This is a genomic window from Phenylobacterium sp. T106 (genome assembly GCF_057219735.1).
Genome location: NZ_JBXVWA010000004.1, coordinates 163072 through 217548, shown reverse-complemented (window position 1 = coordinate 217548; position 54477 = coordinate 163072). Strand labels below are relative to the sequence as shown.

General features: G+C 72.0%; 56 protein-coding genes and 1 pseudogene (2 of these 57 cut by a window edge). 42 read left to right on the top strand and 15 right to left on the bottom strand.

Translation table 11 applies throughout. From position 1 onward, the window contains the following. On the top strand, positions 1-702 hold the 3' portion of the coding sequence (locus tag AC2D8W_RS11345) for a transglutaminase family protein (RefSeq protein ID WP_293479622.1). Its footprint begins 114 nt before the window's first position; 702 of the gene's 816 nt are visible here — the last part of the coding sequence; the start codon falls outside the window, past its left edge; it ends in the stop codon at positions 700-702. A gap of 112 nt (positions 703-814) precedes the next feature. Further along, positions 815-1357 (top strand): hypothetical protein, encoded by a 543-nt coding sequence (locus AC2D8W_RS11340; RefSeq protein WP_484671629.1) that lies wholly within the window; start codon positions 815-817, stop codon positions 1355-1357. Here AC2D8W_RS11340 and AC2D8W_RS11335 read toward each other — a convergent pair. Further along, positions 1354-1692, bottom strand: coding sequence for a hypothetical protein (locus AC2D8W_RS11335; RefSeq protein WP_293484650.1), 339 nt, complete (start codon positions 1690-1692; stop codon positions 1354-1356). The two genes, AC2D8W_RS11340 and AC2D8W_RS11335, sit on opposite strands and share 4 nt — an antisense overlap. A gap of 61 nt (positions 1693-1753) precedes the next feature. On the opposite strand from AC2D8W_RS11335, the gene AC2D8W_RS11330 reads away from it, so the two are divergent. Beyond that, the gene (locus tag AC2D8W_RS11330) at positions 1754-4570 is read left to right on the top strand and encodes a [protein-PII] uridylyltransferase (protein WP_484671628.1); all 2817 of its coding nucleotides are present in this window, start codon (positions 1754-1756) and stop codon (positions 4568-4570) included. 138 nt (positions 4571-4708) lie between these two features. Here the strand turns inward: AC2D8W_RS11330 and AC2D8W_RS11325 are convergent, their stop codons facing one another. After that, the gene (locus AC2D8W_RS11325; protein ID WP_484671627.1) at positions 4709-5365 is read right to left on the bottom strand and encodes a sulfotransferase family protein; all 657 of its coding nucleotides are present in this window, start codon (positions 5363-5365) and stop codon (positions 4709-4711) included. Between the two features lie 39 nt (positions 5366-5404). Next, the gene (locus AC2D8W_RS11320; RefSeq protein ID WP_484671626.1) at positions 5405-6820 is read right to left on the bottom strand and encodes a class I adenylate-forming enzyme family protein; all 1416 of its coding nucleotides are present in this window, start codon (positions 6818-6820) and stop codon (positions 5405-5407) included. 101 nt (positions 6821-6921) lie between these two features. Here AC2D8W_RS11320 and murJ point away from each other — a divergent pair, with 101 nt between their 5' ends. The 3 genes from murJ (at position 6922) to AC2D8W_RS11305 (ending at position 10238) form a co-directional block, all read left to right on the top strand. Further along, positions 6922-8547 carry a murein biosynthesis integral membrane protein MurJ gene (gene murJ, locus AC2D8W_RS11315; protein WP_484671625.1) on the top strand — a complete coding sequence of 542 codons (1626 nt, stop codon included), beginning with the start codon at positions 6922-6924 and terminating at the stop codon, positions 8545-8547. Positions 8548-8671: 124 nt separating this feature from the next. Then, entirely contained in the window at positions 8672-9706 is a 1035-nt protein-coding gene (gene trpS, locus AC2D8W_RS11310; RefSeq protein WP_293484640.1) for a tryptophan--tRNA ligase, read from the top strand. A gap of 55 nt (positions 9707-9761) precedes the next feature. Beyond that, positions 9762-10238 (top strand): universal stress protein, encoded by a 477-nt coding sequence (locus AC2D8W_RS11305; protein ID WP_293484638.1) that lies wholly within the window; start codon positions 9762-9764, stop codon positions 10236-10238. Here the strand turns inward: AC2D8W_RS11305 and plsY are convergent. Next, a complete protein-coding gene (gene plsY, locus AC2D8W_RS11300; protein WP_484671624.1) occupies positions 10235-10858 on the bottom strand; it encodes a glycerol-3-phosphate 1-O-acyltransferase PlsY in 624 nt (207 codons plus the stop codon). The genes AC2D8W_RS11305 and plsY overlap by 4 nt on opposite strands. Before the next feature lie 5 nt (positions 10859-10863). Beyond that, the gene (locus tag AC2D8W_RS11295) at positions 10864-12690 is read right to left on the bottom strand and encodes a DUF885 domain-containing protein (RefSeq protein WP_484671623.1); all 1827 of its coding nucleotides are present in this window, start codon (positions 12688-12690) and stop codon (positions 10864-10866) included. Between the two features lie 126 nt (positions 12691-12816). Here AC2D8W_RS11295 and AC2D8W_RS11290 point away from each other — a divergent pair, with 126 nt between their 5' ends. The 11 genes from AC2D8W_RS11290 to trmB all read left to right on the top strand — a co-directional run bounded on the left by AC2D8W_RS11290 (position 12817) and on the right by trmB (position 22401). Continuing rightward, complete coding sequence (locus tag AC2D8W_RS11290; protein WP_293484632.1) at positions 12817-13392, top strand: NifU family protein; 576 nt, start codon at positions 12817-12819, stop codon at positions 13390-13392. Between the two features lie 34 nt (positions 13393-13426). Then, a complete protein-coding gene (gene tsaB, locus AC2D8W_RS11285; protein WP_484671845.1) occupies positions 13427-14059 on the top strand; it encodes a tRNA (adenosine(37)-N6)-threonylcarbamoyltransferase complex dimerization subunit type 1 TsaB in 633 nt (210 codons plus the stop codon). Beyond that, on the top strand, positions 14056-14511 hold the full coding sequence (locus AC2D8W_RS11280) for a GNAT family N-acetyltransferase (RefSeq protein ID WP_367118766.1): 456 nt from the start codon (positions 14056-14058) through the stop codon (positions 14509-14511). Before tsaB ends, AC2D8W_RS11280 begins: the two co-directional genes overlap by 4 nt. A gap of 70 nt (positions 14512-14581) precedes the next feature. Further along, positions 14582-14953, top strand: coding sequence for a Fur family transcriptional regulator (locus AC2D8W_RS11275; RefSeq protein WP_484671844.1), 372 nt, complete (start codon positions 14582-14584; stop codon positions 14951-14953). A 49-nt stretch (positions 14954-15002) separates the two neighbouring features. Then, a complete protein-coding gene (gene miaB / locus AC2D8W_RS11270; protein WP_484671622.1) occupies positions 15003-16346 on the top strand; it encodes a tRNA (N6-isopentenyl adenosine(37)-C2)-methylthiotransferase MiaB in 1344 nt (447 codons plus the stop codon). After that, a complete protein-coding gene (locus AC2D8W_RS11265) occupies positions 16343-17302 on the top strand; it encodes a PhoH family protein (RefSeq protein ID WP_484671621.1) in 960 nt (319 codons plus the stop codon). The genes miaB and AC2D8W_RS11265 overlap by 4 nt, the downstream gene beginning before the upstream one ends. Further along, positions 17299-17769, top strand: a complete 471-nt coding sequence (ybeY, locus tag AC2D8W_RS11260) for an rRNA maturation RNase YbeY (protein ID WP_484671620.1) — start codon at positions 17299-17301, stop codon at positions 17767-17769. The genes AC2D8W_RS11265 and ybeY overlap by 4 nt, the downstream gene beginning before the upstream one ends. Further along, entirely contained in the window at positions 17756-18652 is an 897-nt protein-coding gene (locus AC2D8W_RS11255) for a hemolysin family protein (protein ID WP_484671619.1), read from the top strand. The genes ybeY and AC2D8W_RS11255 overlap by 14 nt, the downstream gene beginning before the upstream one ends. A 4-nt stretch (positions 18653-18656) precedes the next feature. Beyond that, positions 18657-20258 carry an apolipoprotein N-acyltransferase gene (lnt, locus tag AC2D8W_RS11250; protein WP_484671618.1) on the top strand — a complete coding sequence of 534 codons (1602 nt, stop codon included), beginning with the start codon at positions 18657-18659 and terminating at the stop codon, positions 20256-20258. Between the two features lie 72 nt (positions 20259-20330). Continuing rightward, on the top strand, positions 20331-21551 hold the full coding sequence (metK, locus tag AC2D8W_RS11245; RefSeq protein ID WP_293484622.1) for a methionine adenosyltransferase: 1221 nt from the start codon (positions 20331-20333) through the stop codon (positions 21549-21551). Between the two features lie 142 nt (positions 21552-21693). Continuing rightward, a complete protein-coding gene (trmB, locus tag AC2D8W_RS11240) occupies positions 21694-22401 on the top strand; it encodes a tRNA (guanosine(46)-N7)-methyltransferase TrmB (RefSeq protein WP_484671617.1) in 708 nt (235 codons plus the stop codon). A 191-nt stretch (positions 22402-22592) separates the two neighbouring features. Here the strand turns inward: trmB and ppa are convergent, their stop codons facing one another. Beyond that, positions 22593-23120 carry an inorganic diphosphatase gene (gene ppa, locus AC2D8W_RS11235; RefSeq protein ID WP_484671616.1) on the bottom strand — a complete coding sequence of 176 codons (528 nt, stop codon included), beginning with the start codon at positions 23118-23120 and terminating at the stop codon, positions 22593-22595. Positions 23121-23227: 107 nt separating this feature from the next. Between ppa and AC2D8W_RS11230 the strand changes: the two genes are divergently transcribed. The 12 genes from AC2D8W_RS11230 (at position 23228) to AC2D8W_RS11175 (ending at position 33876) form a co-directional block, all read left to right on the top strand. Beyond that, complete coding sequence (locus AC2D8W_RS11230) at positions 23228-23938, top strand: hypothetical protein (protein WP_484671615.1); 711 nt, start codon at positions 23228-23230, stop codon at positions 23936-23938. Between the two features lie 53 nt (positions 23939-23991). Continuing rightward, positions 23992-24315 carry an ArsR/SmtB family transcription factor gene (locus AC2D8W_RS11225; protein WP_484671614.1) on the top strand — a complete coding sequence of 108 codons (324 nt, stop codon included), beginning with the start codon at positions 23992-23994 and terminating at the stop codon, positions 24313-24315. Between the two features lie 5 nt (positions 24316-24320). After that, positions 24321-24731, top strand: coding sequence for an SRPBCC family protein (locus AC2D8W_RS11220; protein WP_484671843.1), 411 nt, complete (start codon positions 24321-24323; stop codon positions 24729-24731). Positions 24732-24743: 12 nt separating this feature from the next. Beyond that, positions 24744-24962: a hypothetical protein gene (locus AC2D8W_RS11215; RefSeq protein WP_484671613.1), complete on the top strand. Its 219-nt coding sequence runs from the start codon at positions 24744-24746 to the stop codon at positions 24960-24962. Between the two features lie 11 nt (positions 24963-24973). Continuing rightward, a complete protein-coding gene (locus AC2D8W_RS11210; protein ID WP_484671612.1) occupies positions 24974-25393 on the top strand; it encodes a DUF1801 domain-containing protein in 420 nt (139 codons plus the stop codon). Between the two features lie 116 nt (positions 25394-25509). Further along, positions 25510-26061 (top strand): ribosome maturation factor RimP, encoded by a 552-nt coding sequence (gene rimP / locus AC2D8W_RS11205; protein ID WP_484671611.1) that lies wholly within the window; start codon positions 25510-25512, stop codon positions 26059-26061. A gap of 10 nt (positions 26062-26071) precedes the next feature. Next, positions 26072-27766, top strand: coding sequence for a transcription termination factor NusA (gene nusA, locus AC2D8W_RS11200; protein WP_484671610.1), 1695 nt, complete (start codon positions 26072-26074; stop codon positions 27764-27766). A 463-nt stretch (positions 27767-28229) separates the two neighbouring features. Further along, positions 28230-28730 (top strand): endonuclease domain-containing protein, encoded by a 501-nt coding sequence (locus AC2D8W_RS11195; protein ID WP_484671609.1) that lies wholly within the window; start codon positions 28230-28232, stop codon positions 28728-28730. Then, a complete protein-coding gene (locus AC2D8W_RS11190; protein ID WP_484671608.1) occupies positions 28727-29389 on the top strand; it encodes an RNA-binding protein in 663 nt (220 codons plus the stop codon). Before AC2D8W_RS11195 ends, AC2D8W_RS11190 begins: the two co-directional genes overlap by 4 nt. A gap of 88 nt (positions 29390-29477) precedes the next feature. Beyond that, positions 29478-32453, top strand: coding sequence for a translation initiation factor IF-2 (gene infB, locus AC2D8W_RS11185; RefSeq protein WP_484671607.1), 2976 nt, complete (start codon positions 29478-29480; stop codon positions 32451-32453). Positions 32454-32563: 110 nt separating this feature from the next. Then, positions 32564-33271, top strand: a complete 708-nt coding sequence (locus AC2D8W_RS11180) for a DUF1223 domain-containing protein (RefSeq protein ID WP_484671606.1) — start codon at positions 32564-32566, stop codon at positions 33269-33271. Positions 33272-33540: 269 nt separating this feature from the next. Next, entirely contained in the window at positions 33541-33876 is a 336-nt protein-coding gene (locus tag AC2D8W_RS11175; RefSeq protein WP_293482960.1) for a DUF2794 domain-containing protein, read from the top strand. Positions 33877-33902: 26 nt separating this feature from the next. Here the strand turns inward: AC2D8W_RS11175 and AC2D8W_RS11170 are convergent, their stop codons facing one another. After that, on the bottom strand, positions 33903-35324 hold the full coding sequence (locus AC2D8W_RS11170; RefSeq protein ID WP_484671605.1) for a class I adenylate-forming enzyme family protein: 1422 nt from the start codon (positions 35322-35324) through the stop codon (positions 33903-33905). Positions 35325-35446: 122 nt separating this feature from the next. Next, complete coding sequence (locus AC2D8W_RS11165; protein WP_293482964.1) at positions 35447-36199, bottom strand: Bax inhibitor-1/YccA family protein; 753 nt, start codon at positions 36197-36199, stop codon at positions 35447-35449. A 97-nt stretch (positions 36200-36296) separates the two neighbouring features. Between AC2D8W_RS11165 and thpR the strand changes: the two genes are divergently transcribed. Continuing rightward, on the top strand, positions 36297-36830 hold the full coding sequence (thpR, locus tag AC2D8W_RS11160; RefSeq protein WP_484671604.1) for an RNA 2',3'-cyclic phosphodiesterase: 534 nt from the start codon (positions 36297-36299) through the stop codon (positions 36828-36830). A gap of 117 nt (positions 36831-36947) precedes the next feature. On the opposite strand, the gene AC2D8W_RS11155 is transcribed toward thpR, so the two are convergent. Next, the gene (locus AC2D8W_RS11155; protein ID WP_293482966.1) at positions 36948-37340 is read right to left on the bottom strand and encodes a DUF2237 family protein; all 393 of its coding nucleotides are present in this window, start codon (positions 37338-37340) and stop codon (positions 36948-36950) included. A gap of 59 nt (positions 37341-37399) precedes the next feature. Here AC2D8W_RS11155 and AC2D8W_RS11150 point away from each other — a divergent pair, with 59 nt between their 5' ends. Together AC2D8W_RS11150 and AC2D8W_RS11145 are read left to right on the top strand one after the other, a co-directional pair. After that, positions 37400-38272, top strand: a complete 873-nt coding sequence (locus AC2D8W_RS11150; RefSeq protein WP_484671603.1) for an HpcH/HpaI aldolase/citrate lyase family protein — start codon at positions 37400-37402, stop codon at positions 38270-38272. Beyond that, the gene (locus AC2D8W_RS11145; protein ID WP_484671602.1) at positions 38269-38829 is read left to right on the top strand and encodes a hypothetical protein; all 561 of its coding nucleotides are present in this window, start codon (positions 38269-38271) and stop codon (positions 38827-38829) included. Before AC2D8W_RS11150 ends, AC2D8W_RS11145 begins: the two co-directional genes overlap by 4 nt. Here AC2D8W_RS11145 and AC2D8W_RS11140 read toward each other — a convergent pair whose 3' ends face one another. After that, a complete protein-coding gene (locus AC2D8W_RS11140) occupies positions 38830-39270 on the bottom strand; it encodes an HIT domain-containing protein (protein ID WP_484671601.1) in 441 nt (146 codons plus the stop codon). 59 nt (positions 39271-39329) lie between these two features. Between AC2D8W_RS11140 and AC2D8W_RS11135 the strand changes: the two genes are divergently transcribed. Then, a complete protein-coding gene (locus tag AC2D8W_RS11135) occupies positions 39330-40316 on the top strand; it encodes a malate dehydrogenase (protein WP_484671600.1) in 987 nt (328 codons plus the stop codon). Between the two features lie 77 nt (positions 40317-40393). Here AC2D8W_RS11135 and AC2D8W_RS11130 read toward each other — a convergent pair whose 3' ends face one another. Both AC2D8W_RS11130 and AC2D8W_RS11125 read right to left on the bottom strand, forming a co-directional pair. Continuing rightward, positions 40394-42097, bottom strand: a complete 1704-nt coding sequence (locus AC2D8W_RS11130; RefSeq protein ID WP_484671599.1) for an AmpG family muropeptide MFS transporter — start codon at positions 42095-42097, stop codon at positions 40394-40396. Positions 42098-42249: 152 nt separating this feature from the next. Continuing rightward, a complete protein-coding gene (locus tag AC2D8W_RS11125; protein ID WP_484671598.1) occupies positions 42250-43794 on the bottom strand; it encodes a response regulator in 1545 nt (514 codons plus the stop codon). Between the two features lie 161 nt (positions 43795-43955). On the opposite strand from AC2D8W_RS11125, the pseudogene AC2D8W_RS11120 reads away from it, so the two are divergent. The 6 genes and pseudogenes from AC2D8W_RS11120 to AC2D8W_RS11095 form a co-directional block, all read left to right on the top strand. After that, a pseudogene (locus AC2D8W_RS11120) lies at positions 43956-44123 on the top strand (response regulator transcription factor); the annotation flags it as partial. Positions 44124-44343: 220 nt separating this feature from the next. Next, positions 44344-44586, top strand: a complete 243-nt coding sequence (locus AC2D8W_RS11115) for a hypothetical protein (RefSeq protein ID WP_484671854.1) — start codon at positions 44344-44346, stop codon at positions 44584-44586. A gap of 190 nt (positions 44587-44776) precedes the next feature. Further along, positions 44777-45142, top strand: a complete 366-nt coding sequence (locus tag AC2D8W_RS11110; RefSeq protein WP_293479612.1) for a hypothetical protein — start codon at positions 44777-44779, stop codon at positions 45140-45142. Between the two features lie 71 nt (positions 45143-45213). Then, a complete protein-coding gene (locus tag AC2D8W_RS11105; protein ID WP_484671597.1) occupies positions 45214-45633 on the top strand; it encodes a hypothetical protein in 420 nt (139 codons plus the stop codon). Positions 45634-45715: 82 nt separating this feature from the next. Continuing rightward, positions 45716-46516 carry a hypothetical protein gene (locus AC2D8W_RS11100; protein WP_484671596.1) on the top strand — a complete coding sequence of 267 codons (801 nt, stop codon included), beginning with the start codon at positions 45716-45718 and terminating at the stop codon, positions 46514-46516. A 25-nt stretch (positions 46517-46541) separates the two neighbouring features. Then, positions 46542-48158 (top strand): ShlB/FhaC/HecB family hemolysin secretion/activation protein, encoded by a 1617-nt coding sequence (locus AC2D8W_RS11095; protein ID WP_484671595.1) that lies wholly within the window; start codon positions 46542-46544, stop codon positions 48156-48158. Positions 48159-48358: 200 nt separating this feature from the next. Here the strand turns inward: AC2D8W_RS11095 and AC2D8W_RS11090 are convergent, their stop codons facing one another. Further along, the gene (locus AC2D8W_RS11090) at positions 48359-49894 is read right to left on the bottom strand and encodes a YifB family Mg chelatase-like AAA ATPase (RefSeq protein WP_484671594.1); all 1536 of its coding nucleotides are present in this window, start codon (positions 49892-49894) and stop codon (positions 48359-48361) included. Between the two features lie 132 nt (positions 49895-50026). Beyond that, on the bottom strand, positions 50027-50974 hold the full coding sequence (gene gshB, locus AC2D8W_RS11085) for a glutathione synthase (protein WP_293479617.1): 948 nt from the start codon (positions 50972-50974) through the stop codon (positions 50027-50029). 391 nt (positions 50975-51365) lie between these two features. On the opposite strand from gshB, the gene dnaQ reads away from it, so the two are divergent. Continuing rightward, positions 51366-52100 (top strand): DNA polymerase III subunit epsilon, encoded by a 735-nt coding sequence (gene dnaQ / locus AC2D8W_RS11080; protein ID WP_484671593.1) that lies wholly within the window; start codon positions 51366-51368, stop codon positions 52098-52100. A 199-nt stretch (positions 52101-52299) separates the two neighbouring features. Here dnaQ and secB read toward each other — a convergent pair whose 3' ends face one another. After that, positions 52300-52779 carry a protein-export chaperone SecB gene (secB, locus tag AC2D8W_RS11075; protein WP_293485777.1) on the bottom strand — a complete coding sequence of 160 codons (480 nt, stop codon included), beginning with the start codon at positions 52777-52779 and terminating at the stop codon, positions 52300-52302. A 176-nt stretch (positions 52780-52955) separates the two neighbouring features. Here secB and timA point away from each other — a divergent pair, with 176 nt between their 5' ends. After that, a complete protein-coding gene (gene timA / locus AC2D8W_RS11070; RefSeq protein WP_293485779.1) occupies positions 52956-53573 on the top strand; it encodes a TIM44-related membrane protein TimA in 618 nt (205 codons plus the stop codon). Between the two features lie 20 nt (positions 53574-53593). After that, positions 53594-54477: the 5' portion of an MltA domain-containing protein gene (locus tag AC2D8W_RS11065; RefSeq protein ID WP_484671592.1), read on the top strand. The gene runs 241 nt beyond the window's last position; only the first 884 of its 1125 coding nucleotides appear in the window; the start codon lies at positions 53594-53596; the stop codon falls past the right edge of the window.

The following is a 54477-nucleotide window of genomic DNA, read 5'->3' as shown; positions in this document are numbered from 1 at the left end:
GACCCGGCCCAGGCGCGGGAGATGGCCGCCCGCGGCGTGGAGCGGCTGGGCGAGCGCCTGAAGCGCGAGAGCCCCGAGGAGGCGATCGCCGAGACCATGGCCGGCGACCTGGGCCTGTCCGGAGACCTCTTCACCCTCGAGGACCCCGACAACGCCGACGTGCTGGCGGTGGCCGGCAAGCGGCGCGGCCTGGCGGTGACCATCGGGCTCTTCTACCTGCACGCGGCGCGGCGGTGCGGGCTCTCGGTGCAGGGCGTCGACTTTCCGGGCCACTTCCTGCTGCGGATCGAGACCGACGAGGGGCCGCTGGCGCTGGACCCGTTCTCGGAAGGTCGCGTGGTGCTGCCGTCGGAACTGACGCGCCGGGCGCTCCATGCGGGGCTGACGCCGAACGTCGCCGACCGCCTGGACCGGCTGATGACGCCCGTGAGCGACCGTGCGGTCCTGCTGCGGCTGCAGAACATCTGCTTCGCCACGGCCACGAACGGCGGCGACTTCGCCCGCGCCGAGCGGGCCGCCCTGCGCCGCGCCCTGCTGGACCCGCTGGACCACCGTCCCTGGCTCGACGTGGCCGCGGCGCGCGAGGGCCAGGGGGCGCTGGCGGGGGCCCTGGAGGCCCTGCAGCGCGCCACGACGCTCGACGGCGGCGCAGCCCTCGCGGCCCGCGCGCAGCGCGAGCGGGTGAGGCTGCGGCTGAACTGAGCGCCCGCCCGCGCTGCGACGGGCGAAGGCTCTCTCGCCCGGGAGGTCGTCGTGCGAGTCCCAGCATCCATGCGTCCGCTTCTGACGTAGGTGGATGTTCCGCTCGGCGCCGATGTCCGATCCGCTCGCCATCACCGACGCCGAGGCCCAGGGGCTGGCCGATCTGGCCGCGGCCCAGCTGCGGCTGGCGCTGCGCTTCGCCGAGCGGGCCGAGGCCGAGGACGACGCCGACACGGCCTGCCGGCTGGCCCGCGCCTCGGAGCGCGCCGCCCGCAGCTACCGCCAGGCCCTGCTGGTGAAATCGCGCCTGCGGCGCGACCGGGACGCCGAGTCCCGCGAGGCCGCCGCGACGCCCGCGCCGCCCACGCCCCAGCAGCAGGCGCGCATCAACCGCCGCCACCGCGACCTCTACGAGACGGTCGCCACAGAACTCTGCGACGTCCACGGGGATGACGACCTGGACTTCGCCCTGCAGACGCTCTCCGACGAGATCGACGCCGCGCGCGCCGAGGGCGGGGTGGCGTTCGGCGAGGCGGACATGGCGGACCAGCTCGCCGCGCTGCGCGACGCCCTGGCGGTCGTGGGCCTCCTCCCCGATCCGGCGGAGACCGCCGCGGCCGGGCCGGGTCCGCCCGGCGTGCCCGACTCCAGCTAGCCCTTCCGCCGCTTCTTCCGCACCACCGTCACCGTGAACGCCTGACGCCCGCCGGCCTTCAGCCGCTTGCGGGCCGCCTCCGCGACGCCCGTGGCGCCGGCGCTGGCCGCCGCGGCGGTCGCCGGCTGCGGCGCCTTGGCCGGCGCGAGGCCGTGGCGCTTCCTCGCCCGTTCGTCCTGGGCCGCCAGCTCCTCGCGGCTCTGGGCGGTCCGCACCGCCAGGTCCTTGATCAGCGCGCGCCCCGACCGCGTCCGCCCCGTCAGCGAGGGCGCGACATAGCGGTTGGCGTTCCAGCCCAGGAGGACGCCTCCGCCGCGGTAGCTGCCCTTGCCCATCACCCATCCAACGCGGGAGATGCCTGCACGCCCGCCGAAAACCGTCCTATATGCGGGCCCCATGCCCACGCGCCTGAAGCCGACCCGCCTCGAATACGTCGTCGACGGCGTCAAGCTGCGTTCGCAGCTCTCCACCGCGGCGCTGGAGCACCTGGGCGACGAGGCGGCCCAGCGCAAGGCCGCGCTCGACATCCTCAAGGCCGCCCTGTTCCGCGGCCGGATGATCGCCAAGGAGCGGCTGGAGAACGGCGCCGGCGGCATCGAGACCGCCCGCCTGCTCTCGGGCGTCACCGACGAGGTGGTGAGCGCCCTCTACGACTTCACCACCGTCCACGTCTTCCGCGCCCGCAACCCCACCGAGGGCGAGCGGCTGGCGCTGATGGCCGTGGGCGGCTACGGCCGCGGCACGCTGGCGCCGTACAGCGACCTCGATCTCCTCTTCGTGCGCCCCTACAAGCAGACGGCCCACGCCGAGAGCGTGATCGAGTACATGCTCTATGCCCTGTGGGACCTGGGCTTCAAGGTGGGCCACGCCTCGCGGACCATCGACGAGTGCGTCAAGCTCTCGCGCGAGGACATGACCATCCGCACCTCGATCCTGGAGGCGCGGCGGCTGACCGGCGACGAGAAGCTGGCCGCCGAGCTGGTGCGGCGCTTCCGCGACGAGGTGGTGAGGGGTACGGGCGCCGAGTTCGTGGCCGCCAAGCTCAAGGAGCGCGACGACCGCCAGGCCCGCGCCGGCGCCAGCCGCTACCTGGTCGAGCCGAACGTGAAGGAGGGCAAGGGCGGCCTGCGCGACCTGAACACCCTGTTCTGGATCGCCCAGTACCTGCATCCGGGCGAAAGTCTCGAGCGCGTCATGCAGATGGACCTGTTCGACCGCCGCGAGGTCCGGGCGTTCATCGTGGCCTTCGACTTCCTGTGGGCGGTGCGCAGCCACCTGCACTTCGCCACCGGCCGGCCCGAGGAGCGCCTCAGCTTCGACCTGCAGCCGGAGCTGGCGCGGCGGATGGGCTACGGCGACCGCGGCGACGCGCCCGCCGTCGAGCGCTTCATGCGGCGCTACTTCCTGATCGCCAAGGACGTGGGCGCGCTCACCCGCGTGTTCGCCGCCAAGCTCGAGGCCGACCAGGTCAAGATGGCGCCCAAGGGCATCAGCCGGTTCATCCCGGGCCGGAAGGTGAAGCGCAAGCCGCTGGACGAGCCTGGCTTCCACGAGGTCGGCGGCCGCCTCGACGTGGACCCCGAGATCTTCGCGCGCGACCCGGTGAACCTGCTCCGCCTGTTCCGCATCGCCGACGAGCGGAACCTCGACCTGCATCCCGACGCCTTCACCGCCGCCTCGCGGTCGATGAACCTGATCACCTCGGCCGTGCGCCGCGATCCCGGCGCCGCCAAGGTCTTCCTCGACATCCTGGCCCGCGGCCGCGATCCGCGCACCACGCTGACGCTGATGAACGAGGCCGGCGTCCTGGGGCGCTACCTGCCGGAGTTCGGGCGCATCGTCGCCCAGATGCAGTTCAACATGTACCACTCGTACACGGTGGACGAGCACACCCTGCGGGCCGTCGGCATCATCGCCGACATCGCCGCCGGCCGGCTGCAGGCCGACCATCCGCTGGCGGTGCAGATCATGCCCCTGATCGCCGACCGCGAGGCCCTGTTCCTGGCCATGCTGCTGCACGACACCGGCAAGGGCGGCGCGGGCGGGCAGGAGGTGGCCGGCGCCCGGGCCGCGCGGCAGGCCTGCGAGCGGCTGGGCCTGGAGCGCTCGAAGATCGAGCTGGTGGCCTGGCTCGTCGAGCATCACCTGGTCATGAGCGACTACGCCCAGAAGCGCGACGTCTCCGACCCGCGGACGGTGGCCGACTTCGCGCGCATCGTGCAGACGCCCGAGCGCCTGCGGCTGCTGCTGGTGCTGACGGTGGCCGACATCCGCGCCGTGGGGCCGGGCGTCTGGAACGGCTGGAAGGGCCAGCTGATGCGCGAGCTCTACGCCGCCACCGAGGCGGTGTTCCGCGGCGGCCGCGGCTCGGACGCCGCGGCGGCGCTGCGCCGCTACCAGGAGAACGCCGCCTACGACGCCCGCGTCCGCCTCGCCAAGGCCGACCCCGCCGCCGAGGCCTGGGGCGACGCCATGGAGGACGCCTACTTCACCGCCTTCGACGACGCCGAGGTCCTGAAGCACGCCGGCCTCGCCCGCACCGCCCGCGAGGGCCGCGGCGCCGCCGCCATCTGCGCGGTGCGCGACGACCTCAACGCCTCCGAGCTGATGGTGGCCGCCACCGACCGTCCGCGCCTGTTCATGGACCTCGCCGACGCGATCACGGCGGCGGGCGCCAACGTCGTCGGCGCGCGGGTGTTCACCTCGCGGACCGGCCAGGCGCTCGACGTCTTCTTCGTACAGGACATCAACGGCCAGCCGTTCGGCGCCACCGACCCCCGCGTCCTGATCCGGCTCGCCGACGACCTGGCCGCCGCCGCCCGCGGCGAACCCGTCGGGCGCGAGGCGCGCCGCAAGGATCTGGGCCGAACCGCCGCCTTCGCCATCGTGCCCACCGTGATGCTGGACAACGAGGCCTCCGAGACCGCCACCGTCGTCGAGGCGTCGGGGCGCGACCGGCCGGGCCTGCTGGCGGCGCTCGCCCGGACCCTGGCCGACGCCGGCCTCACCATCACCTCGGCGCACATCGACGGCTACGGCGAGCGCGCCGTCGACGCCTTCTACGTGGTGGACGAGGCGGGCGCGAAGCTCACCGACGCGCGCAAGGGCAATGCGCTCAAGGCCGCGCTGCTCGCCGCCCTCGCCGACGAGGCCGAGCCCACGGGCGCCCGCCGCGCCGCCCTCCCCCGCGCCCGCGCCAGCGTGGCCAGGTGAGGGGTGCGAACCGCCGGCCCGCCTCCCCTGGCCTCCCTCGAGATGCTCCCCCGCCGGGGGAGCTCCGCCGCAGGCGGTGAGGGAGTTCAAGTCCCGGGCGCCGCAAACGCGATCGCCCGGCCGCCCCGCGGAGGCGGACTACTTCGCGGGCTCGGCCCGGGCCTTGGCCGGGTCGATCGGCATCGCCCCGGCGGCGGCCCGGCTGCGGAACTGCTCGGTGGAGTTCTCGCGCGGATAGGGGGTGTCCGGGACGGGAACGCCCAGGAAGGCGCAGAGCGGCTCCCAGCCCTCGGCCACGTTGAACACCAGCAGGCGCTCCTTGGGGACCGTGGCGACCACCCGCTCGGTGTGGCGGCGGAAGAAGTCGGTCATGAACGCGCGGTCGTTCATGTCCCCGTTCTCGTAGAACGCCTGCAGGTGACCGAAGAACGTGGCCATCGCCCCTTCGCGGAAGCGGCTCAGGTTCTCGGGCGCGAAGATCGTCGCCTGGGTGGAGTCGAACCACTTGTCGGGGTCGCGCACGGTATGGAGCACCTTGGCGTCCGGGTAGTAGTCCATCAGCTCGCGCCAGTAGCCGCAGCCCGGATGGTCGACCATGGCCTGGTAGCCGTCGAAGATGGCGTCCCAGTCCGGCTTCCCGTCGCCGGCGTCGTTCCACAGCGGAATCTGCCGCCCGGCGTCCATGAACACCTCGGCCATGTGGTGGCAGCGCGTGAAGCCCAGCTGTTCCAGCGCCAGCTTGGTCGAGAGCGTTCCCGTCCGGCCCAGTCCCGAGCCGATCACCTTGAGTGCCATTCCGGCGCCTCCCCGTTTTTCTCCGCGGAGCGTAGCAGCCTACCGCGCCGTCAGCACAGCGATGGTCTCGTCCCGCAGTCGCCGCCGCTCGACCTTGCCCATGGCGTTGCGCGGGATCCGGTCGATCCAGGCCACCCGGATCTCGGGCAGCTTGCGGCCGCTCCCGTTCACATGGTTCGCGAACCCTTCGCGGTCGAGGTCGGGCGCGGCCGAGATCGCCAGCCAGCAGACGTCGGTTCCGCTCGCGTCCGGCGCCGCATAGGCCGCCGCGTCGCGCACGCCCGGATAGGCGAGCGCCAGCTCCTCGACCAGGTCCGGCAGGAATTTCATCCCGCCCAGGTCCATGCGGTCGTCCACCCGGCCGTCCACGACGAGGAGCCCCTCCGCCGTCAGCCGCCCCAGGTCGCCGGGGTAGAAGCCGCCGTCGCGGAACGCCCGGGCCGTGGCCTCGTCGTCGCCCAGGTAGCCGTCCGACTGGCGGTCGCTGAAGATGCGGATCTCGCCCTGCTCGCCGGGAGGGAGGGGCCGCCCCGCCTCGTCCACGACCTCCACCCGCACACCGGGAACGGGGTAGCCGGCGGCGCCCGCGTGGGCGTCGAGCCAGGCGCCGTCGGCCATCGTCGTGCTGCCGGTCTCGGCCGCGCCGTAGCTGATCAGGATCTCGGGGGCGAGCCGCAGGCGGATCTCGCGGGCGACCGCGGCCGAAAGGACGCCGCCGGTGGAGACGACCCGCAGGCCGGCCTGGACCGGCAGTCCCGCCGGCAGCTCGGCCAGCAGGTCGCGCAGGAAGCTGGGCGTGGCGCCCACGATCGACGGCCGCAGCGCCTCCAGGCTCTCGGCGAGCTGGGCCGTGGAATAGTCCGCCACCAGGGTCTCCCCCTGGCTCCACGCCGCGAGCGTCATCGCCTGTCCCAGGCCGGTGTCCATCCCGGTGAGGCACACCCAGCGCCCGGGCCGGCCGGCGCAGTAGGTGAGGGCGCAGGTCCGGGTGTTGCCCTCCAGCATCCGCCAGGTGCGGGGCACGCGCCGCGCGGTGCGCGTGGTGCCCGACGACAGCATGACCCGGATCAGCTCGTCCGGCCCGACCCGGACCGGCTCCACGGGACGCGGATCGGCGCGGAAGGTCTGCGCCAGCCAGTCGGCGGTGAGCGCCAGCTCTCCCGGCCCCGCGTCCTCGCGCCGGACGATCGCGAGGTCGGGCGAGGGATCGTCGAAGGGCGAGGAGACGACGCCCAGCCGGGCGAGCGCGAGGAACGCCACGTGCGTCAGGTAGTCGTTGGCGATCCGGATCGAGACCACGCCCCGATCACGGCTCACGCCCAGCTCGCGCAGGCCCGCCGCCAGCCGGTCGACGTCGGCGTTCATCTCCGCGTAGGTGGCCCACCGCTGCGGCGTGATCAGCGCGAAGGCCGTCGGCCGCAGCTTCGCCTGGAACGCTACGTACGCATCGAACATCGCCAGAGCCCCTCCGCCCGCCCTGCATCAATATTCCACACCCGCGCCCGCGCCCATCCGGCTAGGTTGACGGCCCGCCCGACGCAGCCGAGCTACACGCCGTGAGCCAGACTCCTCGCGCCGCGCCGAAGCCCGGCGGCCTCATCCGCTCGTCGGCGATCTTCGCCGCGCTGACCATGGTCAGCCGGGTGATGGGGCTGGTGCGCGACCTCGTGATCACCGCAAGGCTGGGGGCGAGCCAGACCATCGCGGCCGACGCCTACTACACCGCCCTGGCCTTCCCGAACCTGTTCCGGCGCATCTTCGCCGAAGGCGCGTTCGCCGCGGCCTTCGTGCCGATGTACTCGCGCAAGCTCGAGGCGGAGGGCGAGGCGCAGGCCGACACCTTCGCGGCCGACGCCGCCGCCACCGTGGCGGCCGCCACCGTGGCCGTGATGCTGGCCGCGCAGCTCGCGATGCCGTGGCTGATGTACGTCATCAACCCCGGCTATGCGGACGAGCCGGAGAAGTTCCGCCTCGCCTGGATGCTGACCCAGGTGACCATGCCCTACCTGCCGTGCATGGCGCTGGCGGCGCTCTACTCGGGCATCCTGAACGCCCACGGGCGCTTCATCGTCTCGGCCGCCTATCCGACCGTCCTGAACCTGGTGATGCTGGCGATGGTCCTGCCGCAGAAGGACCCGGTGCAGGCGGCCTGGTGGGCCTCGTTCGGGGTGGTGATCGCAGGCGTGGGCCAGGCGGCCATCTGCTGGTGGGGCGCGCGGCGCACGGGCGCGCGGCTGCGGCCGGTCCGCCCGCGCCTGACCCCCGACATGCGCCGGCTGATCAAGCTCGCCGTGCCCGCCGCCATCGCCAACAGCGCGACCCAGATCAACATCTTCATCTCGGGCATCCTGGCCTCGCAGATCGCCGGCATGCGCGTCTGGATGACCGTGGCCGACCGGCTCTACCAGCTGCCGATGAGCCTCGTGGGCGTGGCCATCGGGGTCGCGCTCCTGCCGCGCCTGTCGCGCTCGCTGCAGGCCGAGGACCATGCCGACGCGCAGGCGGCCATGGACCAGGGGGTCGTGTTCGCCCTGGCGCTCAGCCTGCCGGCGGCCGCGGCGCTGATGGCGCTGCCGTTCTGGCTCATCGACGGCTTCTTCACCCGCGGCGAGTTCACCAGCCAGGACGCCGCGGCGACCGCCGGGCTCCTCTTCCACTACGGCTGGGGCGTGCCCGCCTTCGTGCTGCTCCGCATCCTGCAGCCGGCCTTCTTCGCCCGCCAGGACACCCGCACCCCGATGCGCTTCTCGCTCATCTCCGTGGGCGTGAACATCGCCCTCGGCGTCGCGCTGTTCGCGTGGATCGGCTTCACCGGCGTCGCCATCGCCACCTCGGTCGCCGCCTGGGTCACCGTGCTGCAGATGTGGTTCGCCCTCACGCGCCGCGGCGTCTGGCGGCCCTCGGCGCGGGCCAGCGGCAAGATCGTGCGCGTCACCCTGGCGAGCGTGGCCCTCGGCGCGATCCTCGTCGCGGCGAACGCCGTCCGGCCGCAGATCGAGGCCGCGCTCGCGACGTTCCTGGCCCATGGCGTGAAGGAGCTCTCGATGCTCCTGGTCTCGTCCGCGGGGCTCGCGCTCTACCCGGTCCTCCTGTTCGCGTCCGGCGGCATCACGCCGGCCGAGGCCCGCGCCGCCTTCCGCCGCCGCAAGGGCGACCCCGCGCCCGCGCCCGACTTGCCCTGACGCTCGCGTGCGGGTATCGGCACGGGCATGGCGAACGGCCCCGACATCCGGCGATGGCGCTGATCCTCTGATCGCTCCGATCAGGGCTTGCCCCTGCCTGCCTGTTCCCTAGAGAAGCCATCCCATGACCGACCAAGCTCCTGCCCCCTACGCGGGTCCCGAACGCGTGCTCTCGGGCGTCCAGCCCACCGGCGACCTGCACCTGGGCAACTACCTCGGCGCGCTGGTGAAGTTCGGCCGCCTGCAGCACGAGATCGAGACCTTCATCTTCGTGGCCGACATGCACGCCATCACCGAATGGCAGGATCCCGCGAAGCTGAAGAGCCAGGTGCGCGAGATCGCCGCCGCCTATCTCGCCACCGGCCTGGATCCCAAGGTCGCCACCATCTTCGCCCAGTCGGCGGTGCCCGAGCACGCCGAGCTGGCCTGGGTGTTCAACTGCGTCGCCCGCCTCGGCTGGCTCGACCGGATGACCCAGTTCAAGGACAAGGCCGGCAAGCACAAGGAGCGGTCCAGCGTCGGGCTCTACACCTACCCGGTGCTGCAGGCGGCCGACATCCTCGTCTACAAGGCCACCAAGGTCCCGGTGGGCGAGGACCAGCGCCAGCACCTGGAGCTGACCCGCGACATCGCCCAGAAGTTCAACCACGACTTCGACGCGCCCAACTTCTTCCCGCTGCCCGACGCCCTGACCCAGGGGCCGGGGGCGCGGGTGATGAGCCTGCGCGACGGTTCGGCCAAGATGAGCAAGTCCGACCCCTCGGACCAGTCGCGCATCAACCTGACCGACGACGCCGACGCCATCGCCCAGAAGGTCCGCAAGGCGCGCACCGACCCCGATCCGCTGCCCGAGACGGTGGAAGGCCTCGAGGGCCGGGCCGAGGCGAAGAACCTCGTGGCGATCTACGCGGCCCTGGCGGGTCGCACCGAGGCGCAGGTGCTGGGCGAGTTCGCCGGCCAGGGCTTCGGCGCGTTCAAGCCGAAGCTGGCCGACCTGGCGGTGTCCGTGCTGGGCCCGATCGGCGGCGAAATGCGCCGGCTGCTCGCCGATCCGGCCGAGATCGACCGGATCCTGGGGGCGGGCGCCGAGAAGGCGCGCGCGCTGGCGGCGCCCACCGTCGCCGAGGTCAGGAAGCTGGTGGGCTTCTGGGCGGGCTAATCCCCACCTGACGAGTGGACTTGCGTCCGCATGCCGTCCGGCGCACCGTCACGGCATGACGGTGCGGCGCAAGTTCCTCGTGGTGGCGGATGATTCGGCCGAGTTCCCGGCGGCGCTCCGCTTCGCCTGCCGCCGCGCCCGCTCGACCGGCGGCTACGTGGCGCTGCTCAAGGTCATCCAGCCGGCCGTGTTCGAGCACTGGTCGGGCGTGCGCGAGGAGATCGCCCGCCAGCAGCGCCAGGAGGCCGAGACCGAGCTGCAGCACGTGGCGGAGTACGTCCAGGCCGAAACCGGCCTGCCGCCGGAGTTCCTGATCAAGGAGGCGGATTCGACGCGCGGCGCCCTGAAGGCGGTGCTGTCCGACGACCCGGACATCAAGATCCTGGTCCTGGCCGCCGCCGTGGGCGGCCGGGGGCCCGGTCCGCTGGTCAGCTCCATCGCCAAGGAGGGCGTGAAGTGGGGCGCGCGGAAGGTGCCCATCACGATCGTGCCGGGCGACCTCACCGACGACGAGATCGCCGATCTCGCCTAGCGCCGGCCAAGGCTGACGCGGGGCTCGGTCCCCGAGAGCAGACGCCCGATGTTGGCGCGGTGGAGCCAGATCACGAACGCCGCGCCGGCGACCACCAGCAGCCTGTAGGCCGCGGGATGCGGCAGGACCAGCACCAGGGCCGCCGCGGCGACGGCCGCGAGCATCGAGCTCAGCGACACGACCCGCGAGATCGCCACGCCGGCCACGAACACGCCTGCGGCGCCGAGCGCGACCGGCCACGACAGGGCCAGCAGCACGCCCAGCCCCGCCGCCGCGGACTTGCCGCCGGTGAAGCCCAGGAAGATCGAGCGGCTGTGGCCCAGCAGGGCCGCGAGGCCCGCCAGGCAGACGATCCACGGCCCGGCGCCCGCCGGAAGCGGCGCCGTCGAGGCGCCCGCCAGCAGGACCGCCGCCGCGCCCTTCGCGAGGTCCGCGGCGAACACCGCCAGCGCCGGCCACGGGCCCAGCGTCCGCAGCACGTTGGTGGCGCCGGTGGACCGCGAGCCGAGCGTCCGGATGTCGACGCCCTTCAGTAGGCGGCCGGCCAGGTAGCCGGACGGAATGGCCCCCAGCAGGTAGGCCCCGGCCACCGCGAGCCCGGCCGCAGCCCACAGCATCATCGCGGCTACCGCGCGCCGGCGATGTAGGCGTCCACCCGCGTCTCCAGCACGTCCAGCGGCAGCGCCCCGGCAGACAGCACGGTCTCGTGGAAGGCCTTCAGGTCGAACTTCGCGCCGAGCGCCGTCCTCGCCTTCTCGCGGAGCTCGAGGATCTTGAGCTGCCCCACCTTGTAGCTCGTGGCCTGGCCGGGGCTGGTGAAGTAGCGGTCCACCTCGCTCTCGATGTCGCGGTCCGAGTTCAGCGAGTTGGCCTTCATGTAGGCGATCGCCTGCTCGCGGCTCCAGCGCTTCGAGTGGATCCCGGTGTCGAGCACCAGGCGCACGGCGCGCCAGATCTCGAGCGAGAGGCGGCCGAAGTCGTCGTAGGGGTCCTGGTAGAACCCCGCTTCCTTGCCGAGCTTCTCGGCGTAGAGGCCCCAGCCTTCGATGTAGGCGCCGTAGTAGGCCAGGCGACGGAACATGGGCAGCCCGGCTTGCTCCTGGGCGCGGGCGATCTGGAAGTGATGCCCCGGCGCGCCCTCGTGATAGGCGATCGCCGGGAGCTGGACCTTCTGGACCTGGGTCATGTCGGACAGGTTCACGTAGAAGATGCCCGGGCGCGATCCGTCCGGAGCGCCCTGGTTGTAGAAGGCGACCGAGGCCGTCTTCTCACGGAACGGCTCGACGGCGCGGACCTCCAGCGCCTGCTTCGGCGTGCTCGAGAACTGCCGGTCGGCGACCGCCATGTAGTCGGCGATGATCTTCTTGGCGTCGGCCAGGTACTGCTGCTTGCCCGCCTCCGTGTTGGGATAGCGCGTCTTCGGGTCGGTCTTCACGAACGTGAAGAACGCCTCCAGCGAGCCCTGGAAGCCCACCTTCCGCTTGATCTCCTCCATCTCGGCGCGGATGCGGGCGACCTCGGCGAGGCCCGTCCGGTGGATCTGGTCCGGCGTCAGGCTCGTGGTCGTGAAGAAGGCCACGGTGTCGGCGTAGAACGCCTCGCCCTGCGGCAGCGCCCAGACGCCGTTCACCGTCGTGGCCTTCTTCTGCATGCCTTCCAGCGCGGCGAGGTAGCGTTCGTAGCCGCGCCGGAACTCGCCCGTCAGCGCGGCTTCCCCGGCCTTCAGCAGGCGCTGCCGGGTCGCCGCATCGGTGTCGAGCTTGGCCACCTTCGCCTTCAGGTCCGCCCAAAGCGCGTGGTCGGCGCCGGCGTCGAACGGCGCACCCTTGAGCTGGTTGCGGGCGTCGGGGATCACGCGGCCGAACACGAAGGCCGGCGGCAGGAAGCCCTTCGCCGTCCGCTCGTCGATGTCGGCGGCCACCTCGCCCGCGACGCGGTCCACCGCCCTCAGCCGCGCCACATAGGCCTCGGCGTCGGCCACGCTGTCGATCCGGTGGGCGTTCACCATCATGACCGGCAGGCCGTCCAGGGCGCTGCCCGTGGAGGAGACGGCGTAGGCCTGCCAGTACCACTTGGCGAGGAGCCGCTGGGTGGCGACGTTGCGCTCGAAGAGGTCGTAGCTCAGCTGCGAGGCGGGCGAGAGCTTGCTGCGGTCGAACGTGCGCTTCATGCGCGCCAGCTGGCTCTCGGCCAGGGCGAGGGCCTTGTCCTGCCCGGCCTTGGTGTAGTCGCCCAGCTCGCCGTAGCGCTCCTTCATGCCGAGCTGGGTCAGCGTCTCGGGGCTCTGCCTTGCGGCTTCCAGGAACGTGTCCTGGAAGAAGGCGGCGAGGCGCGCGTCCTCGGACGGCGCCGTGGCGGCGGGCGCAGGCGCGGCGGCAGGTTGCGCGCCGGCGGCGGGCTCGAGCGCGAGGACCGCGGCGAGGGCGGCGGCGGAGCAGGCGGTGCGGAACATGTAGGCCCCAGGGGTTGCGTGCTGCAGGCTTAAGGGCGGGCAAGGCAGCGGGTGAAGTGAATTCTCGTCAACAGTGGGGGCGCGCCGCCGCTTGCGCGCGGGGACGCCACGCGCCACATCTGCCGCATGTTCATCCAGACCGAAGCCACGCCGAACCCCGAGGTCCTGAAATTCCTGCCCGGCAAGGCGGTGCTGGACGACGGGACTCGCGACTTCCGGTCGCCGGAAGAGGCCGCCTCGTCGCCGCTCGCGGCCGAGCTCTTCGAGATCACCGGGGTGACCCGGGTGTTCTACGGCCCCGACTTCATCACCGTCGGCAAGCACGCCTCGGTGGACTGGCCGCTGGTGAAGGCGCCGATCCTCGCGGCGATCATGGACCACTTCACATCGGGGCGGCCGCTGTTCGCCGAGGGCGCGGCGACCGAAGGCGGCGGCCACGACGAAGGGATCTACGAAGGCGACACCGCCCAGATCGTGGCCGAGATCAAGGATCTGCTGGACACGCGCATCCGGCCGGCCGTCGCGCAGGACGGCGGCGACATCCTGTTCAACCGCTTCGACGTCGAGACCGGCGTGGTCTGGCTCAACATGCGCGGCGCCTGCTCGGGCTGCCCGTCCTCGTCGGCCACGCTGAAGGCCGGCGTCGAGAACATGCTGAAGCACTACGTCCCGGAAGTGACGCGGGTCGAACAGGCGCTTTGAGCCTGGGCGCGAACCGGCTACCTGCCGCCGGATGATCGTCCTCGGCCTGGACACCTGCCTCAACGCCTGTTCGGTCGCCGTGCTCGACGGCGACCGCGTGCTCGCGCACGGCTGCGAGGTCATGGCGCGGGGACACCAGGAGCGGCTCGCCCCCATGGCGCAGGCGGTCATGGCCGAGGCGGGTCTCCCGTTCGGCCGGCTCGAGCGCATCGGCGTGACCGTGGGGCCCGGCTCGTTCACCGGGCTCCGGGTCGGCGTCGCCTTCGCGAAGGGGCTGGGCTCGGCGCTCGGCCGGCCTGTCGCCGGCGTCGGGACCCTCGAGGCGCTCGCGGCCGAGGCCGATGGCCTCGTGGCGGCGGCGCTCGATGCGCGCCGCGGTCAGGTCTACCTGCAGATCTTCGAGGCCGGCGCCGCGCTCATGGCGCCGGACGTCCTGCCGGTGGGCGCCGCGCACGCCCGCCTGACCGAGGTCGGCGGCGGACGGCCCATGACCTTCGTCGGCTCGGGCGCCGCGCTCCTGGCCGGACCCGCCGACGCCGTGCAGGCGCCCGAGGGGTGCGACGCCCGGATCGTGGCCCGCCTCGCCGCGCGGCGGACGCCCGCCCCGGTCGCGCCGCTCTACCTGCGTGCCCCGGACGCCAAGCTGCCGGGCGGCGTCGCGCCGTGAGACTGTCGCTGGCGACCCCCGCCGACGCGCCCGCCATGGCCTCGGCCCATGCCCAGGCCTTCGACAGGCCCTGGGACGAGATGGACTTCGAGGACCTGCTGGACGGCGAAGGCGTCTTCGCGTTCCTCGTGGCGGACGAGGACCCCGCCGGCGTGCTGGTCTGCCGCGCCGTCGCCGGGGAGGCGGAGATCCTGACCGTGGGCGTTGCGCCCTGGGCGCGCCGCCGGGGCGTCGCCCGGGCGCTGATGACCGCCGCGATCGGCGCGGCGCGCGCCGCCGGCGCCGCCGACCTGTTCCTGGAGGTCGACGTCGACAACGCCCCGGCCGTCACCCTCTACGAGGCGCTCGGTTTCCGGCGGAGCGGCCTGCGCAAGGGCTACTACGACCGCGGTCCGAACGGGCGGGCCGACGCCCTGGTGATGCGTCTCGACCTTACGGCATCCGCCCTCTAGACCTATCTCTGAAGGCGAAAGGAAACGGCACGTGTCGGACCGCATCGAGAAGCTCTGCCTCGAGAAGAACATGCGCATGACCGATCAGCGCCGGGTCATCGCGCGCGTGCTGTCCCTCGCCTCCGACCATCCGGACGTGGAGGAGCTGCATCGCCGCGCCCACGCCGTGGACCCCCACATCTCGATCGCCACGGTCTATCGCACCGTCCGGCTGTTCGAGGAGGCCGGCATCATCGACCGGCTGGACTTCCGCGACGGCCGCTCCCGGTACGAGGAGCATACCGACGAGCACCACGACCACCTGATCGACATGAAGACCGGCAAGGTCGTCGAGTTCGTCGACGCCGAGATCGAGGCCCTGCAGGAGGCGATCGCGCGCAAGCTGGGCTACAAGCTCGTCGACCACCGCCTCGAGCTCTACGGCGTGCCGATCGAGGACTGACGGCCGGTTTCCTTGCGTCCGCGCGAGCGGGACCCCATAACCCCACGCCATGTCCGAGACCGCGCCCGCAAAGCGCCTCTACATCAAGACGTACGGCTGTCAGATGAACGTCTACGACAGCGAGCGCATGGCCGACGTCCTTGCGCCGCTGGGCTATGGCGTCACGGACGACCCGGCGGACGCGGACCTCGTGGTGCTGAACACGTGCCACATCCGCGAGAAGGCGACCGAGAAGGTCTACTCCGAACTGGGGCAGCTGAAGCGCCTGAAGCAGGCGAGGCCCGACGGCATGACCATCGCGGTCGCCGGGTGCGTCGCCCAGGCCGAGGGCGAGGAGATCATGCGCCGGCAGCCGGCCGTGGACCTGGTCGTGGGTCCGCAGGCCTATCACCAGCTGCCCGAGCTCATCGCCCGCGCCCACCGCGCCCGCGGCGAGCGGCTGGCCGCCGACTTCGCGCCCGACGAGAAGTTCGACGCCCTGACCGCCGAGCGGCGGCCCTCGGGCGTGTCGGCGTTCCTCACCGTGCAGGAGGGCTGCGACAAGTTCTGCACGTTCTGCGTCGTGCCCTACACCCGGGGCGGCGAATGGAGTCGGCCGGCCGACGCCATCGAGGCCGAGGCCCGCGCGCTGGCCGAGAAGGGCGTGCGCGAGGTCACGCTCCTGGGCCAGAACGTCAACGCCTACGCCAAGGACCAGGGCGGTGAAGGCGGGCTGGCGGCCCTGATACGGCGGCTGGCGAAGATCGATGGGCTGGACCGCATCCGCTACACCACCAGCCATCCCCGCGACATGGACGACGCCCTGATCGCCGCGCATGCCGAGGTCCCCGAGCTCATGCCGTACCTCCACCTGCCCGTGCAGGCGGGGTCGGACAAGGTGCTGAAGGCCATGAACCGGGCGCACACGGCCGAAAGCTACGTACGCCTGATCGAGCGGATCCGCGCCGCGCGGCCCGACATCGCCATCAGCGGCGACTTCATCGTCGGCTTCCCCGGCGAGCGCGACGCCGATTTCGAGGCGACGCTGCAGCTCGTCCGCGAGGTGCGCTACGCCAGCGCCTTCTCCTTCAAGTACTCGCGCCGCCCCGGCACGCCCGCCGCGGCGATGATGGGCCAGGTGAAGCCCGAGGCGGCGGACGAGCGGCTGCAGCGCCTGCAGGCCCTGCTGGACGAGCAGCAGCAGGGGTTCAACGCCGCCCAGGCGGGCCGCACCCTGCCCGTGTTGTTCGAGAAGGCCGGCCGCCACCCGGGTCAGCTGGTGGGCAAGAGTCCTTACCTCCAGGCCGTGCATGTGGCCGCCCCGGATCGGATGCTGGGCCGGATCGTTCCGGTGAGGATCGAGAGCGCCGCCCGGAACAGCCTGGCCGGCGTGCTGGAACTGGAGCCCGCTTGAGCCGCGCCCCGGAGTTCATTCCGCTGTCGGACGACGCGCTGCGGGCCGTCGCGGGCGTGGGCAGCCGCCATGCCGCCCTGATCGAGGACGCTTTTGGCGTCCTGGTCGAGACGCCCGGCGGCGGCGTCTCGCTCTCGGGCGACGCGAAGGCGCGCGGCGCGGCGAAGAAGGCGGTGCAGGCCATCGCGGCGCGCGCCGACCAGGGTCTCGACATCGGCGAGGCCGACGTTCGGGTGGCGATCGGCCAGGCGCGTACGGGCGGCGCGCCCGGCGTGGTCGGCAATCCGCTGCCGATCGGCCGCCGCGGCCAGGTGGCGCCGAAGACGCCCACCCAGGCGCGCTACCTCCAGGCGCTGGACCAGTGCGAGCTGGTCTTCGGGCTGGGGCCCGCCGGCACCGGCAAGACCTTCCTCGCCGTCGCGCACGGCGCGGGCATGCTCCTGCGCGGCGCGGTGGACCGGCTGATCGTCTCCCGCCCCGCGGTCGAGGCCGGCGAGCGGCTGGGCTTCCTGCCCGGCGACATGAACGAGAAGGTCGACCCCTACATGGCCCCGGTCTGGGAGGCGCTGACCGACATCCTGGGGGCCGAGCAGCTTCGCCGCCGCCGCGAGAAGGGGGAGATCGAGGTCGCGCCGATCGCGTTCCTGCGGGGCCGCACGCTCAGCCATGCCTTCGTGATCGTCGATGAGGCCCAGAACGCCAGCCGCGCCCAGATGAAGATGGTCCTCACCCGCCTGGGCGAAGGCGCGCGGATGGCGGTGACCGGCGACCCCACCCAGATCGACCTCCTGAACCCGCGCGACTCGGGCCTCGCCCACGCCGTGGACCTGCTGGAGGGCGTGCAGGGGATCGGCATCGTGCGCTTCGGGTCCGAGGACGTGGTCCGCCACCCGCTGGTGGAGCGGATCGTCCGCGCCTACGACGCCGACGCGGCCAAGCGCGGGCGCACGGTTTGATCGACGTCGAGATCGAGGACGAGGCCTGGGCCGCCGCCGAACCGCGCGCGGAGCTGCTGGCGCGCGGCGCCGCGCTCGCCGCCCTGGACAGCCAGGAGGCGGGGCACGAGGGCGTCACCATCCTGCTGACCGACGACGAGAGCGTCCGCGCCCTGAACGCGCAGTTCCGCGGGCAGGACAAGCCGACGAACGTCCTCAGCTTCCCGGCGCCCCGCAACCCCGAGTTCCACCTCGGCGACCTGGCGCTGGCCTATGGCGTCTGCGCGCGCGAGGCCCGGGAGCAAGGCAAGACCCTCGCCCACCATCTCCAGCATCTGGTGGTTCATGGCGTGCTCCATCTTTGCGGACACGACCACATGGGCGATGATGAAGCCGAGGCCATGGAAGGCCTCGAGCGTGCGGTGCTGGCCGGCCTGGGTGTCCCCGACCCCTATGCGGCCGGCGAAGGAGAGCATGAGCGACCCTGACCCTCCCAGTCGATCCAGGCCCGGCCGGCGCCGCGGCCTCATGGGACTTATCGACCTGTTCCGGCGGACGGCGGAAGCGGCCGCCGACGAACTCCCCGAACCCCGGATGGAGGGCGGCGGCGAACTGGTGAGCCAGGCGCGGGCCTTCCAGGATCTCCGGGTCGAAGACGTCATGAAGCCTCGGGCCGACATCGTGGGCATCGAGAAGAGCTGCACCTTCGCCGAGGTGACGGACCGCTTCGTGGAAGCCGAGCACAGCCGGATGCCGGTCTACCGCGAGACCCTCGACGAGCCCGTGGGCGTGGTGCACGTGAAGGACATCTTCAAGCTGCTGGCCCGCAAGAGCCGCCGCCCGAAGCCCGACGACAAGGTGCTGATGGGCCGTCACAGCCTCGTGCGCGAGGTCCTGTACGTGCCCCCCTCGATGCCCTGCGCCCAGCTGCTGACGAACATGCGCGCCAAGCGGACGCACATGGCCCTCGTGATCGACGAGTTCGGCGGCGTGGACGGTCTCGTCACCCTCGAGGACCTGCTCGAGACCCTGGTGGGCGACATCGACGACGAGCACGACGAGTCCGCCGATCAGGCCTACGCGCCGATCATCAGCGACGACGAGGGCTGGATCGTCGACGGCCGGGCGCCCCTCGAAGAGCTGGAGCAGGCCATCGGCGACGGCGTCGATCTCGCGCCCGAGGATCTCGACGAGGAGATCGACACCGTGGCCGGGCTGGTGAACGCCCTGGCCGGGCGGGTGCCGCAGAAGCGCGAGCAGATCCGGCACCCCGACGGCTACCTCCTCGAAGTGCTGGCGGCCGATCCGCGCCGGGTGAAGCGCGTCCGGGTGCGCCGCATCGCCCCTGCCTCCCAACCGATCGAGGCCTAGGCTCTTGAGCCGCTCGCGTTGGTACGCGCCGCTGACGGCGCTCCTGGGCGGGCTTGCGGCGGGCCTCGCCCATCCGCCCTTCGGCCTGATCGTGGGGCTGCTGGGCTACAGCCTGATCCTGCTGCGACTCGAGACGATCCAGTCGCCGAAGCCGCTGCGCGCGGCCTTCGTCCTCGGCTGGCTGGCGGGGCTCGGCTACTTCGGGCTCTCCACCTGGTGGATCGGCGAGCCGTTCCTGGTGGACGTCCGGGTGCACGGCTGGATGGCGCCCTTCGCGGTGGTCCTCATGGGCGGCGGGCTCGCGCTCTTCTGGGGCGCGGCCGGCGCGGCCTATCGCGCGCTGCGGCCGCGCAGCGCCTGGAAGCCGCTGGTCTTCGCGGGCGTCTTCGCGGCGGCCGAGTGGCTGCGCGGGCACGTGCTGACGGGATTTCCCTGGAACCTCGTCGGCGAGAGCTGGCGCGCCGGCAGCGCCCCCTCGCAGGCGGCCGCGCTCGTCGGCGCCTACGGCCTGACCTGGATCACGCTCGCCATCGCGTCCGCCCCCGCCACGCTGATGCTGCCCGTGCGGCGGCTGGCGCAGGCGGGGCTGATGATCGCGGCCGGCGTGGCGCTCACGGCCCTCTACGCGGGCGGCGCGGGCCGGCTCGCCGCGGCGGCGCGGCCGGTCTACGCCAAGGACGCCCCCGTGATCCGTGTCGTCCAGGCGAACATCGACCAGAAGGAGAAGTGGCGGCCGGACAACCTCAACGCCGTCTTCGCCGCGTACGAGGGCCTGTCGCGGCAGCCGGCGCGGCGGCGTCCCGACGTCGTGATCTGGCCCGAGGGCGCGCTGCCCGCGGTCATCGACGACCTGATCGCCGATCCGGGCTGGAGCCTCCGGCTCCGCGACGTGGTCGAGCCGGGACAGATGCTGCTGATGGGCGCCAACCGCGCCGAGCGCGACCCGCGCGGCGGCTACCGCTACTTCAACACCCTGATCGCCTTCCGCCGCGACGACCAGGCCCTGCGGGTGGCGGCCTACTACGACAAGTTCCGGCTGGTGCCGTTCGGCGAGTTCATCCCGCTGGGCGACCTGGCCGGCCGGCTCGGGATCCGCAGCCTGGTGCACATGGAGGAGGACTTCTCGGCGGGCCCCCGGCCGCAGCCGATGGTCGCGCCCGGCCTGCCGCCGGTTCAGCCGCTGATCTGCTACGAGGCGCTATTCCCGGGCCTGGCCGGCGATGGCCCCGGCCGGCCGGCCTGGATCCTCAATGTCTCCAACGACGCGTGGTTCGGACGCACCAGCGGCCCGTGGCAGCACCTGAATATCGCCAGCTACCGCGCCATCGAACAGGGCCTGCCGATCGTGCGCGCCACGCCCACCGGCGTCTCGGCCGTCATCGACGCGCAGGGCCGCATCCTTCCCGGCAAGCAGCTCACCCTCGGCCAGTTCGGGGTGATCGACGCGCGGCTGCCATCCGCGACGGCGCCGACGCCGTACAGTCGCTGGGGCGAGGGTCCGTTCGCGGGTCTTCTCGCCCTCTCGGCGCTGGCGTGGCTGGCGGGTCGCCGGCGGCGCAGACGGCCACAGGAGGATCCCGCTTCGCCGTCGCTTGGCGCCACATAAGGATTTCTTTATAGGCTGGCGCCCAGTTTGCAGGCCGCGCCGCACGCTGTCCCATCTTCCCGGAGTCCGTCCTTGAGCCGTTCCAGCTACATCTTCACCAGCGAAAGCGTGTCCGAAGGCCATCCCGACAAGGTCGCCGATCGCATTTCAGACACCGTGGTCGACGCCTTCCTGAGCGTGCAGCCCGAGGCGCGCGTCGCCTGCGAGACGCTGGTTACCACCAACCGGATCGTGCTGGCGGGCGAAGTCCGCGCCGGCAAGCCGGGCGGCTCCAAGGCCGAGAACAAGGCCCTGACCAAGGAGATCGTGAAGAGCCTCGAGCCCAAGGTCCGGGCCGCGATCAAGGAGATCGGCTACGAGCAGAAGGGCTTCCACTGGAACAAGGCGAAGTATGCCTGCCACCTGCACGAGCAGTCCGCCCACATCGCCCAGGGAGTCGACGCCTCCGAGAAGAAGGACGAGGGCGCCGGCGACCAGGGCATCATGTTCGGCTACGCCTGCGACGAGACGCCGGCGCTGATGCCGGCCACGCTGCAGTACAGCCACGACATCCTGAAGAAGCTGGCGGAAGTCCGCCATTCGGGCGAATGCCCGGTGCTCGAGCCCGACGCCAAGAGCCAGGTCACCGTCCGCTACGAGAACGGCCAGCCGGTCGAGATCCTGCAGATCGTGGTCTCCACCCAGCACAAGAAGCGGATCGGCATGCAGCTCGCCACGCCGTCGCGGCTGGCCGGCGTCATCAAGCCGTATGTGGAATCGGTGGTCCCCGCGGGCCTGATCACCAAGAAGACCAAGTGGCACATCAACCCGACCGGCCGCTTCGAGATCGGCGGCCCCGACGGCGACGCGGGCGTCACCGGCCGCAAGATCATCGTGGACACCTACGGCGGCGCGGCCCCGCACGGCGGCGGCGCGTTCTCGGGGAAGGACCCCACGAAGGTCGACCGCTCGGCCGCCTACGCCTGCCGCTACCTGGCGAAGAACGTGGTCGCCGCGGGCCTGGCCAAGAAGTGCACCATCCAGATCAGCTACGCGATCGGGGTGGCCCAGCCGCTCTCCTTCTACGTCGACCTGCACAACACCGGCGAGATCGACCCCGCGAAGCTGGAGCTCGCCCTGCCCGAGATGATCGGCGGCGCGACGCCGCGGGCCATCCGCGAGCACCTGCAGCTGAACCGGCCGATCTATGCGCGCACCGCCGCCTACGGCCACTTCGGCCGCCAGCCCGACAACGAGGGCGGCTTCTCGTGGGAGCGCACCGACCTGGCCGAAGAGCTGAAGCGGCTGGCGTAAGCCCCGCTTCCCCGCCAGGGCGCGTCATCCCGGCTTCGCCGCCAGGCGACGGCCGGGACCCGCGCACGCCGGCGCCCGTTTGCGTTTCCAGGGCTTCCCGCGAAGTCTATGGGTCCCGGTCTTCGCGTCCCGCGAAACCGGGATGACACTTGGTGCCGACGTCGAGATGTCCGACCACCATCCCCCGCTGCGGTCCTTCGGCCGGCTGAAGTCGCGGCCGATCAAGCCGCGGCAGGCCGCCCTGGTCGAGCAGCGGCTGCCGGGCCTGCGCGTGCCGGAAGGCGCCATCGACCCGGCGGCGCTGAAGCCCGACGCGGCCGAGACCTGGCTGGAGATCGGCTTCGGCGGCGGCGAGCACATGGCCGCCCAGGCCGCCCGGCGGCCCGACGTCCTGGTGCTCGGGGCCGAGCCGTTCACCAACGGCGTCGCCTCGGCCGTGCGGCACATCGCCGAGCAGGGCCTCTCGAACGTGCGCCTGCACGACGGCGACGTGCGCGACCTTCTGGCCCGGCTGCCCGACGCCAGCCTCGCCCGCGTCTTCATCCTCTTCCCGGACCCCTGGCCCAAGGCGCGGCACCACAAGCGGCGGCTGGTGCAGCCCGCCGCCGTGGGTGAACTCGCGCGCGTGCTGCGGCCGGGCGGGCGGCTGCGCTTCGCCAGCGACTGGGCCGACTATGTCGACCAGGCCCTTGCCGTGATCGGCGGGAACCCCGCCTTCGCCTGGACCGCCGGGCGCGCCGACGACTGGCGACGACCGCCGGCCGATCACGTCACCACCCGCTACGAGGAGAAGCGCCTGGGGGACTGCGCCCCGGTCTTCCTCGACTTCGTCCGCCTTCCCGCCCCATAGGCGGGAAGCCGCCTCTCCCCCGCCCCAACCCCTGTCATCCCGGTTTCCGCGCAGCGGAAGACCGGGACCCATAGACTCCGCCTTTCCGGATGAAGCGCAGCGGCGCCGCCCGCGGGCCGCCACGGCCATCGGGCGCGTATGGGTCCCGGTCTTCGCCTGCGGCGAAACCGGGATGACAGCCGGGAACGCGTCTAGCCGGGGTAGCGGTCGATCGACTGGCGGATCAGGTCCGCGGCTTCCTCGGGATCGGCCCAGCGGATGATGTCGACGCTCTTGCCCTTCTCCAGGTCCTTGTAGTGCTTGAAGAAGTGGGCGATCTGCTCGACCAGGATGACGGGCAGCGAGCGCCAGGAATCCACGCCCTTGTAGAACGGGTGCAGCTGGTCCACCGGCACGGCCAGGATCTTCTCGTCGCCGCCCGCCTCGTCGCGCATGATCAGCGCGCCCACGGGACGCGCCCGGATGATCGCGCCGGGCACCACCGGGGTCGGGCCCACGACGATGATGTCCATCGGGTCGCCGTCGTCGGCCAGGGTGTGCGGGATGAAGCCGTAGTTCCCCGGGTAGTACATGGCCGTGTGCAGGAACCGGTCGACGAAGATTGCGCCCGAGCGCTTGTCGAGCTCGTACTTCACCGGCTCGCCGCCCTGCGGGATCTCGATCACGGCGTTGACGTCGTACGGCGGGTTTTCGCCGACGGGGATCTTGGAGAGGTCCATGGGGAGGCCTTTCTGCGACACACAAGAGTGGCGGCTCTCTGAGGGATGCGCGACCTGGAGTAAAGGGTCGGCGAGCGGCCGGGTCGGCGGCGTCATGTCGAGGAGCCATGTTCCGGATCGATCACGTGGTGGTGTGGACCACCCGGCGCGACGCGGCGCTGGCGGCGCTCTCGGCGGCGAGCGGGCTCGCGGTACTCGACGGCTATGCGCCGGAAGGGCGGCTGCAGGCGCGCGGCGTGCGGTTCGCCAACGGGGTCTTCCTGGACGTCCACGAGGCGCCCGAGGACGGGCAGGTGCTGCTGGGCCTGGGCGGTCCCGCCGCGGAGGCCGAGGCCCTGGCCGCGCGACAGGGGTGGCGTGCGCGCCTGGGCGCCGGGCCGGACGAACCCTGGGGCATCCTGTCGTTCCGCAAGGACCAGGGCCTGCTCAGCCGGCTCTTCGTGATCGACTACGACCTGGACGAGGTGGAGCGCCTCCCCGCGTTCAACCGCGGCCTCTACCACCGGCCGCCGGCGGGCGGGCCGCCCCTGGCGCGCGTCTGGATCGCGACGGCGGATGGCGGGCGTGCGGGCCGCGACCTCATGGCCCTCGGGTTCGAGGACGCCGGCGAGATCCGCTCGGCGGCGCCGCCGCACGAGGGGCGGCTCTACCGCGGCGCCCGCGGCGACGTGGTGGTCTGCGCGGGCGATGACGCCGTGGTGCGGATCGACGCACCCGATGCGGCGCCTCTGCGCTCGATCGCCCTCGGGCCGAAGCTGACGGCGGTGCTGGGGCGCGACATGGCCGACGCTTCGCCCGCGCCAAACCGTGAGGCTTGACGACCCATAGCCGCAGAGTTATGGATCAATTCATAACTCACGGGCTATGAATCTTGAGCGCGCCGCAGGACCTGATCTTCCGGACCCTTTCCGACCCGACGCGGCGCGCGATCTTCGAGCGCCTCTGCCTGGGCGGCGAGCAGACCGTGGGGGCGCTCACGGCGCAAGCCGGCGTCTCGCAGCCGGCGGTGTCGAAGCATCTCGCGGCGCTGAAGCAGGCCGGGCTGGTGCGCGACCGGCACGCCGGCCGCCAGACCCACTACAGCGCCGCGCCGGAGGGCCTCGGCCCCCTGGTGGACTGGACGCGCGAGATGACCCGGTTCTGGGAGGGACGTTTCGACGCCCTGGAGGACCTGCTGAAGAGGATGGACCAGTGAGCGAGATGCGGACCGTCGTGGTCGAGCGCGAGATGGCGCACCCACCCGAGAAACTGTGGCGCGCGCTGACCCAGCCGCACCTGATCGCCGAATGGCTGATGAAGAACGACTTCCTGCCCGTCGTCGGTCACCGCTTTCAACTGCGTGGCGAGTGGGGCGGCGTGCTGAACTGCGAGGTCCTGACCGTCGAACCGGGCCGGACGCTGGCCTACACCTGGGACCACGAGAGCGACGACCCGGCGTTTGCGCTGAAGAGCGTGGTGACCTTCACCCTGACGCCCGCCGGCGCCGGCACGCGGCTTCGCATGGAGCAGTCGGGCTTCCAGACGAGTCAGAAGCAGGCGCTCGGCGGCGCCCTGGCCGGCTGGAACCGGTTCTTCGACAATCTCGGCCAGCTTCTGGCCCGACCCAACTGAGGAGGCGCAACCATGAACCCGCTGATCCGGCAGATCCACCGCTGGCTCTCCATGGCCTTCACCCTGGGCTTCATCGTCGTTTCCGCGGCGATGGTGATGGCCAAGGGCGCTCAGCCGCCGTTCGCCGTCTATCTCCTCGTCCTGATCCCGCTCTTCGGGCTGTTCGGCACCGGTCTCTACCTGTTCGCCCTGCCGTACCTGACGCGGGCGCGCGCACGGAGGGCCGCGTGATGGCGCGGGACATGAGCGGCAAGCCCCTGAGCGGGCCCGAGGCCTCCCGGGCGATCGATGCGAAGATCGCCGGGCTCGACGACTGGCGCGGGCGGACGCTCGCCAGGATCCGCGAGGTGCTGATCGCGGCGGACCCGCAGATCGCCGAGGAGGTGAAGTGGGGCGGCGTCCCCGTGTGGTCGCGCGGCGGCATCGTCACCACGGGCGAGGTCTACAAGCAGGTCGTGAAGCTCACCTTCGCCAAGGGCGCCTCGGTCCCCGATCCGAAGGGCCTGTTCAACTCCAGCCTGGAGGGGAATACCCGCCGCGCGATCGACATCCGCGAGGGAGACGTGTTCGACGCGGCGGCGCTGACGGCGCTGGTGCAGGCGGCGGTGGCCGTGAACCTGGCGGGCAAGAAGAAGCCCGCCCAGGCGACTCGCCGCACGTGACAACCCCCTGATCGCGCGCTATATATCCCCCAACATCGCTGGTAGCGCCGGATGGTGCTTTCAGGCGGCGGGCTCCGGCCCGACCGCTTTTTTCTTTAACTGGGCCCTGGTTTGGCATGCGCGGGAAGACCGCAGAGGACCTGAAGCTGCTGGAACTCCTCGACCCCGTCGCGGAGGCGAAGGGGTATGCGATCGTGCGGCTGCGCCTGATGGGCGGGTCCGAGCGCCGCAAGCTGCAGGTGATGGCCGAGCGTCCCAGCGACGGTGACATGAACGTCGAGGACTGCGCGCGCCTGTCGCGCGGCTTCTCCGAGGTCCTGGACGCCGCAGACCCGATCACGGGCGAGTACGTGCTCGAGGTCAGCTCGCCCGGCATCGACCGGCCGCTGACCCGGCTGGAGGACTTCACCAGCTACGAAGGGTACGAGGCGCGCCTCGAGCTGGATCGGCTGGCCGAGGGGCGCAAGCGCTTCCGCGGCGTGCTGGCCGGGGTCGAGGAGGGCCAGGTGGCCATCGACCTCGAGGGCGAGGACGAGACCGCTCTTGTCCCCTTCGCCTGGATCGTCGAGGCCAAGCTGGTGCTCAACGACGAACTGATGAAGCGGGGGGCCGCCCAGCGCGCCGCCCGCCTCGCCGCCGAACAACAACACGAACAGACGTCCGACTAGAGGAACACCCATGAGCGTGACGGGCATTTCCGCCAACCGCCTCGAGCTCCTGCAGATCGCCGAGGCCGTGGCGCGCGAGAAGGCGATCGACAAGGAAATCGTCATCGAGGCGATCGAGGAGGCGATCCAGAAGGGCGCGCGCGCCCGGTACGGCGCCGAGCACGACATCCGCGTGCACATCGATCCCAAGACCGGCGAGACCACGATCAAGCGCGTGGTCACGGTGGTGGCCGACGACGCCGTGTTCGGCGGCGGCTACGACGAGGAGGGCAACGAACTGCCGTTCGAGGAGCCCCCGGGCATCCTGCGCCTCGCCGACGCCAAGCGCCGCGACAAGGACGCCGAGGTGGGCAAGGTCTACGAGGAGCTGCTGCCGCCGTTCGAGTTCGGCCGCGTCCAGACCCAGATGGCCCGCCAGGTGGTGATGGGGAAGGTCCGCGACGCCGAGCGCGAGCGCCAGTACGAAGAGTACAAGGACCGCGTCGGCGAGATCGTGAACGGCACGGTGAAGCGGGTCGAGTACGGCAACGTCGTCGTCGACCTGGGCCGCGGCGAAGGCATCATGCGCCGCGACCAGTCGATCCCGCGCGAGAACTTCAACATCGGCGACCGGATCCGCTGCTACATCTACGACGTCCGCCGCGAGACGAAGGGTCCGCAGATCCTGCTCAGCCGCGCGCACGGCGGCTTCATGGCCAAGCTGTTCGCCCAGGAAGTGCCGGAAGTGTATGACGCGGTCATCGAGATCCGCGCCGTGGCCCGCGACCCCGGCAGCCGCGCGAAGATGGCGGTGATCTCCAACGACAGCTCGATCGACCCCGTGGGCGCCTGCGTCGGCATGCGCGGCAGCCGCGTGCAGGCGGTCGTGGCCGAGCTGCAGGGCGAGAAGATCGACATCATCCAGTGGAGCCAGGACGAGGCCACCTTCATCGTGAACGCGCTGGCCCCGGCGGAAGTCTCCAAGGTGGTGATGGACGAGGAGGACGAGCGCGTCGAAGTCGTGGTCCCGGATGAGCAACTCTCCCTGGCCATCGGCCGCCGCGGCCAGAACGTGCGCCTCGCCAGCCAGCTGACCGGCTGGCAGATCGACATCATGACCGAGAGCCAGGAAAGCGAGCGCCGCCAGCGCGAGTTCACCGAGCGCACGGCCCTGTTCCAGGAAGCCCTGGACGTGGACGAGGTCATCGCCCAGCTGCTGGTCACCGAGGGCTTCGCCAGCGTCGAGGACGTGGCCTATGTCGACGCCTCGGAAGTCGCCGCGATCGAGGGCTTCGACGAGGACACCGCCGAGGAGATCCAGGCCCGCGCCCGCGACTACCTCGAGAAGGAAGCGGCCGAGTACGACGCCAAGCGGCGCGAACTGGGCGTCGAGGACGGCATCCTGGAGATCGAGGGGATCACCCTGCCGATGGCCGTGGCCCTCGGCGAGGGCGACGTGAAGACCATCGAGGACCTGGCGGGTCTCGTGCCCGACGACCTGCGCGGCTGGTTCGAGACGCGGAACGGCGAGCGCGTGCGCGAGGCGGGCATCCTCGAGGCCTTCGGCCTGGAGCCGCAGGACGCCGAGGCGCTGATCATGCGCGCCCGGATCGCCATGGGCTGGGTCGAGGCGCCGGAAGAGCCGGTCGAAGAGTTCGTCGGGGACGAACCCTCGGACGAAGCGTTCGCCGAGGCCGAAACCCCGGCCGAAGCGCAAGACGCCTAGGCGAGCACAGAGGTGTCCCCCTGGTGCTCAGCCTCCCCGGTCGACTGAAGTTGATCTCTTCTCCCTTCCTCCTCGACGGAGGAAGGGCCGGGGATGGTGGTGTGCGCAGGAGGTCAAGGTCGGGTGGCGCGCTTGGGCGCCGGCGCCCACTCGCACCAGGGACCGAAACACTGCGCCCTCACCACCACCCAACCCTCCTCCTTCGAGGAGGAGGGCTCGTGAGATTCGAGCGCGAGGTCTCAACGTCTCAGACGCCCCGGCGTAAGCTCGACGCGAACGTCCGCCGCGAGGCGCCGATCGGGCGGTGCTTCGCCGAATTCGCCTCGCTAGGGGTGAGTTGCGCGCCCTGGTCGTGGAGCCGGCCCGCGTCTCCCTTCCTCCTCGACGGAGGAAGGGCCGGGGATGGTGGTGTGCGCTGGGCGGCGCCGGTTGCGCTGAGAGACGCCGGCCTTTGGAGGCCGGAATGACCTTCGCGCGGGCTCGGCCAGCCACGAGTCCCACGCGGCGCGCGCGAAGCCTGCGGCGGCGGATGACGTGGAGCGAGAAGCTCTTGTGGGAGGAGTTGCGCAAGCTCGGCGCGAACTTCCGGCGACAGGCCCCCGTGGGGCCGTACTTCACGGACTTTGCGTCTCATGGCTGCAAGGTCGTGGTCGAGGTCGACGGCGGCGTTCATGAGCGCCTGGACCATGTCGCTCTGAGCGATGGCGAGCGGGAGCTCTGGCTGAAGTCCCGCGGATACCAGGTCATCCGATTCACGGATCGGCAGGTCGAGAACGATGCGGCGGCCTGCGCGGCTCAGGTGAATGCGCTTCTGCCTTCGGGTCGGCAGCGGCCGGACGATGAGGGCGCGGAGCGCCGAGTCTGGCTCGACTGGGCTCCGGCGCCTCCCGAGAACGGCGCCATAGACGCAGTGCGCTCACCACCATCCCCGGCCCGTCCTCCGTCGAGGAGGACGGGAGAATGACCAAGTTGACGAGGCCCGCGAAGACCCACGCCGAAGCCTCCCGGGCGCGGAAGGATCTTGTCTCCGGCGAGGTGCGTCCCGAAGCGGAGCTGATCCGGTTCGTGGTCGGGCCCGACGGGTCGGCCGTTCCGGACCTGGCGCGGAAGCTGCCCGGGCGCGGGATGTGGGTGGCCGCCGATCGGGCGTCGGTGTCCGCCGCGGCGAAGAAGGGCCTCTTCGCGCGGTCGGCCAAGGCGTCGGTGAAGGCCGCGCCGGACCTCGCCGACCAGGTGGAGCGGCTGCTCCGACAGCGGCTGTTGGCCGCCCTGGGGCTTGCACGGAAGGCCGGAGACCTTACCTCGGGGTTCGAGAAGGTCGCCGCCGCCGTGTCGGGCGGCAAGGCGGCCTGGCTGATCGAGGCGTCGGACGGCGCCGCGGACGGTAGGGGCAAGCTGCTGCGCCTCGCCCGCCATCAATCCCCCCCGCCCGGGGTCGTCGGCGTCTTCACGTCGGCGGAATTGGGTTTGGCCTTAGGGGGCGAGAATGTGATACACACCGCCTTCCTTGCGGGGCGAGCCGCCGAGCGTTGGGCCGAAGATGTCCGGCGCTTCGGAGGATTTAGTCCGCTCCTTCCTGAGGATTGGCGCGAGGAGCCTGTCGAGGCCAAGCGGGAGCCCTAGGGCTTTCCGCCTTTCCTCATTGAGACGGGCGAGGTTGACGACGTGACGTGTGTCCGGGATCCGCCCGGGGCCGAGTAAAAGCGAGCGAATGAGCGAGAACGACAACAACGGCCGCAAGCCCCTGACCCTGAAGCCCCGCCCCGGCGGGTCGATCAGCTCGGGCACGGTGAAGCAGAGCTTCAGCCACGGCCGGACGAAGACGGTGGTCGTCGAGACCAAGCGCGCCCGGCCGCATGCGCCGCCCGGCGGCAATCTGGCCGCGCCGTCCGCCGCCGAACGTCGCGTGTTCGAGCCGCCGCCGCGTCCCGCCGCGCCGCAGCAGGGCCAGCGTCCCACCGGCGCCGGCGACGGCCTGTCGGCCGAGGAGCGCGCCGCCCGCCAGCGCGTCATCGAGCAGGCCCAGGCCCAGCGCGCCCAGCAGGAAGCCGAGCGCCGCGCCCGCGAGGAGCGCGAACGCGCCGCCGCCGAGGCCGCCCGCGCGGCGCAGGCCGCCGCCGCCCAGGCCGCCGCCGCGCCGCCCGCCGCGGAAGCGCCGAAGCCCGTCGCGGCTCCGCCGCCCGCCGCGCCCGTCGCGCCGGCCGCGCCCCCGGTGCAGGCCGCACAGCCGGCCGCCCCGCCGCCGCCCGCTGCGGCCGCGCCGCCGCGCCCGGCCGCGCCGCCCTCCGCGCCGACGGCGCCGGGCCAGACGCGCACCTACCAGCCGTCGCATGACCGCCGCGACGACCGGCCCACCACCACCACCTACCGTCCCGAGCGGCCTGCGGGCCGCTTCGAGAACGCCAACTTCAACCAGCGCGCGCCCCGCGCCGATGGCGACCGTGGCCCGCGTCCGCCGCGCGACGACCGCGGCCCGCCGCGGCGCGACGGCGACCGTCCGCAGGGCGGCGGCCCGCGTCCCGAAGGCGGCACCGTCCGCTACTCGGCGCTCGCCCCGCGTCCCGCGCCGCCCCGCGACGGCGCCCGTGGTCCCGGCGGCCCCCGCGGGCCCGGCGGCCCGCGCGTCGGACCCAACGCCCCGCCGGCCACGCCCGAGGTGCAGCGCGCCGCCCGCCAGGCCCCGCGGCCCGGCGGCTCGGTCATGGACCGCCGCGACGAGGACGACCGCCGCCGCAGCAACGAGCCCGGCAAGGGCGCCATCAGCCGCGCCAAGGGCGCGCCGAACCGCCGCGAAGGCCGACTCACCATCCAGGCCGTGGCCGGGGACGCCGAGGGCGCCGAGCGGATGCGTTCGCTGGCGTCGGTGCGCCGCGCCCGCGAGCGTGAGCGCGAGAAGCGCAAGGGCGGCGCGGTCGAGCAGGCCCGCGTGGCCCGCGAGGTCGTCATTCCCGACGTGATCACGGTGGGCGAACTGGCCAACCGCATGGCCACGCGCGGCGTCGAGATCATCAAGTTCCTGATGCGTCAGGGCGTGATGCTGAAGATCAACGACGTCATCGACAACGACACCGCCGAGCTGGTGGCCACCGAGTTCGGCCACACCGTGAAGCGCGTGTCCGAGGCCGACGTCGAAGAAGGATTCATCGGCGCCGAGGACGTGGACGATCACCTGGAGCCGCGGCCCCCGGTGGTCACCGTCATGGGCCACGTCGACCACGGCAAGACGTCGCTGCTCGACGCCCTCCGCTCCACCGACGTCGTGTCGGGCGAGCACGGCGGCATCACCCAGCACATCGGCGCCTACCAGGTCCGGCTCGAGAACGGCCAGAAGGTCACCTTCCTCGACACGCCCGGCCACGCCGCCTTCTCCGCCATGCGGATGCGCGGCGCCAACGTCACCGACATCGTGGTGCTGGTGGTGGCCGCCGACGACGGCGTCATGCCGCAGACGATCGAGGCCATCCAGCACGCCAAGGCGGCCGGCGCTCCGATCATCGTGGCGATCAACAAGATCGACAAACCCGACGCCGACCCGAACCGCGTGATCAACGAGCTGCTCCAGCACGAGATCGTCGTCGAGAGCCTCGGCGGCGAAACGCAGGCGGTGGAGGTCTCGGCCACCCAGAAGCTGGGCCTGGACGACCTGATCGAGAACATCCTGCTGCAGGCCGAAGTCCTCGACCTCAAGGCCAACCCGGACCGCACCGCGGACGGCCTGGTCATCGAGGCCAAGCTGGACAAGGGCCGGGGCGCGGTGTCCACGGTCCTGGTCAAGCGCGGCACCCTGAAGCGCGGCGACATCGTCGTGGCGGGCTCCAACTTCGGCCGCGTCCGCGCGCTCCTCAACGAGCGGGGCGAGCAGCTGGACGAGGCGGGGCCGTCGGTGCCCGTCGAGATCCTCGGCCTCGACGGCACGCCCGATCCGGGCGAGCCGTTCGCCGTCGTGGAGAACGACGCCCGCGCCCGCGAACTCGTCGAGTACCGCATCCGCCTGAAGCGCGAGAAGGCCGGCGCCCCGGTCCAGGGCGCGTCCCTGGCCGAGATGATGGCCAAGATCACGGACAAGAAGGTCTCCGAGCTTCCGCTGCTCATCAAGGCCGACGTCCAGGGCTCGACCGAGGCCATTCTGGGCTCGCTGGACAAGATGGGCACCGACGAGGTCCGCGCGCGGATCATCCTGTCGGGCGCCGGCGCGATCAGCGAGAGCGACGTGATGCTCGCCAAGGGCGCCGGGGCGTCGATCCTGGGCTTCAACGTCCGTGCTTCGAAGCAGGCGCAGGCCCTGGCCGAGCGCGAGGGCGTGGAAATCCGCTACTACGCGATCATCTACGACCTCCTCGACGACATCAAAGGCGTGCTTTCGGGCCTGCTGGCGCCGATCCAGCGGGAAACCTTCCTGGGCAACGCCGATGTCCTGCAGGCCTTCGACATCACGAAGGTGGGCCGCGTCGCCGGCTGTCGCGTCACCGAAGGCGTCGTGCGCAAGGGCGCCCGCGTTCGTATCGTGCGCGACGGCGTGGTCATCCTCGAGCTTGGCGTCCTCAAGACGCTCAAGCGCTTCAAGGACGAGGTCAACGAGGTCCCGGCCGGCCAGGAGTGCGGGATGGCGTTCGAGGGCTTCCAGGACATCAAGGCGGGCGACACCATCGAGTGCTTCAACCTCGAGGAAGTGAAGCGCAGCCTCTGAGCCCGAGCGGCTCGCGGGATTCGGGGGGCGCGCCGCGCCGGCGCGCCCCCCGCTCACGCCTTCTTGAGATTGCCAGCCCCCGGAACCTTCCGTAAGTCGGGGCGATGCGGATGGCCGCGCTCCTCAGCCTGTTCCTGCTTGCGTGGCCGCTCGGCGCCGCGGCGGCGAAGCCCCCGGTTCTCGTGGAACTGTTCACGGCCCAGGGCTGCGGCTCGTGCGACGACGCCAACGCCTATTTCGCCAAGCTCGCCGAACGCGACGGCGTGCTCGCCCTGACGTTCTCCGTCGACTACTGGGACTATCTCGGCTGGACCGACACCTTCGCCAAGCCGGAGTTCTCTGAGCGGCAGAAGGCCTATGTGGCGCGCCTGAAGCTGCGCGAGCCCTACACCCCGCAGGTGGTCGTCGACGGTCGGGAGCAGGCCCAGGGCCTGAAGTCCGCCGAGGTGGAACGCCTGGTGCGCGCCGCCGCCGCGGCTCCCCGCAACCCGCCCGACATCCGGTTCGTGAGTTCGCGCCGGGTGGACGTGGGTTCGGGACGGCCGGGACGGGGAGGCGCCGAGGTCTGGCTGATCCGCTACGAGCCCGACGCGGTCGAGGTCCAGGTGCGCGCCGGTGACAACCGCGGCGAGACGGTCGTCCAGAAGAACGTGGTGCGCCAGATCCACCGCCTGGGCCCCTGGCGAGGACGGCCGACCGCCTATCGCATGCCGCCCGCGGCAGAGGAGGGGCTGCGGACGGTCGTGGTCGTGCAGCAGCCGCGCGGCGGCCGCGTGCTGGGCGTCGCCGAGCGCACACCGGAACGCGACGCCGACTGAGCGCGACGGATTTCGCCGGCTAGGGCGAGGCGCTGAGATGTCTGGATGGGGGAGGTGTCGGTTGGCCGCACGGCCGACCCAGAGGGGCTGGGGGGGCTGTTCAGGATCCGGGATCGACCGTCTTTCAGGGCCAACCGACCCTCGCAATATCGGCGCCGCATCAGGCTGGTCCGGGACGGAAATAAGGTCATTTCGCGGCCGGCGAACCGGGCGCGCGCCCCGCGATTTTTGGTGGTCCGACACAACAACTTCATGCAGGCTTCCGCGTGATGTCTCTCGATCCGAGCCAGTCGGCCCCGCGCGGGGCCGGCGTCTTCTTCGAACGGCGCGAGCTGGAGCGCCTCCTCCGCCTCTACGGACGCATGGTGGCCGCCGGCGAGTGGCGCGACTACGGCATGGACGCCCTCCACGACTGCGCGGTGTTTTCGGTCTTTCGCCGCAGCTCCGAGGCGCCGCTCTATCGCATCGAGAAGCGGCCCGCCCTCAGCCGCCGCCAGGGCGCCTGGGCGATCGTCGGCCATGGCGGGCACATCCTGCGGCGCGGCCACGAGCTGGAGCAGGTGCTGCGGTTCTTCGACAAGGGCCGCTTCACGGTCGTGGACTAGGTCCGGCATCCGCCGATCGACACGGGCTATGGGTCCCGCCTGAGGGCCGCCAGCGTCTGGGTGCGCAGGGCGGCGCGGTCCACCTTCCCCATCTCGCCGCGGGGCAGGCTCTCGGTCCAGGCGAAGCGCAGGACAGGCAGCCGCACGCCCTTGCCCCGGAGAAAGGCGCCCATCGCCTCGCGGCCGACCTCGGCGTCGGCCACGATCGCCAGCCAGACCTCGTCGGGGCCCCCTTCGGCCGGGACGGCGAAACAGGCGGCGTCGCGCACGGCGGGGTGCTCCAGCGCGGCCGCCTCGATCGGTCCGGGCCACAGCTTGACGCCGTCGATGTTGATCCGGTCGTCCGCGCGACCCTCCAGCACAAGCCCCCCGTCCGGCAGGAAGCGGCCGAGGTCGCCCGGATAGACGAAGCCGTCCCGGAAGTTGGCGGCGCTCGGGTCCCCATCATCGAGATAGCGGCCCGCGCTGGCCGGCCCCGCGACGCGGACCTCGCCGACCTCGCCAACGGGAAGCGGGGCGCCGTCGGGCCCCACGACCTCCACGGTCACGCCAGGGGCGGGCCATCCGACCCAGCCCGGTTCCGTTTCGAGACGGCTGGCGGGACCGACCGCCACGCGCCCCGTCTCCGAGGCGCCGTAGACGATGTGAACGTCGGGCGACAGCCGCAGGCGCGCCTGCCGGGCGGTGGCCGGGGCGAGCGCGCCGCCGGTGACGAGGATCCGCCAGGTGGGCGCGCCGGGATGGTCCGCCGGCAGCGCCGCGAGCAGCTCGCGAAGCTGCAGCGGCGTGAGCCCGACCAAGCCGTCCGCCTCGGTCTCGAGCAGCCGGACGAGGTCGCGCGCCCGCAGGTCCGCGGCGACGGGGGCGCCGGTCGCCCACGCCCCGGCCGACAGCGCCTGGCCCAGCCCGCTCTCCAGGCCGGTGCGGATGACCCAGGGCCCCGGCCGGCCGTGGCCGAAGAGGGCGATGGCCTCGGCCGCCCGGTGTGCAAGGGTCCGCCAGCTTCGGCCGACCCGACGAGGACGTCCCGTGCTGCCCGAGGTCAGCTGGACGCGCCCTATGCCGTCGGGGTCGCGGGCGGCGGGCGCGACGGGGTCGCCGGAACCGGCCTCGACGGCGGCCGTCCAGGCCGCATCGAGCACGATGCGCCGCGCGGCGCCGGCCCTCGGCCGGGGACTGAGGCGCAGGTCAGCGCGGCGGTCGGCCCACGGGGTCGCCGCCACGGCCAGGCGCTCCAGCGCCAGCGCCATCACATAGTGGCGGTAGCGGCTGGACGTCTCGTAGGCGACGATCCCGCTCGCAGGACCCAGGCCCCGCTCCCGGAGGCCGCCCGCATAGCGGTTCACGTCGGCCTCAAGTTCGGCATAGGTCACCCGTCGCGTCGGCAGGATCAAGGCCGGCGCGCGCGGACGCATCCTGGCGTGGTAGGCGAGGCAGCCTTCGAACATCGCGGCCACGCTAGAGCGAGTTCCTGGCGGATTGAACGAGCGATATGCGCCCCGCGCCCGGCGCAACGAAAAACCCCGGCGGAGGGCCGCCGGGGTCTCGTGGTCCGCGCCTGCAGCGGGGATCAGCGGCGGTCGCCGAAGATCGACAGCAGGAATTGGAACAGGTTGATGAAGTTGATGTAGAGGCTGAGCGCGCCGTAGTTGGTGGCCACGCCCATGGCCGCCTGGTCGCCGCCCAGTTCGTAGTACTGCATCTTCAGGCGCTGGGTGTCATAGGCGATGAGGCCGGCGAAGATGAGCACGCCCAGGACGCTGATGATGAAGTTCATCATCGAGTTCTGCAGGAAGATGTTCACCACCGAGGCGATGACGAGGCCGATCAGGCCCACCAGCAGGAAGCTGCCGAAGCCGGTCAGGTCCTTCTTGGTGGTGTAGCCGAACAGGCTGAGGCCGCCGAACGCCGTGGCCGTGATGAGGAAGGTCGAGGCGATCGAGGCCCCGGTGTAGACGAGAGTCAGCACGCCCAGACCCGCTCCGATCAGGGCGACGATCGTCCAGTAGAAGATGCCCGAGCTCTTCGGGGAGGCGTTGCGAAGCGCGAACATGCCGAACAGCATCACGCCCAGCGGCGCGAAGGCCACGATCATGCCGAGCACGGTCATGCCGGCCAGGCGGCCGTCGGGCGTGACCGTGTACATGAGGTCGCGAACGGGCGCGAACTGGCCGGTGAGGTAGGCGAGCGCGGCCGAGACGACCAGGCCCAGCGCCACCTTGTTGTAGACGCCGAGCATGAAGCTGCGGAGGCCCGCGTCCACCGACATGTCGGCGCGATCCGCCGGGATCGAGCGCGCGTAGCCGCGGTTGAAGTCGCTCATGAGAGCAAGGCCCTTACGGTTGCGCGTCGCAAATCGGACGCGATCGAAATATCGTTTCGCATACGGTCGTAAGCAAGGCCCCCTCCCGAAGGTTCCGATGATCCGCCTGTTCGCCGCGCTCTCAGTCCCCGTCGAGTTCGGTCGGACCCTGCAGCTCCGGCAGGCCGGGATCGAGGGCGCCCGTTGGCGGCCGCTGGAGGCGCTGCACGTGACGCTGCGGTTCTTCGGCGAGATTCGACAGGACGTGGCCCGCGACCTGGACGCCGAACTGGTCGGGATCGGCGGCCGTCCGTTCGAGATCGAGCTGGCGGGCGCGGGCGCTTTCGACGACGGCGACGACATCCACGCCGTCTGGGCCGGCGTGGCGGAGAACGCCGAGCTGCGACGCCTGGCGGAAGCGTGCGAGACGGCGGCGCGGCGGGCCGGCCTCAAGCCTGAAAAGCGCAGCTACCGTCCGCACGTGACCCTGGCCTACCTGCGCCGGCCGGATCCCGGCGAGGTGGCGGCCTGGATCCAGGCGAACAACCTGCTGAAGAGCCCGCCGATCCTCGTGGACCGCTTCGGCCTCTACTCCAGCCACCAGAGCCGCGACGGCTCGTACTACCGGCTGGAGGCCGAATACCCCCTCTGACCTTCCCTTCCCGCGCGCGGGAAGGGGGGACCGCTCGCCGAAGAGCGAGCGGTGGGAAGGGCAAGCGCCGGCAAGGCGGACTGACCAAGCGTCACTGAGACCGCGGAGGTTAAGCCGCTAGGCGCTGGACGCGTAGTCCTTGAGCACCCCCAGGGGAACGATGGCGAGGGTTTCCTCGTGGGTGCTCTCCAGGACCACCTGGGGCGCGGCGCCGGCGTCGAGAGCCTCCTTCCAGCGCGGCGCGCACAGGCACCAGCGGTCCCCCGGCTTCAGGCCTGGGAAGCCGAGATCGGGCCGCGGCGTGGAGAGGTCGTTGCCGACGCTCTTGGAGAACGCCAGGAAGTCGGCCGTCATGACGGCGCAGACTGTGTGCATGCCGGTGTCGTGCGGGCCGGTCTCGCAGCAGCCGTTGCGGAAGAAACCCGTGACCGGGTCGAGGGAGCAGGGCGCCAGCTCCTGGCCCAGGACGTTACGGGCGCCGGCGTCGTAGCGGATCGGGCGTGTGGCCATGCGCGCATCCTAAACGCTAAGAAACGCCGCGCGCCAACGCGCGAAGGAGACGATTGTCCGTGACCCAGCCCCCCTCCAGGCCGCGCCGAAGCGCCCTCTACCTGCCGGCGTCCAATCCGCGGGCGCTCGAGAAGGCGCGCGCCCTGCCCTGCGACGTGGTGATCCTCGACCTCGAGGACGCGGTGGCGCCCGAGGCCAAGGCCGAGGCTCGGGCGGCCGCGGCCGCGGCCGTCGCCGCCGGCGGATTCGGCGACCGCGAGGTGGTGATCCGCGCGAACGGCCTCGACACCCCGTGGGGGGCGGACGACCTGGCGGCGGCGGGCGCCGCCCACCCGCACGCCATCCTGGTCCCCAAGGTCTCGGCGCCCGAGGATCTGGCGGCCGTGCGCACCCGCCTCCCAGAAGGCGTGCCGATCTGGGCGATGATCGAGACCTGTGCGGCGATCTTCCGGCTGGAGGCGCTTGGGGCGGAATCGGTCAACGAGGGCGTGACGGCCTGGGTGATGGGCACGAACGACCTCGCCAAGGAGATGCGCTGCCGCCTGACGGTCGGCCGCGAGCCGCTGATGGCCGCCCTGAGCCTCAGCGTCATGTCCGCCCGCGCCCATGGCCTGGCGATCCTCGACGGCGTGTTCAACGAGATCGCCGACGCCGAGGGCCTGGCGCGCCAGTGCGCGCAGGCCGCCGACCTGGGCTTCGACGGCAAGACCCTGATCCATCCGAGCCAGGTGGAGGCCGCCAACGCAGCCTTCACGCCGGACCCCGCCGCGGTCGACTGGGCGAGAACTGTGGTCAAGGCGTTCGAAAACCCCGAAGCTGCGGGCAAGGGCGTTCTGAAGGTCGAGGGGCGGATGGTGGAGCGGCTGCATTTCGCCGAGGCGCAGCGGCTGATCGGCGTGGCCGAGGCGATCGCCGCGCGCGAGACGGCATGACGCTTCGCGCGTCGATCCTTGCGCTCGCGATGGGCGCGCTGTGCGCGCCCGCGGCCGCGCAGCCGTCGTCCGCCGCCGATCCGATCGGCGAGATCCTCGGCCAGCGCGCCGTCGAGCCTGAAGAGCCCAAGGCCGCGGCGCCCAGGCTCACGCGGCCGGTGATGCTGCACGAGACCGGCCGCAGCCCCGACGCGCCGCCCTCGCCGGCCGACGTCGCCTACGACAGCCGCCTCAAGTCCTCTGCGGCCTCGGCCCAGGGGTTCCAGGGGCGGCTGGAAGGCGCCTGGACGCTGTCCGCGGGCGGCCGCGAGGCCTACGCCGTGCAACTGGTCGACCGGAACGGTTCGGTGGAAGGCGCCTGGCGCGACCTGCGCCGGCCCGGCGCGCTGGACGCCTCGGGCTACATCGAGGCTGTCGAGCGGGCGGGTGAGGACGTGATCCTGCGGCTGCCGGGCGGGACCGTCGCGACGCTGCGCCCGCAGGGCGACCGCTACAGCGGCGAGCTCACCGAGCGCGGCCACACCGAGCCGGCGACCCTGGCGCGCCGCACGCCGTAGTCAGAGGCCCAGGGACGCGCGGGCCGCGGCCAGGGCGGCGTCCTGCGCATCCGGACGGTAGGCCTGCGGCGTTCCGAAGCCCCAGACGGGGCCCGGCCATGCGGAGTCGTCGGCGCGCCGGCCGACGATGTGGACATGCAGTTGCGGCGTCAGGTTGCCCAGCGCGCCGATGTTCAGCTTCTCGACGGGGCGGCCGAGGGCCTTGCCGACGGCGCGGACGGCGGCGCCCGCGCGCACCACCTCCTCCATCAGGGCTGCACGGTCGCGGACGGGCAGGTCGTCAAGTTCCCGCGCCCCGGCGACGCGCGGGATCAGAACCAGCCAGGCGAAGCGGGCGTCGGCCTGCAGGCGGACGTGGCAGAGCGGCAGGTCGCCCACCGCCTCGGAGGTCGCCGGAAAGGCCGGGTGCAGCTCGAACATCGTCCCCGGCGCGTGCGCCATTGCAGCGGCGCGGTCAACGGGCTAACGAGCGGCCGCACATCACCTGAGGAGAGCAGCAGATGGCGAAGCAGCCCATTCGCGTGGCGGTTACCGGCGCGGCCGGCAACATCGGTTACGCCCTGCTGTTCCGGATCGCCTCCGGCGCCATGCTGGGCCCCGACCAGCCCGTTATCCTGCAGCTGCTCGAGATCCCCGTCGAAGGCCCGCAGAAGGCGCTGAAGGGCGTCGCCATGGAGCTGGAGGACTGCGCCTTCCCGCTGCTCCAGGACATGGTGCTGACCGGCGATCCGGACGTGGCCTTCAAGGACGCCAACTGGTGCCTGCTGGTGGGCTCCAAGCCCCGCGGCCCGGGCATGGAGCGCGCCGACCTGCTGAAGGACAACGGCAAGATCTTCATCGCCCAGGGCCAGTCCATCGACAAGGTGGCTGCCGACGACGCCCGGATCGCCGTGGTGGGCAACCCCTGCAACACCAACTGCATGATCGCCGCCAGCCAGGCCAAGCGCCTGCCGGCCGACCGCTTCACCGCCATGGTGCGCCTGGACGAGAACCGCGGCCGCAACCAGCTGGCCAAGAAGGCCGGCGTGCCGGTCACCGACGTCGCCGACCTCTTCATCTACGGCAACCACAGCCCGACGATGTTCGCCGACTTCACCCACGCCAAGATCGGCGGCAAGGCGGTCACCGACGTGATCACCGACCGGGCCTGGCTCGACAACGAGTACCTGCCGGCGGTGGGCAAGCGCGGCGCGGCCATCATCGACGCGCGCGGCGCCAGCTCGGCGGCCTCGGCCGCGGGCGCGCTCATCGACCACGTGCGCGACCTCGTCACGCCCGGCGCGATCCACTCGGTGGCGGTGAAGTCGGAAGGCCGCTACGGCTTCGACCCCAACGTCTGGGCCGGCATGCCGGTGAGGACCACCACCCCCGGTTCGTTCGAGGTCATCACCTCGTGCGAGATGGACGACTTCGCCAAGTCGAAGATCAAGATCACCAACGACGAGCTGCTGAGCGAGCGCGACACCGTCAAGGACATGCTGGCCTAGCAGGGTCTCCGTCGGCCGACCGCGACTTTGGCCGGACCTCTGCATGGGCCGGACGAGCGTGTGAGCGAGGGCGCGCCTTAAGCGTCGGTCGTGGTCGCCGGCTGAGGTGTGCGCCGGGCCACGGCGAACGCCAGGAAGACGGCGACCACGCCGATCAGCGAGGAATAGAGGAAGAAGACCAGGTAGCCGGCGCCGAGCGCGCCCGGCGTCACCTGGGACTTCGCCATGGCCCCGGCGAAGGCGTCGGGCGGCATGCCGGCGAAGAGGGCCTTCAGCCCGGCCATGGGCCCCCCCGCGTCGGCCGCCGCCGCCGAGGACTCCACGATCCGTCCCGACTGCGAGGCGATCAGCTTGCCCGGCAGGGCGTAGAGCGAGGAGAAGAGCGCGTACTGCGTGGCCGTGAAGCCCGCGGACGTGAGGCTCGACATGTAGGCGATCAGGCAGGTGCCCGAGACGCCGCCGGCGATGTTGTCGATGCCGATGGCCACGAAGAGGGCCCACAGCTCGGGCCCCTGCAGCGCCAGCCAGGCGAAGGCGAGATTGCTGATCGGGCCGGCGAACGCGCCGATCACGAGCGCGCGCATCATGCCGAGCCGCGCCACCAGGAAGCCGCCCAGCCCCACCCCGATGACGGTCATCACCACGCCGAACACCTTCCGCGCCTCGGCGATCTCGGTCTTGGAGAAGCCGAGGTCGGCATAGAACGGGTTCATGATGTTGAGGACGAAATCCGACAGCCGGTAGAGGCAGATCAGCGCCAGGATCAGCGCGGCCACGCCCCGGTAGCGCGCCAGGAAGTCGCGCAGCGGATCGCCCAGGGCGGCGAACAGGTAGACGCCGGGCCGCGTCCTCACGCGCGGGATCGGGCAGACGGCCAGGACGATCACCGCCAGGCCCGCGGCCACCGCCAGCAGCTGGACGTAGACGCCCTGCGGCTTCATCGCCCAAGCGGCGGTCACGGCGCCTGCCGCGTCGGGCAGGCCGATACCGCTCAGGCCGGCGGCCAGCAGCGAGGCGTCGGCGGCGAGGCCCGACCCCAGGAACAGGGCCCCCAGGGCGAAGACGGCGAGGCGTGCGATCCATTCGGGCAGTTCGAGCGCCGGGCGGCTCGGCACGCCCTCGGCATGGATCGGGCGGATCGCGTGCGCCGTCTCCCGCGGCGCGCCCAGCACGCCCAGGACGCCGGCCAGCATCAGCCCGGCCATCACGGCGTACGACGTGCTCCAGCCGTAGGTCTCGGCGATCAGCAGCGGCGCGGCGCCCGCCACGATCATGGCGATGCGGTAGCCCCACTGGTACGCGGCGGCCATGGCGCCCTGCTTCTCGACCTCGGCCGCCTCGATCCGCCACGCGTCGATGACGATGTCCTGGGTCGCCGAGACGAACGCCACCAGCGCCGCGAACGCGGCCATGAGGCCCAGGTCGCGCGCCGGATCGACGCCCGAGATCATCCACAGGCCGACCATCAGCAGGACCTGCAGCACGATCATCCAGCTGCGCCGGTGCCCCAGCAGCCGGGTCAGGCCCGGTATGCGGGTGCGGTCGATCAGCGGCGCCCACAGGAACTTCAGGGAATAGGACAGGGTCGCCAGGGCGAAGATCGAGATCACCTGCAGCGACAGGCCGGCCTCGCGGAGCCACAGCGACAGGGTGTCGAAGATGAGCAGGTTGGGCAGGCCCGAGGCGAAGCCCAGGGCCAGCATCACCAGCGCCCGGCGCTCCACGAAGACGGCCAGCGCGCTCAACGCGCCCCGCCTGGGTTCCGCCGCATCTGCGCTCATCGCGACTCCGGATCGAAGGGCGCCCCGCCTCCCTAGTGCCCGTCCCGGCTGGTTTGGTCCAGGCCGGCCGGGGAGAACGGGCTCGTCGTCCTCTACCTGGAGCGCAACCTGATCGCCTGCGGGCGCCTCATCCTCGGCGGGATGCGCTCCAGTCAGCCGACCTTGAAGCGCTTGGCAGGCTTCGTCCAGTTGGCGCGGACGGCCCAGCGCGTGAGCGCCCCGCGCAGCGCGTCGGGCGACAGCGGCTTGACCAGGAAGTCGTTCATCCCCGCCGCCAGACACGCCCGGCGGTCGTCCTCGAAGGCGTTGGCGGTCAGCGCCACGATGGGGGTGTCGATGCCCGCCTCGCGCAGCCGCCGCGCGGTCTCTTCGCCCGACAACACCGGCATGCGCATGTCCATGAGGATGAGGTCGTAGACCTCCACGTCGGCGGCCTTCAGCGCCTCGGGGCCGCTGACCACGTGCTCCACGTGGCAGCCCTCCCGGGTCAGCAGCGTGCGCGCCAGGAGCGCGTTGATCGGGTTGTCCTCCACCAGCAGCACGCGCGCGCCGGGGGCGGCGGCCGTCACGATCCGCTCGTCCTCGGGCTCGGGCGCCGCCAGGGGCGTGGCGCCCGCCGCGATCAGAACGCGCTCGGCCAGCGAGGCGCGGCGCAGCGGCTTGATGAGGTAGCCCGCGAAGCCGGAGCGGCGGTAGCGGGTGATGCGGTCGCGCTCGTCGGGCGCGAGGAGCACGATGCCCTTGCGTTGCAGCGGCGGCCGCAGCGCGCCGCTGGGCGACGCCAGGCTCGCGTCGACCAGGATCACATCGCCGGGGCGCGTGCGCGCGATGGCGGCCGGCAGGGCGTCGGCGACGATCGCCTCTCCGCCGCTGGCCTCGATCTGCCGGCGCGCGGCTTCGCGGACGATCCCGCTGGGCGACGCCACGGCGACCCTACGGCCGGCGAGCGGGCCATGCGCGCGTGCGGCCGCGCGCGGCGTCGGGAAGGCCGCCTCGAACCAGAAGGCCGCGCCGCCGCCGGCGGCGGCTTCGACACCCACCTCGCCGCCCATGGCGCGCGCGATCCGCCGCGCGATGGCGAGCCCGAGGCCCGAGCCGCCGAGGTCGGCGTGCGCGTTGTCCGCCTGCGCGAAGGCTTCGAAGATCCGGTCGCGGTCGGACTCCGACACGCCTGGGCCGGTGTCGGCGACGGTGAAGCGCACCACGCCGGGCGCCGACGACTCGGCGGTGATGAGGACGCCCCCCGCCTCGGTGAACTTGACGGCGTTGCCGGCGAAGTTGAGCAGGATCTGGCGGAGCCGGCTCTCGTCCGCATGGATCGTCGCCGGCGCGGCCGGGGCGGCCCAGGCGATCTCGAGGTCTTTCTCGCGGGCGCGCGGCGAGAGCAGTTCGGCGACGCTCTGCAGCAGCGATTCCAGGTCGGTCTCGGCCGGGTGCAGCTCGACGCGGCCGGCGCCCAGCTTGGCGAAGTCCAGCACGTCGTTGACCAGCGTCAGCAGGTGCTGGCCGCTGTCGCGCAGCGCGGCGACATAGGTCTGCTGTTCGGCGGTGAGCCGGGTGCCTTCCAGGAGGCGCGCCATGCCGAGCACGCCGTTTAGCGGCGTCCGGAATTCGTGGCTCAGCGACGCGAGTTGTTCGGCGCTGATCTGGGCGCGCGCCGGCCGGCGCTCTGATAGGGAACGTACGGGTCTGCGCATGGAGCGCCGAAGTAGCCGCAAACCGCTTAACGGCCCGTCAAGCGGCGAAACGACGCGACGCGGCGCAGCGCGAACGGCCTCAGACCTCGCGGCAAAGTAGACGCGGCGCAAAAGCCGTCGTTTACTACGATTATGGATGGCGTGCGCTGAGGGGAGCGTCCATGAACCCGGTCGAGCTATTGACGCAGCGGGAGCGGGACTGCCTTCGACTGGTCGACCAGCATCTCAGCTCCAAACAGATCGCGCGTGAACTTGGGATGTCGAAGACGTCGGTCGACACCTATTGTGACCGCGCGCGCCGCAAGCTCGGCGTGGACGACCGCTTCCAGGCGGCCCGGCTGCTGCGCCAGCAGGGCGACGGTTCTGTCCTGATCGGATCAGGACACGACGCGATCAGGACAGACACGGTTAACGCAAGCTGGCCGGATGACCTCGCAACGGAGGAGGCATCCAATGGGCGAGTGGCCGAGTTTCGAGAACAGAGCGGTGATTGGCAGGGCGCTCCGCCTTCGCCGGGAGATCGACGACTTCGAAGCGCGTTGGCCGGCCTTGGCGAAGAGGGAGGAACTCCTCCCGGGCTTCTCCTGGACGCAGCTCGAGCGGCAGCTCGTCGATCTCTCGGCGACGCCCGCTCAGGCGGACATGGCGCGGCACCTGGTTTCCGCCACGCGGAAGCTGGCCCCGTTCAAGCCGCCCGAGATGGTGCTGCGGGAGATCCTCTGCCTCACCTGGGTTCTCCTGGACGAGAACTTCAAGGGCGAGGCGGAGCCTGGACCCGCAGAAATGACCTGAGCCCGACCGCGCGGATCGCGGCGATCCTCGCGATCGCCGTCGTCACGGTCCTCGCCTTCGGGGGCATGCTGGCGGGGCTCCACGCCCTCAACGATCTGGCGGCGAATTTACTAAAGGCCTGAACGGCCGAGAAACCCTGACCTGAGACCATTAAGGCGCGTCGTCTGTACGCCGCGCATGGAGAGACGTCATGCTTAAGGAACGCCGCCTGGCCGCCCAAGAGGTCGCCACCGCACTCTTCGACGCTGAGACCGCCATCGACGCGGCCCTCAGCAAGACTGCCGCGCTCACCGGTGTGATGCCGGCGCTGCGCAAGGCCGCCGGCGCCTCGGCGCTGATCGGCCAGGACGCCGTCGAGCGGGCCAGCCAGGCCATCGTGGCCCTCGCTGAAGCCCGCCGCGCCATCGTCGAGACCCACAAGGAGCTCAGCGTCGTCCAGGGCCAGATCGGCCTCGGCGCCGTGAAGCTCTCGGGCGACCCGGGCACGGACAAGCCGCCGCCGACCGGCGTCGAGCTCGAGCGGACGCGCATGCGGAACCTCCGCATCGCATCCTGACGGTTTCAAGGAGGCCTGGCCTCTGACAGATTGCGGCCCTCGGAGACCTCCGGGGGCCGTATTTGTATCAGTTGCCGCATTGGGTCTGGCCGACAGCGCTCCTGACCGTCTGCGCGCTCGCCGTCTGGCGGGGCGGCGATGATGAACGTCTGGCCGCGGGCGGCCAGCTCGCCAACTGGGCGCTGACGATCCTCCTCGTCCGCGCCAACGGCGGGACCACCAGCGACGAGACCCAATGGGGCGTGCTCGCGGCCGACGTCGCGCTGCTGAGCCTTCTGCTCTGGATCGCCCTGCGCAGCCGCCGCTACTGGCCGCTGTTCGCCACCGCCTTCCACCTCCTGGTCGTACTGGTCCACTTCGGCAGGATCGTGGACCCGCGCGTCAGCGGGTGGGCCTACCTGACCGCCGGGCTGATCTTCGCCTACCTCGTGCTGATCGCGATCGCCTATGGCGCGTGGACCGCGTCGCGCGCGGAGCGCCCGGGCCCCTGACCCCCTCCCGGCGCCGCGGCGAGACCGCGGAACAACGGCGCCCCTGGCCGGTTGACGCCTGTGGATTTGCCGGAGACCCCCGATGACGCGTGTTCGGGTTGGCGTGAACGGGGCGCTGCGGACCCTTTGGCTGACAGCCGCCGCCCTGGCCGTCACCGGCTGCGCGAGCGGCCAGAGCATCTTCATCGCGGGTCCCGGCGGCGACACCACCGCCCGCGAACGGGCCCAGGAGGACCCGGCGTCGGAGGACGGCGCCGTGGGCCCGGGCGCCTCCACGGTCCTGGCGTCTTCGGGCAATGTGCTGTTGCCGTTCGCGACGAATGTCGGCGGTCGGCCGGTCGCGTCTGTTCCCGGTGGGGGGCTGGGCGGAGCCGTCGCCGGGCTGACCGGCCGGACGCCGGCGGGCGTGGGCCCGGGCGCAGCCGCGGGACCGGGTTCCGCCCCCGCGGGCCCTGCGGCCGGTCCGGCCCTCGGGGCCAGCCTGACCGCTCGCGCCGACCTCCCCGCGGGGCGGGCCGGCGTCGGCGCCGCAGCGACGACGCCCCCGGGCCGCGTGGGCGCAACGGCGCAGCTCGGCGCGGCGCAGGCCGCGGTCGGGCTGACCGCGCCGGTGGTCTCGGCGGCGGGGGCCCCGCTGGTGACGCTGGCGGGCGGCGCCCTGGGGCGCGGCGGCGCGCCCGGGGCCATCGCCGGCCTGCGGGCCAGCGGCGCGGCCAATCCCAACGCAATCGTCGGGACGGTGGTGACCAACGCCGCCGGCGCGGTCATGCGGATGCAGCCGCCCGCCGGGGGGCAGACCCCTGCGCCGGCCATGTCCGCGGGCGTCCCCGGCAGCCAGACGCTGCGCGCCGTCTTGGGCCGGCTCACGCCGCCCGGCGGCTGACGGTACTCCCGCAACAAGGACCGCCATGGCCGCCAAGCTCCTCATCGCGCTCGCGCTCATCTGGGCGCCTGGACTGGCCTTGGCACAGACCGCCCCGTCGCGGGTGGTCCCGCCGAACCGGCCCGACCAGACCGCGCCGCCCCGCGCCCCGCGCGGCGAGACGCCCCCGGCGCCGCCCGCCGCCGCGGCCACACCGCAGGTCCAGCCGTTCGTGCTGCGGTCGGTCGCCGTCGCAGGGTCCAGCCTGCCGCCGCCGCAGCTCGAGGCCGCCTACCGCCCGTTCATCGGCCGGACCGTCGCCGTCGCCGAGCTGCAGCAGATCGCCGACGCGGTCGCCGGCGTCTACGGGGGCAGCGACATCGCGCTCTACACGATCCTCGTCCCGGACCAGACGTTCGAGGGCGGTCGGCTCGAACTCACCGCGGTCGAGGGGTACGTCGAGGCCGTGGCGATCCAGGGTGAGCCGGGGCGGGCCCGAGGCCTGGCCGAGCCGTACCTACGCCGCCTGGAGGGCCAGCGCCCCCTGAAGCGCAGCACCCTCCAGCGCAGCATCTCTCTCGTCCGGGACATCCCGGGCCTCACCTCCGACGTCCAGCTGCAGAACGGCGGCCAGCCGGGCGCCGTGCGGGTCGCCGCCACGCTCGACCATCGTCCCGTGCAGGTCGGCCTGGGCGTGAACAACCGAGGCACGGCCTTCCTGGGCCGCACCCAGGTGCAGGCCGATGTGTACTTCAACAGCCTGCTGCGGCCCGGCGACCAGACGCGGCTCACCTATGCGACGCCCACCCGGCCCCGCCTCTTCCAGTTCTATGCGCTCGGCCACGGCCAGCCGCTGAACGCCGACGGCGCGACGCTGCAGGTCAATGCGAGCGCCCTGCGCACGCGGCCAAGGGACACCACGCTCCTGGGACATGCCTACTCGGCCGGGGTGCAGGTCACCCATCCGATCATCCGCAGTTTCGACCGGGACCTCAGCGTCGGCCTGGGCCTGGACGGGGTCGACAGCGACAACGCCTTCTTCGGTTCCACCTTCTCGGACGACCGCACCCGCGCGCTGCGCCTGTCGCTGGCCTATTCGCGCTCGACCGACAGGAGCCTCTTCGGGGCGAGCGGCGCCGTCAGCCGCGGCATCGCCGGCCTGGGCGCGCGCGCCACCGTGCCCGAGGCCAGCAGGCTCGACTTCACCAAGGCCAACGGACGGCTCACCTTCAACCGCACCCTGGCCGAGCCGATCACGCTGCGGCTGACGGGCGCCGGCCAGTACACGGGCGACCGGCTGCCGGCCTCGGAGCAGTTCGCCCTCGGAGGCGAGGAGTTCGGACGCGCCTTCGAGGCCTCGTTCATCGCCGGCGACTACGGCTACGGCGCCGTCGCCGAGCTGGCCTGGCGGCCCCCCGCCCCGGCCTCGCTGGCGGGATCGGAGGCCTATGTCTACGTCGACAGCGGCAAGGTCTGGTACCGCGGCCGCCTCGATCTTCCCACGCAGTCGGCGAGGCTCTCGTCGGCGGGCGGCGGCGTGCGCGTGGTGGTGGCGTCCCGGGCGATCGTGCAGGTCGAGGCCACCAAGGCGCTCACGAACCCGATCCCCGGGCTGGACCGCAGCGACTGGCGAGGCGTCTTCAACATCCGCACGCTGTTCTGAGCCGCCGGCCCCTGCCGCAGCGGCCTTGGTCCCAGACTCAAGATCCGGCCGTCCCGGCGAAGGCCGGGATCCAGATGGGAGGGCTCAGGTGTGGGTTCTTTAGGCTCGGGGCCCTTTCCATCACGATGTCGCACGTGGATCTGGGTCCCGGCATTCGCCGGAACGGTCGGAAGCTCTTGAAATCGCGAACTGATTGAATCCTACACCGCGCCGACGGCGGCGCCCGTCACGCCGCCCGGAGCCACCCGGCGGTAGATCAGCGCCTCGGCGACGTGCACCCGGCGCACGGGGCCCGAGCCCTCCAGGTCGGCGATGGTGCGGGCCAGCCTGAGGGTGCGCGTCCAGCCCCGCGCGGAGAGGCCGCCCACCTCGGCGGCGCGGGCGAGCAGGGCGCGGGCCGGCGGGTCCAGGTCGCAGATGGCCTCGAGGAAGTCCCCCTCGGCCTGGGCGTTCAGCGGCGGGCCCCGGTCGCCGGCCCGGTCCGCCATCTGCGAGCGCGCGTCGGCGACCCGGGCGGCGGCCTCGGCCGTGCCTTCCGCCGGCGGCGGCAGCGCGAGGTCGGCGGCGGTCACCGGCGGAACCTCCACCTGCAGGTCGATCCGGTCCATCAGCGGCCCCGAGATCCGGCCCTGGTAGTCGGTTTGGCAGCGCGGCGCCCGCCCGCAGGCCCCGCGCCCCGGCCCGCCGTGGCCGCACCGGCAGGGGTTCATGGCCGCCACGAGCTGGAACCGCGCCGGATAGCGCACGTGCGCGTTGGCCCGCGCCACCACCACCTCGCCCGTCTCCAGCGGCTGGCGCAGCGAGTCCAGGGCCTGGGCGCTGAATTCGGGCAGTTCGTCGAGGAACAGGACGCCGTTGTGCGCCAGCGACACCTCGCCGGGCTTGGCTTTCGCGCCGCCGCCCGTGAGCGCCGCCATGCTGGCCGAGTGGTGCGGACTGCGGAACGGCCGCGCGCGGCTGAGCTGGCCCTTGGCGATCAGGCCGGCGATGGAGTGGACCATCGAGGTCTCGAGGAGTTCCGCCGGCGTGAGCGGCGGCAGCAGCCCCGGCAGCCGCGCCGCCATCATCGACTTGCCCGACCCCGGCGGCCCGATGAACGACAGGTTGTGGCCGCCGGCCGCGGCGATCTCGAGCGCCCGCTTGGCGTTCTCCTGGCCCTTCACATCGCGCAGGTCGGGGACACGGTCGGCGTCCAGCATGTCGCCGGCCCTCGGCGCCGCCAGAACCTGCGTGCCGCGGAAGTGGTTCACCAGGGCGATCAGCGACGGCGCGGCGATGATCCGCGCGTCCCCCGCCCACGCCGCCTCGGGCCCGCAGGCCTCCGGGCAGATCAGGCCCAGGCCCAGGCCGCTCGCCGCGACCGCGGCCGGCAGCGCGCCGGCCACCGGCACGATGCGCCCGTCCAGCGAGAGCTCGCCGACCGCCGCCCAGCCGTCCAGCGCGTCGGCCGGGATGATCCCCATGGCCGCCATCAGGGCCAGCGCGATCGGCAGGTCGTAATGGCTGCCCACCTTCGGCAGATCGGCGGGCGCGAGATTGGCGACGATGCGCTTGTAGGGCAGCGCCAGCCCCATGCCGGTGAACGCGGCGCGCACCCGCTCGCGGCTCTCGCCCACGGCCTTGTCGCCGAGGCCCACCAGGATGAACGCGCTCTCGCCCCCGACGATCTGGACCTCGCAGTCCACGCGCACGGCCTCGACGCCGCTGAAGGCCAGCGTCACCACGCGTGCGGCCATCTTCAACCCCTCGTGGACCGGCGAAAGTTATCCACAACCGAGCATACTGGCAGGCTCAGATCAAGAACAAATTGGGAACTTCGAGGAAACTGATACGTTTCCGTGACTTCTCGGAGTCTCTTCGACGACGGCCTAAGCCTTCCGCCGTAGCGCCTCGACGCGCGCCCACATTACGTCCGTCGCGTCGACGCCGGTGAACCGCTTCAAGGCGACCGCGCCCGTGGGCGACGTGACGTTGATCTCGGTCAGCCACTCGCCGATCACGTCGATGCCGACGAACATCAGCCCGCGCGCCTTGAGCTCCGGGCCGATGGTGGCGCAGATTTCCCGGTCCCGCGCCGACAGCTCGACCGGGTGCGCCTCGCCGCCGACGGCGAGGTTGGACCGGATCTGCCCCTTGGCCGGCACGCGGTTGATGGCGCCCACCGGCTCGCCGTCCACCAGCAGGATGCGCTTGTCGCCCTTGGTCACCGACGGCAGGAACTTCTGCACGATGACGGGCTCGCGGCTGAGCTCGGCGTGGATCTCGAGCAGCGCCGACAGGTTGGGGTCGTCCTTCAGGTGCCGCGTGACGCCCGAGCCGCCCTTGCCGTTCAGCGGCTTCAGGACGATGTCGCCGTGCTTCTCCCGGAACGCGCGGATCGCCTCGCGGTCGTTGGTGATCAGGGTCGGCGGCTGCAGCTGGGGGAACCGGGTGACGAACAGCTTCTCGGGCGCGCTGCGCACCTCGCGCGGGTTGTTCAGCACCAGCACCTGCGGATGCACGGCCTCCAGGAAGAAGGTGGCGTCGATGTAGTGCATGTCGAAGGGCGGGTCCTGGCGCATCAGCACCACGTCGAACTCGGTGAGTTCGGCGCGCCGCACCGGCCCGGCCTTGAAGTGGTCGCCCTTCACGCGGTCGACGGTGATGTCCCGTCCGCGGGCGAAGACGCGGCCTTCCTCCAGCGCCAGCGAGTCCGTCAGGTACACGAACAGCGAATGCCCCCGCGCCTGGGCCGACTCCATCATCAGGAAGGTCGTGTCGCCCTCGATGTTGATCCCCTCGATGGGGTCCATCTGCACGGCGACCTTGAGCGGCATGCGGGCGTCCTTCGGCGTTGAGGCTCAGCCGACATAGGCCGTCGCGCGGACGAGCGCCACCCAGGAGCCGTCGGAGACGACCGATCCTCCCCCCTTCATTCCAGCGCTCGGCTTTCGGCTCCGCCGAAGTCTGGACGACAAGTCCCCGGGCCGGATACCGGCTGTCCTGTTCGCGAACATTGTGCGAACATGGACGGGTGTGGCGAGGCCGATGGAGACGATCATGGGCGAGAGCGTGACGAACCCGCGCCCGGGGCGGATCGCGGGCACGGCCGCCCTGCCGCGGCCTGCGAGTTGCGAGAGGCCTTGAGCTGTGGGTGTTTTCAGCCGGCTGGGGACGACGCCGCGGACGCGGTTGCCGGGCCGCCGCGAAGCACGGCATGAACGGGGCATGGGGCGTGAGATCGTTCTCGATACCGAAACCACCGGCTTCGACCCGCTGACGGGCGACCGGCTGGTGGAGCTCGCGGCGCTCGAGATCGAGCAGTTCGTCCCCACCGGCCGCAGCTTCCACGTCTACATCGATCCGTGCCGCGACATGCCCATCGAGGCCGAGCGGGTGCACGGGCTGACCAGCGGCTTCCTGAAGGGCAAGCCGCGGTTCGAGGACCCCGAGGTGGTGGACGCCTTCCTCGAGTTCGTCGGCGACGCCCCGATCATCGCTCACAACGCCGCGTTCGACCGCGGCTTCGTGAACTGGGAGCTTTCGCGCTGCAGCCGGGTCGAGATCCCCGAGCACCGCTGGATCGACACCCTGGGCCTGGCCAAGCAGCGCTTCCCGGGGATGCACAACTCGCTGGACGCCCTCTGCAAGCGCTTCCGCATCTCGCTGTCCGAGCGCGAGAAGCACGGCGCGCTGATCGACGCGAAGCTGCTGGCCGCCGTCTATCTCGAGCTGAAGGGCGGCCGCGAGCGGCGGCTGGAGCTTACCGCGTCGACGGCGGTGGGTTCGGTGGCGATGACCACCCGGGTCGAGTATGGGCCGCGGCCGCGACCCCTGGCCCCCCGTTCGACCGAGGCCGAACGGGCGATCCACGCGGCGTTCATCCGCGACAAGGTGAAGGGCGAGGCGCTCTGGGCCGAATTCGGCCTGGCGGTGATCGAAGCCGAGGACCGGGCGGCCTGAACGCCGTCCGCGCCGGCCTGTGCGCTATTCAATACCCGGTCATCCCGGCGAAGGCCGGGATCCAGATGGAAGGGCTCAGATGGGGGTCCCTTGCTTCGGAGCCCTTCCCATCATGATCTCGCACGCAAATCCGGGTCCCGGCATTCGCCGGGACGGTCGGAAGCCGTTGAAATCGCTGATATCCAATGGGGCCTGAACCCTAGGCGTGGCCGACCTGCGGCTCCTGCTGCGCCTTGCGCGCCGCGTAGACCCCGGCGAAATCGATGGGATCGAGCAGGAACGGCGGGAAACCGCCTTCGGAGCTCACCTCGGCGATGATGCGCCGGGCGAAGGGGAACAGGTAGCGCGGGCACTCGATCAGGAGCACCGGTTCCATCTCGTCGGGCTGGACCCCGCCGATCTGGAAGACGCCGCCGTACAGCAGCTCCACCACGAACAGGGCGCCGTCCGAGCGGTTGGCCTTGGCGGACAGCTTCAGGTCGACCTCGAAGAGCCCGTCCTCGCGCCCGCGGGCGTTCATCTCGACCCCGAGATCGATCTGCGGCTGGTCCTGGCTGGGGCGCAGGGCGTCCGGCGCGCGCGGATTTTCGAAGCTGAGATCGCGGATGAACTGGGCGAGGATGCGGATGCCGGGCTCGGAGCCTTGCAGCGCCATGTCGCCGGCGTCGGTGTCGGTCATGACTGGAGCGGATTTCTCATCTGGAGGCGGCAGGATCGCGCGCTTTCGGAGGACGCGGCTATCATGTGGGTAGGTCCGATGCAACGCCGCCCCTGACGACCGCGTTCCGGCGGACTATATGGGTGAAATGGGCGTATAAGGATGCGTTCGCCCCGCACTGACCTGAAAGCGGCTCGTTGCAAGTCCTCGAACTGATCATCTTCGCCGGCCTCGCGGCCATCGTGCTCTACCAGCTCTACTCGGTGCTGGGCCGGCGCGTCGGACGCCAGCCGGGCGAGCAGCCGGCGGCGGAAGCGACGCCGAGGCCCCCGCGCGCGCCCGAGCGCCTGGCGGAACCCGCCGACGACGGCGTGGAGCTGACGGGCCTGGCCGCAGTGAAGGCCAAGGATCCGGCCTTCGACATGACCCGGTTCCTGGGCGGCGCGAAATCGGCGTACGAGATGATCGTCAAGGCGTTCGCCGAGGGCGACAAGGCGACGCTCCGCAACCTGCTGGCGCCGCAGGTGCTGGAGAGCTTCGAGGCGGTGATCGACACCCGCGCCCGCGAGGGCCGGACCGAGACGGTGGAATTCCTGCAGGCGCCCCGCGCGGACCTGGAGCGGGCCGACGTGACCGACGGCGACCTCGCCCGCCTGACCGTCCGGTTCCTGGCCGAGTTCCGGAGCCGCACCAAGGGTCCGGAAGGCGAGGCCGTGGACGACCGCCGCACCGCCGAGCTCTGGACGTTCGAGCGGCGCCTCAAGGCCCGCGACCCGAACTGGACGCTCGTCCACGTGGACGCCGCCGAGGCGTGAGCCTGCCGGGGGGCCGACGGATGGCGGCGGCCTTCGCCGCCCTGAAGCTCGCCGTCTCGAGTCTGGCTGCCCTGACTCTGGCTGGCTGCGCCACGCCCTACGAGCACGGCCCGCCGCCACCGGGCTTCCCCACGCCTGCACCCCCGGCGCCCCGTCCGCAGGCGCCCGAACCGCGCCGGGTCGAGCTTTCGGCCCTGCCGGGCTGGTCGACCGAGGACCACGACGCCGCGTTCGGCGCCTGGCGGGCGGTGTGCCACGCGTCGAAGGACCCCGGCCTCTCCGACCTCTGCGCCCGGGCGCGGGCCGTCCGGGACGTGGCGCCGGGCGTCGGGCGGCCCTTCCTCGAGGCGTTCTTCGTCGCCGAGCGGGCGGAGGGGGAGGGCGTGCTGACGGCCTACTTCGCCCCGGTCTACCCCGCCCGCCGCCGTCCCGACGGCGAGTTCAGCGCGCCTGTCCGGCCGCGCCCCGCGGACCTGCTGGTCGAGGACGGGGCCGTCCTGCAGTCGCTGCCGGACGGCTCGCGGACCAGCTATCCCGACCGCAGCGCCATCGAGGCGCGGCCGTCCGACGACGCGCTGGCCTGGATGCGGCCCGAGGACCTCTTCTTCCTGCAGGTGCAGGGCTCGGGGGTCCTCGTGTTCGAGGACGGCGCGCGGCGCAAGGCGCTGTACGCCGCGCACAACGGCCGCCCCTTCGTGGGGATCGCCAACCCGATGCGGGACCGCGGGCTCCTGGCGCGGGACAACACCTCGGGCGATGCGATCCGCGGCTGGCTGGCGGCCAATCGCGGCGGGGCCGCCGACGAGATCATGCGGCTCAACCCCCGCTACGCCTTCTTCCGCCTCGCGCCGGACGACGGCCGGCCGCCGGCAGGGGCCGCGGGCGTACCGCTGCCCGGGAGCCG

Excerpts from the sequence above, each read along its gene's own strand:
- gshB (WP_293479617.1), bottom strand. The coding sequence starts at position 50,974 with ATGCCGCTCAAGGTCGCCGTGCAGATGGACCCCATCGAGGGGATCAAC.
- AC2D8W_RS11195 (WP_484671609.1), top strand. The coding sequence starts at position 28,230 with ATGACCTTCGCGCGGGCTCGGCCAGCCACGAGTCCCACGCGGCGCGCG.
- secB (WP_293485777.1), bottom strand. The coding sequence starts at position 52,779 with ATGACCGACACCGACGCCGGCGACATGGCGCTGCAAGGCTCCGAGCCC.
- AC2D8W_RS11230 (WP_484671615.1), top strand. The coding sequence starts at position 23,228 with ATGTTCCGGATCGATCACGTGGTGGTGTGGACCACCCGGCGCGACGCG.
- AC2D8W_RS11330 (WP_484671628.1), top strand. The coding sequence starts at position 1,754 with ATGCCCACGCGCCTGAAGCCGACCCGCCTCGAATACGTCGTCGACGGC.
- trpS (WP_293484640.1), top strand. The coding sequence starts at position 8,672 with ATGACCGACCAAGCTCCTGCCCCCTACGCGGGTCCCGAACGCGTGCTC.
- AC2D8W_RS11190 (WP_484671608.1), top strand. The coding sequence starts at position 28,727 with ATGACCAAGTTGACGAGGCCCGCGAAGACCCACGCCGAAGCCTCCCGG.
- miaB (WP_484671622.1), top strand. The coding sequence starts at position 15,003 with ATGTCCGAGACCGCGCCCGCAAAGCGCCTCTACATCAAGACGTACGGC.
- AC2D8W_RS11135 (WP_484671600.1), top strand. The coding sequence starts at position 39,330 with ATGGCGAAGCAGCCCATTCGCGTGGCGGTTACCGGCGCGGCCGGCAAC.
- AC2D8W_RS11255 (WP_484671619.1), top strand. The coding sequence starts at position 17,756 with ATGAGCGACCCTGACCCTCCCAGTCGATCCAGGCCCGGCCGGCGCCGC.
- AC2D8W_RS11095 (WP_484671595.1), top strand. The coding sequence starts at position 46,542 with ATGGCCGCCAAGCTCCTCATCGCGCTCGCGCTCATCTGGGCGCCTGGA.
- ppa (WP_484671616.1), bottom strand. The coding sequence starts at position 23,120 with ATGGACCTCTCCAAGATCCCCGTCGGCGAAAACCCGCCGTACGACGTC.
- AC2D8W_RS11175 (WP_293482960.1), top strand. The coding sequence starts at position 33,541 with ATGTCTCTCGATCCGAGCCAGTCGGCCCCGCGCGGGGCCGGCGTCTTC.
- AC2D8W_RS11290 (WP_293484632.1), top strand. The coding sequence starts at position 12,817 with ATGTTCATCCAGACCGAAGCCACGCCGAACCCCGAGGTCCTGAAATTC.
- AC2D8W_RS11140 (WP_484671601.1), bottom strand. The coding sequence starts at position 39,270 with ATGGCGCACGCGCCGGGGACGATGTTCGAGCTGCACCCGGCCTTTCCG.
- AC2D8W_RS11325 (WP_484671627.1), bottom strand. The coding sequence starts at position 5,365 with ATGGCACTCAAGGTGATCGGCTCGGGACTGGGCCGGACGGGAACGCTC.
- AC2D8W_RS11165 (WP_293482964.1), bottom strand. The coding sequence starts at position 36,199 with ATGAGCGACTTCAACCGCGGCTACGCGCGCTCGATCCCGGCGGATCGC.
- AC2D8W_RS11125 (WP_484671598.1), bottom strand. The coding sequence starts at position 43,794 with ATGCGCAGACCCGTACGTTCCCTATCAGAGCGCCGGCCGGCGCGCGCC.
- thpR (WP_484671604.1), top strand. The coding sequence starts at position 36,297 with ATGATCCGCCTGTTCGCCGCGCTCTCAGTCCCCGTCGAGTTCGGTCGG.
- dnaQ (WP_484671593.1), top strand. The coding sequence starts at position 51,366 with ATGGGGCGTGAGATCGTTCTCGATACCGAAACCACCGGCTTCGACCCG.
- AC2D8W_RS11295 (WP_484671623.1), bottom strand. The coding sequence starts at position 12,690 with ATGTTCCGCACCGCCTGCTCCGCCGCCGCCCTCGCCGCGGTCCTCGCG.
- AC2D8W_RS11215 (WP_484671613.1), top strand. The coding sequence starts at position 24,744 with ATGAACCCGCTGATCCGGCAGATCCACCGCTGGCTCTCCATGGCCTTC.
- AC2D8W_RS11305 (WP_293484638.1), top strand. The coding sequence starts at position 9,762 with ATGACGGTGCGGCGCAAGTTCCTCGTGGTGGCGGATGATTCGGCCGAG.
- AC2D8W_RS11090 (WP_484671594.1), bottom strand. The coding sequence starts at position 49,894 with ATGGCCGCACGCGTGGTGACGCTGGCCTTCAGCGGCGTCGAGGCCGTG.
- AC2D8W_RS11340 (WP_484671629.1), top strand. The coding sequence starts at position 815 with ATGTCCGATCCGCTCGCCATCACCGACGCCGAGGCCCAGGGGCTGGCC.
- AC2D8W_RS11220 (WP_484671843.1), top strand. The coding sequence starts at position 24,321 with ATGCGGACCGTCGTGGTCGAGCGCGAGATGGCGCACCCACCCGAGAAA.
- AC2D8W_RS11335 (WP_293484650.1), bottom strand. The coding sequence starts at position 1,692 with ATGGGCAAGGGCAGCTACCGCGGCGGAGGCGTCCTCCTGGGCTGGAAC.
- AC2D8W_RS11145 (WP_484671602.1), top strand. The coding sequence starts at position 38,269 with ATGACGCTTCGCGCGTCGATCCTTGCGCTCGCGATGGGCGCGCTGTGC.
- AC2D8W_RS11100 (WP_484671596.1), top strand. The coding sequence starts at position 45,716 with ATGACGCGTGTTCGGGTTGGCGTGAACGGGGCGCTGCGGACCCTTTGG.
- AC2D8W_RS11210 (WP_484671612.1), top strand. The coding sequence starts at position 24,974 with ATGAGCGGCAAGCCCCTGAGCGGGCCCGAGGCCTCCCGGGCGATCGAT.
- AC2D8W_RS11110 (WP_293479612.1), top strand. The coding sequence starts at position 44,777 with ATGCTTAAGGAACGCCGCCTGGCCGCCCAAGAGGTCGCCACCGCACTC.
- AC2D8W_RS11130 (WP_484671599.1), bottom strand. The coding sequence starts at position 42,097 with ATGAGCGCAGATGCGGCGGAACCCAGGCGGGGCGCGTTGAGCGCGCTG.
- AC2D8W_RS11180 (WP_484671606.1), top strand. The coding sequence starts at position 32,564 with ATGGCCGCGCTCCTCAGCCTGTTCCTGCTTGCGTGGCCGCTCGGCGCC.
- AC2D8W_RS11275 (WP_484671844.1), top strand. The coding sequence starts at position 14,582 with ATGCGCATGACCGATCAGCGCCGGGTCATCGCGCGCGTGCTGTCCCTC.
- infB (WP_484671607.1), top strand. The coding sequence starts at position 29,478 with ATGAGCGAGAACGACAACAACGGCCGCAAGCCCCTGACCCTGAAGCCC.
- trmB (WP_484671617.1), top strand. The coding sequence starts at position 21,694 with ATGACACTTGGTGCCGACGTCGAGATGTCCGACCACCATCCCCCGCTG.
- AC2D8W_RS11170 (WP_484671605.1), bottom strand. The coding sequence starts at position 35,324 with ATGTTCGAAGGCTGCCTCGCCTACCACGCCAGGATGCGTCCGCGCGCG.
- rimP (WP_484671611.1), top strand. The coding sequence starts at position 25,510 with ATGCGCGGGAAGACCGCAGAGGACCTGAAGCTGCTGGAACTCCTCGAC.
- nusA (WP_484671610.1), top strand. The coding sequence starts at position 26,072 with ATGAGCGTGACGGGCATTTCCGCCAACCGCCTCGAGCTCCTGCAGATC.
- plsY (WP_484671624.1), bottom strand. The coding sequence starts at position 10,858 with ATGATGCTGTGGGCTGCGGCCGGGCTCGCGGTGGCCGGGGCCTACCTG.
- AC2D8W_RS11155 (WP_293482966.1), bottom strand. The coding sequence starts at position 37,340 with ATGGCCACACGCCCGATCCGCTACGACGCCGGCGCCCGTAACGTCCTG.
- AC2D8W_RS11320 (WP_484671626.1), bottom strand. The coding sequence starts at position 6,820 with ATGTTCGATGCGTACGTAGCGTTCCAGGCGAAGCTGCGGCCGACGGCC.